Below are 54315 nucleotides of genomic sequence, written 5' to 3'. Positions count from 1 at the left end.
GAGCAGCTATTTTCAGCGCTAACTACGTTGAATTTACTTGCAATAGGCCAGCTATTGACGCGTAAGTTCGCCTTGTTTTCACTGAAAATCTCTGGCTAGAGAAAAATAAATTTAAATATCATTATAATTCAATATATTAGTAAATATCTTAACCAGAGTTCAGGTTAAATACGTTTTAGCTAAATTGATGATGCGAAATATCCACTTTATCAGTTAATAAAAAAGCGCCTACTATAAAGTAGGCGCTTTTGTGTTAGTTGCGTTAATTACGCGTCTAACTGGGGACAGAACCTGCTTTAGCAATTGATCTATTTGCTAAAAAGGTATTAATTCGTTTTGTAGGGGTAAGTACAATGGCATTGCCCAGTAGTACTAAGCTAAATCCTGCAAATGTATTTGCATGCCATTCAAAGCCCTCAAAAAAGCTACTAAGTGTGACAGCAACCAACGGAAATAAAACAATAACGTAGCTGGCTTTTGCAGGGCCGATATTCTTTAGTAGGGCAAAGTAACAGCCAAAAGCGATTACGGTGCCAAATACCGATAAATAAAGTAATGATAACCAGTAACTAGTCGGTGCATTTAAACTAAATTGCACATCATTTATTAATACATATAAAGCTAATCCAAGAGCGCTATATAACATGCCCCATGCATTGCCTTGCAATACACCAATTTGTTTTTGAGAATTGCGCACGCTTACCATATTTCCTAATGAAGCCACAAAGGTGCCACCAAGAGCAAGTAGTAACCCGACCAACGCACCGTTACTCAAGTCGAACTGCTGTAGTTGTGGCCAAAATAAGCATGTAATGCCTAAAACAGCTAATACAGCACCAGTATAAATTCGTTTTGAAATTGGTTTACCAAAAAATAATCGAGTGTTAACTATGTTCATAACGAGTAGCATTGAAAAAGCGATAGAGGTCATTGCTGATGAGAGGTAATTTTGTGCCCAGTACAGCAGTAAGTAATTTAAGCCAAAGTTACAAATAGCTAATAAAGCGAAAAAACCATGATCCACTAATGAAAAACGCATAGCGGGTTTTTTATACGCTACATATAACCACATTAAAAGTGCTGCAATAGCAAAGCGATAAAATAACGACAACTCTACCGCAATATCACCTAACTGAAACTCAATGGCTAACCAAGTAGAACCCCAAATTAGAACGGTAGTAATGTATAGCGCTGCACTTTTCATGGTTGATCTCCAAAGCTCAATTGAGTGGCTATTTTAAGACCTATCTGTATACTTACCATAAACAGAAAAGTATAAATGTAACCTATACAGATTTGGTGCGTGATGATAAGACAAAAAAATAGCCAAGGGCACGAGTTTTTATATCAGCAAGTTATTCAGTTGATTAGAGATATGAGTGCTCAGCAAGTTTTACTCCCAGGCGAAAAACTTCCATCGCTACGTAAAATGGCAGATAACTTAAATATAAGTATCCCCACTGTAAAGCAGGCGTACCAAGTACTTGAAGATCAGGGGCTAATAGAGGCGCGTGAAAAGTCTGGATACTTTTTGAAAGTAGTCACTATGGCGCACAACCTACCTAAACGGGTTAAATTAAGTCGCGAACCAGTCGTTGTAAATAAACAAGCATTAATAGAGCAGGTCTACAGTGCGATTCATCAGGCCAACGTAGTACCTTTTGGCATTGCTAATCCAATTGCAGCTGCGCCAACTGATAAAGCACTTGCCAGAAATATGCGCAGAGTAATGACTATTGCTGGCAGTAAGGCCATAAACTATGGGCCAACAGATGGTTTTGTACCGCTGAAAAAACAGCTGGTGTATCGCTATTTAGATTTTGGTATTGGCGTTAATATGGACGAGCTAGTGATCACCAATGGCGCGCAAGAAGCCATGGCTATCGCGCTAAAGTGCGTGACACAGCCAGGTGATATAGTGGCCATAGAAACGCCCTGTTATCATGGGATCATAGAGTTAATCGAAAGCTTAGGCCTTAAAGCACTCGAAATACCATTATGTCCAGATAATGGCATTTGGTTAAACGATTTAGAGCATGCTTTAAATGAGCATAACATTAAAGTTTGTTTGTTTTCGACTGCGATTAGTAATCCTGTAGGCAGCTTCATGCCAGATACAAACAGGCAGCAGCTGGTGGAGTTACTAGAAAGCCAAAATGTAGTGCTGATAGAAGATGATGTTTATGGTGATTTATATTTCACAGCAAAACGAGGCACACCTGCATTAGCTTACTCCAAAAAAGGATTAGTGATCAGTTGCTCATCTTTTTCTAAAACGGCTGCGCCAAGCTATCGTGTTGGTTGGCTGATTGCTGGTAAATTTGCAACACAAGCACGGCGATATAAAAGAGCATTAAGCTGCTCTGCTTCATTAATAAATCAATGGACGCTATCAGAATTTGTTGCCAGCGGGGAGTACGACCGAAACTTAAAAGTACTTAGGCAACGCCTGCGCGACAACAAAGAGCGTATGCGGTGGTGTTTACAACAAGTCATGCCGCAAAGTACGCGTATAAGCGATCCACAGGGAGGCTGCGTTATGTGGCTCGATTTAGGGGGCGAGTACGATAGCCAAAAATTATTTTTACTTGCGTTAGAAGTGGGTATTAGTATTACACCGGGGCTTATTTTTTCGGCCTCGAATAAATATAAAAGCTGCATCAGATTAAGCTATGGTGTGCAATGGAATGAGCAAATTGAACAAGCGATAGTTACGCTGGGTAAGCTTACCTTACTAGCTAAAAAGTAATATTGTAGAACACAAAAAAGCAGCATTTAAGTAAACTTAAGTGCTGCCAAAGGGATGTTAAATAACGTAGGTTGTATTAGTTTTTAAAGCTAAATAACTGGTAACCTTTAAGTTCTGGCACTTGCATTACTAATTTCTCTTCTTGTTTTGCAATATCGGCAAAGTTGCCACATAAAGAATTAGCGCGTTTTTCAAGTGCGTTTGCATGTAACTCTACTTTTTCTTCTATTTGTGCGCCCATATTTTCCATGCGTTGCTCAAAAGCATCCATATCGCCGCCTGAACCAAGTAACTCAGAGCCTAAAGCGACTAAAATACTACCCATAGATTGCATTACAGCCGATTCGACTACCGTCTCCATTTGTTCTTCAAACTGTTGCTCAAAATTTTCACCAAATTGGTTAAAGCTTTGTTGCCCCATCACAAATGTACCTTGCTGGTAAAAAGTGTTTTCTACTTCGATTTTAATGTCGTCCATAAGTGCAGACATATTATCAAGGCCGTCAATATTAAATGCATTACCTACTTCTTCTAGTGCAACGCCGGCAATTTTAACGCCTTCAAGCGCGATGTTAGCTACTTCAGGCAACTGGGTGCGTAAACTATCAGAATATTTAGTGAGTGCTTCACGTTGCGAGTCATTAAGTGCCACAAATTGGCCATTTACAGTTAAGTCACCATTGGAATTAAATTGCATGGTTTTATTGTTGGCGGTAAAAATTTCTAATTCATTTGGTTTAATACGCACGTCGTTTTTAAATTCTACATCGCATTGATCACTGCTAAACGAAATAGTTGAATCGTTGTCGTTATGAGCCATAGCTGCTGGCGTACAAATTAATGCGCTAACTAATAGTAATTTTTTCATGTGCATTCTCTACTTTATTGTTGATGACTATTAACTTATAACAAGTTTGGTGCCACTATTTTTTTATATTAATAAACAAATAGTTAATGTTTATTTTGGTTTTAAGCCAGTTTACTTTGATTATAAAAAAACTATTTTTTAGTCAAATTCACTAAGTTATATAAAGCTATAAACAATATTTATCGATACGATAAAAAACTCTCACTTTCCACAATCGAAATTTAACGCTATTTATTCACATTACTGACATGAAGATTATTTACGATAGTCACATGGCTTTATTTTGATGCTAATTTGCACCGCAATTTAGTGTTAAACATTTTAATTTTATCAACTATTGCGATAATAAAATCTTTAGTTGGTCTCAAACACTTTATGGAGTGGGTTGTGGGTAAGACATTTAGTTACGATGCGCTAGATGACGATTTTGTTGAAGATGAGTACGAAATGCTCGGACGTAATCAACATGATAAGAACAAGCAAAAGGTTAAGAAAAAGTTGGAAGACTACCTTGAGCAAAAGCGCTTGCGTAAAAATCTAGGCGAAGACGATTTAAGCGATTATACCGACTAAATCACGCTAGTATAAATAAATACCAATTAACATTGGGCGCTTAAATGTTCAGTTATTCGTATGTTCAAGTGCCAATAGTATTGGCAATAAAGAGGCTCAGTGCCTCTTTATTACTTTTTAAAGCGTATTTTTAGCTTGTGTTAATGCTCTTTGAATAGTGAGCTCTAGTTTTTCTGGTTTAGTAAAAGGTGCGTAGCGCTTAATGGGTGTACCATCTGCGGCAATTAAGAATTTAGTAAAATTCCATTTAATTTTTCGTGTTAAAAAACCTGGCAAAGCCGACTTTAAATAGCGAAATACAGGGTGTGCGTGCTCACCATTAACATCCGCCTTGGCTGCCATTAAAAAACTGACCCCATAATTAATCAAACATCCTTGCTCTATTTGAGTAGCATCTCCGGGTTCTTGTTGACCAAATTGATTACACGGAAATCCTAAAATAATTAAACCTTGGTCGGCATATTTAGTATGTAAAGCTTGCAATGACTCATACTGGTAGGTAAATCCACATTCACTTGCGGTATTAACGATAAGCACAACTTTACCTACAAAATCATTAAAATTAATAGTGTTACCTTGTAAGCTTGTTGCGCTTAATTGATGAAATTGGTGCATATTCACATCTTTATTATTGTTGTTGGCAGCATTTTAACCCTAGTACGGTACTTCATAAAGTATAAAGGTTACAAACCTTGCGCCGCAATTAAATCGCCCCTAGATTGAACAAATTTCAATCCACAAAGATCAACACGCCCTAGTTCAAAACTAGAAATAACCCCATACCGGCAAGTGTTGTGTAATAAATATTATGTGTTTTATAGGCAACAATAATAGCGACAATAGCAGCGCTAAGATAAGGATTTTGCCAGTTCAAGTTTATGCCATCTTCATTTAAAAACACGATCGGCACCCAAATTGCTGTAAGCACAGCAGGTGCGCTAAAACTTAAAAATTGCTGCATTTTAGGGCCTACCTTAAATGGTAAAGCGCGATGCAAAAACAAATAACGGGTAAAAAATGTAATGCATGCCATTAGTAAAATAGTCGTCATCATGCGTTAACTTCCTTTTTAGCAATTAATCTTGCTGTGCTGTAACCAGCGGTCATTGCTAATAGTGCAGAGCAAACAAGCCATAACTCAAATCCCGTACTTTTTAAAAGCGTCGCGCTAATACCCGCCACAATGACTGTTACTAATGAGGGGAGGTTTTTAATGCCAGGAATAACTAAAGCAATAAATGTCGCAGCTATCGCAAAGTCGAGCCCTAAATTAGTTAAGTCGGGTAGCATTGTGCCCGCAATAATGCCTATTAATGTCCAGATGTTCCATGCTATATAAAAGCTAAAGCCTGCGCTTAGTGCGTATATTAAACGTGTTTTTGTTCTATACGCTTTTCGGTGGTGAGAAAATGCAAAGAGCTCATCGGTTAAAACAAAGCTCACGGGTAAGCGCCATCGCATAGGTTGGTCAATCACTTTATGGCGCACAGCTAAACCGTATAAAAAATGCCGAGAGCTAATGATAAATGTTGTGAATAAAATTGTGAGTAACGGGGTATTCCCTGCCATTAATTCAATGGCAACAAGTTGAGCTGATCCTGCAAAAACTAACAGTGACATAGTTTGTGTTTCGAGTGCTGTGAAACCATTTTGTATCGCTAACGAGCCACATAAAATACCCCAAGGGATCACCGCTAAACACAGTGGCAGCATATCTAAAAAACCTTTTAAAATAGCTTTTTTAACTGGTTGCATGGCATTTACTCTCGTGGCTTGTAGAATGGCTCATAAGGATACCTTAATATTATGATGTTAAAGTAGTTAACGAATTAGATAATACTGTTTTTTTGAGGGTAGGCACAATGACGACGTTAAAAGTATGGGATGGATTTATTAGATGCTTTCATTGGTTTTTAGTTGTAAGCATTGCAGTGCTTTATTTTAGTATTGAAGAGGGCATGATTGAACTTCACTTTATAGCTGGTTTTTTTACATTAGCACTAATTGCAACACGTTTAATATGGGGAGTTATTGGTAGTAGAACAGCTAAACTAAGTGCTCTTATACATTCTCCAAGAGCTGTTTTTAATAGCTTTAAAAGCTCTAAAAATACAATAGGGCATTCTGCGCCAGGCAGTTATATGGTGCTTGTGTTTTTTGCGCTGATAATAACACAGCTTGTTACTGGATTAATGAGCAGCGATGGTATTTTAACGGATGGGCCGCTTGTAGAATACGTGTCGAGTGATACGGTTGATTTTGCAAACTGGCTGCATCATCTTAATTTTGACATATTACTTTATGCTATTGGTTTGCACGTTTTAGCGATTATTTTTTATCGAATAAAAGGTAAGCCGTTAGTAAAAGCGATGATCACAGGTTCAAAAAATTTAAAAGAAGATGAACCACACACTATTGTGACTAAATCACCTTGGTTAGCATGGGGTATATTTTTTATATTGTTGTTTATCTTAATGATGACGTGGGGAAAGGAGCCTATTAATTATTTGTTTAGCTAGATTACGTTTATTAATTTGAACCTATGATCTCAATGCGCCCTTGTAAAAACGGCACAAAGTTAGTGCCGTTTTAGTAAGAAAACTAATTAGTCTTTAAATTGCTTATGGCAATCTTTACAGCCTTTTGCCCATGCGCCAAATGCTTTACCAATAATGGCTTTATCGCCAGATTGTGCTGCTACAGCTAGCTCATCGGCATACTGTTGAAACGCAGTTGCTTTTTTCATAAATGTATCGTTTTCAGACCAAACTGCATCTAGTGCAGATGTTTCGCCTTTATCGGTACCTTTGTAAAAAGCTTCCCATGGCATTTTTGATAATGCAGCTGCATTATTTGCACGCTTTTTAAATTGCTCTGCATCAAAAGGAATCTTTCCTTTTAACATTGAACCCATGTCGCTAATTTGAACCGAAATCATAGAAAACGCGGCTTGGCGGTATTCAATGGCATCGCTTGGTTCTTTGAATGCTGTATTTGCTGATACACTAAATGCACATGTTGATAATAACGCCCCGATAAATAATTGTTTCATTTCACACTACTCCTTTAAAGGTTCTTTAAATGTCTTTGTATCTTAGCTCGCACTTTAGTTCAAGGCAAAGCATACATATTACTTAAAACAGATTAATGAATCATGAAAATACTGATGAAGCTTATGTTTTTATTGTGAATGTTTGTAAACGCAGTGTTGATGATGATGCTTGGGTTGTGTACATTTGGTTGTCATAAAAAATAACTAATTAAAGAGCATTTATGAAAAGCAATATTTTTAAATTGTCTGCACTGTCTGCAGCGATAGTGATTTCATTATCTGGGTGCGGTGGCAGCGATAGTGATAACAATAGCAAAGTACCTGTTGTTACAGATGTAGCACCAAAAGCAAGTGACGTTGTTGTTACTGATTTAAAACAGTGGCTACCTATGACCGCTGACTTTAAAGCGAGTGATAATGATGGTGATGCACTTGTTTTTAGCTTTACCGAGAATGGCCAAGAAATTACCGCACAAAATGGTGTGCTTGAGTTTAGTCATGGCATATTAACGGTGGAGGGTACATCATTTACATATGTTTCTGTTTCTGGTGAAGATGCGACTATTGACTACACAGTCACAGCAAACGGCAAGACTGCTTCTGCAAAAATCAATATTTCAGGAGTTGTCGGAGATCCTCTCGCAAAGCATCAATGGCACCTGAATAATACAGGCCAAAAAGCATATTCTCTTAGTGATGAGGCGAAGCAAGGATTGATCGACTTATTTGTTAGTCGATTTGGCTTTACTGAAGAAAATGCAAAGGCAAAATTTGATGCCGACTTTGCAGAATCGGAAGCAAAAGAGTTAGTTGCTGGTGAAGATATGAACGTTTTATCAGCTTACGCGCAAGGTATTACTGGGGAAGGTGTAACAGCTGTTGTAATCGATTCTGGTATGGAGATTCGCCATGAAGATTTAATCGATAACGTGTTACCTAACCGTTCTTTAAACTTAGATGCGACTGTATTAGATCGTACAGATCCAACAAGCACAGCGAACAGTGGAGATCATGGTACGAGTGTTGCGGGTTTGATTGCTGCAAAGGGATGGAATGGGAAAGGTGGTCGTGGTGTTGCACCTGATACTGGCTTAGTTGGCATGAATTATCTTGGCGGTGATAAAATCCCACAAACCGAGTTGATGATCCATGGTTTCCCTGGTAGTGGTATTAGCACGACAGAAAATATTTCCGCATTCAACCGTAGCTACGGTATCACATTTCCAGCATTTATAGCTTATTCTGAATTAGACGAAACTATTGAGTCTTATCCGAATTTATACCTCCGTGATGGCAAAGGTGCGCTTAATATTAAATCAAGCGGTAACGCATTTAATGGAGATGAGAATGAAGGAACATTATGTGCCGATAATGGTGCAAATGAGTTAGGGTTAACTTGTTATAATGGTGCTTTTGAGCCTAGCCAAAGTCACCCTTATTACCTAAGTGTTGCCGCAGTAAATGCTAATGGTAAGCACACAAGTTACTCTACAGCCGGCGCTAATTTAATGGTTTCAGCTCCAGCTGGTGAAGCGGGGCGTATAGCTCCAGCTATGGTAACAACAGATCAAATGACTTGCATTAATGGGTATTCAGGCTTTAATGGTCGTGGTATTGCTGCGTGGATTAGTGCCTATGGGGAGAAATTTGCTGCAAGTCAATTTCCATTTGATTATCCTGGCCACGAAGATAATGCAAGTTGTAATTATACATCTACATTCAATGGAACATCATCAGCGGCCCCAAATGCTTCAGGTGTAGTATCACTGATTCTTTCAGCTAACCCAGAGCTTACTTGGCGTGATGTGCGTCACATCTTAGCATCAACAAGTACACTAATTGATGCAGATAATGCTGTTGTTAATTTAACCGTAGGTGCAGGTGAGTTTGCTGCCCATGATGGTTGGGTTGAGAATGCAGCGGGCTATAGCTTTAACAATTTATATGGTTTTGGTCGTGTTGATGCTGGTGAAGCTGTAAAAATGGCTAAAGCTTATAGCACCAACTTAGGTGAGCAGGTTATAACAACTTGGAACGGTGTTGGTTCCGTGGTTGCAGATAATGCCTTGGCATTAGAGATTCCTGATAACAGTGCGTTAGGTTTGACACAAAAAATTATTGTAAATGAAGAATTGAATATTGAAGCAATGCAATTTAAGTTTGATGTAAGTAATCCAGAAATGGGCATGGGCCTAGATGATGGGACGCAAACTTCAGCGGGTAGCGATTTAGCTATCGAGGTTACTTCACCATCTGGTACGAGAAGTGTATTACTTTCATCTAAACAGGCGTTATTCCTTCCTGCGCTTAGTAGCGACTTTACTTTTAATACAGGCTATATTTTAAAAGATGCAGTAATCATGTCTAATGCATTTTACGGTGAATCGACTAAAGGTACTTGGACAGTTCGCTTACTTGATACGAGCGCTGCTAGCTTTGCACTTGCAGGTAATGGTGACAACTATATAAGTGCAACAGGCATTACTAACAACGTAGCATTGAGTGTTTTAGAGGGTGTATCTCTTCGTGCATTCGGTCATGCAGGTCAAGAGTAAGGATTATAAGATGAAAGTTAAACAATTAATCGTATTGGGCGCAGTTGCGTGTATTTCGTTTGCTGCGACAGCAAGTTTGCATATTGATAAAGATATGCAGTTACCTAAAAAGCCAGTTACTAAATTGAAATTTGATAAAGCGGATTTTGGTTCTTATAAAATTGAAAAGAACTTACGCTTAGTTCCTTCGAGCGTAGCTTCAGAAGATCATGTCATTATGCAAAAGGGTGAAATGGCTGTAGTAAGCGTAGAAGGTTCATCTGACACTGTAACTAAGGGAACATTAGTACGTAATGTTTTTACTAATAACCTAACTTTATTGTCAGGTAATATTACAGTTCTTTTGAAAGATGGTATAGATGCAAATGATGCTGCTTTGGCTACAGGATTGAAAGTAATCTCTGTATTCCCAGGTACTCAAATTGCTGTTCTAGCTATAAATGATGGTCAAGATATTTTAGCTGCATCAGAGCAGCTAAAGATATCAGGCTTAGTTAAAGAATCTAAAATAGAGGTATTAGAGACAGTTTATACAGCGCAATAGCTCTTATATGTCAAAACCTCAGTTAAGTACTCTTTGCTGAGGTTTATTTTATTAATCATTTATATCAATATCAGCGAAAATCATCCCTCGACGCATACTGCGCGTTGCTAAGAATACCTCACCGAGTAATGATACAAATGCACATATTAGTAATGCCATTGCGCCAACAAAGCAACTTCCAATAGTGACGCCTAAATTAACCGACTGTATGTGCGATAAAAATAGCAACATAACCACTGCACATACCAACAGCGCGCTTAATACACTTAAGCTAAAAGCGATGTGTATGCAGCGAGAGCGCTTTAACAGTGCACGTAACTCGGTAGCTAGTGATATATTAAACTCCTCATCAGTGCTAACTTTTAGCTTTCGCTCTAGCTGTCGAGCTCTATCTGTAATGCGTGCTAAACGGTTTGACAAAACGCCTAAAGTCGCCGCTATCCCAGTTATTAAGAAGACGGGGGCTACAGCTGTTTGAATAACTTTGGCCATCGTTAAGATATTAATCACTTCATTATTCATATAATACTCACAAAAAGCTGGTTTTGTTTACAATCATTCACAAAAATATTGTTTAATTAACTTATTTTAAGTCAGTACGTTATATTTTTTTTGTAGCTATCAATTGTTGGTTGTAAATTTTTTGTAATTAAAGTGTTGATTTATTTGCTTTTAAAGACTTATATTCAACGTACAATTTAGTGTATTACAAAACACAATGATACATAACGTGTCTGAGGGAAAATAATGTCTAAGAATATAATAAAAAGAACGGCAATAGCGACTGCTATATCAAGTGCTTTTATGGTAACACTTACAAGTGCTGCTACATTGCCAAATGCAACAATTTTATCTCAGCCAGCTGAACAAATAAAAGACTTGGCTTCTGCCAAAAAAGAGCCTTCTGCACACATGATAGTGCTTCGTGCAACTACGGCTGTAGATGCGCAAGTAGCTGGGACTTACCAACAGTCAAGTCATCGTGAAATTACAGCAAATATTGAACAGCTTCAAGATGTGATGGCTATAGAGTTAAATAGTTTAGACTTTGATGCAAAAGTAATTGGCAAAACAAAAATATTAGCGCCGACACTTATTGTTCAAGCAACGCCAGAAGCCTTAGCTAAAATAGCGAAAGATTCTCGAGTAGCTAAAGTGCTACCAATGTTTGATTACGATTTACATGTGGCAGCTACTTCAGAGTATATTAATGCAAAGCCGCTTATAGTCGATGGTGTTGCAAGTGGTAAAGGCCAACGTGTAGCGGTACTTGATACAGGTATTGATTACACCCATAAGGCATTTGGTGGTCCAGGCACAGTTGAAGCTTATAACGAAGCGCAAGCAGATCCAGCGACGGTTACTTGGCCACAAGGTATAGTACAAGGCGGTTATGACTTTATTCGTAACGATGCTGACCCAATCGAGCATGATCCTGCTGTTGTTATTCCTGATGTAGATGAGCCAACTAGTCACGGCACGTCGTCTTCACACTCTGTAAATGGTATAGCCCCAGATGTTGAGATTTATGTTTATTCAGTCTGTGGCGGTGGCTGCCCTAGTGCAGCACAAGCAGCTGCGCTAGAAGCTGCTATGGATCCTAATGGCGATGGTAATATTTCTGATCGTGTCGATGTTATGAACATGTCATTAGGTGGCGAGTTTGGTGATACATACACAGGTGGTGGCACGCAGTACCTAATTCAACGCGCAGTTGATTTAGGTGTAAATATGGTTATCTCTGCAGGTAATGATGGTGACAACCCATTTCGCATCGGTGGTCCAAGTACAACGCCAAACGCATTATCTGTTGGGGCTATGACGCACCCAGCAACAATAGTAAGTATTGTGACAGGAACAGTTGCAGGTATCGAAGGTAATATCCAAGGTTCAGGATTTGGTTTTCTGGTTGACTATGCTATTTCAGGCGCTGATATTGACCTAGTTTACCCTGATACGAACCAAGATGGTTGTATTGATTTTGCAGCTGATGTTGATTTTACAGGCAAAGCAGTATTAATTGATCGCGGTACCTGTAATTTCACTAAAAAAGTGTTGAATGCACAGAAGCGTGGTGCTGAATTCGTAATGATTGCAAACAACGTTGATGATGATACTCCAGCGTCTATGGGTGGCAGTGATGCAGCTGTTACTATCAAAAATGTAGGTATTACTTTTGCCGCAGGTGCTGCTTTAAAAGCGCAATTAACTGCGGGTAATAAAGCAACATTTGATCTTGATGTAAAAGTTAAAACGACAGCGGGAGCCGTAGCAACATTCTCTTCTCGTGGTCCTTCGATGGATGGCTTACTAAAACCAGAAATTACAGCACCAGGAACAAGTATAATGGTTGCAGCAACGGGCACACAAGATAAACTAGCACCTGTAAATGGCACATCTTTTTCTGGCCCAATAACAGCCGGTGCTGTGGCAATGATTCGTGAAGCACACCCTGAGCGTAATGCATTTGAAATTAAAGCTACAATAATGAATGCGGCTAACCTCGATGTAACAAATAAACCACTAGCAACTGATCCTGATTCAGAACTTGCACCTATTAGTATGATTGGTGCTGGTTTGGTTGATGTAACTAAAGCGGTTAACTTACCTGTTGCGGCATGGGTTAACAATACTGAGTTTAAGACTAAACAAGCCGCTCTTTCGTTTGGCCTTATGAGTATGACTGAAACAAAATCGTTTACAAAAAATGTAACGGTTAAAAACTTTTCATCAGATTCTAAAACGTATGCTCTTCGCACTGAAGCGCGTTACCAAAAAGATGAAGATACAGCAGCAATTAGTTGGGATTTCCCTGCATCTGTAACAATCCCTGCTGGTCAAACAATTAATTTTGATGTTGTGCTAACTGTTGATCCAACCAAGCTTCCGGCATGGGAACTAGAAAACCCTTTCAGTCCTGAAGATATTGCAGCAAGAAGTGCAGCACTAACTTCAATTGAGTTTGACGGCGCGTTAGTATTTAATGATGCAAGAACAGATACAGATCATGATTTACATATTGTGTACCATGCAATGCCAAAAGCGGCAACGGCCCTGAGTGTGTCATCTCAAATTGTTAAAAATGAAATGGCGCTTGTAGTAGAGAACAGCGGACAAACAGAAATAAAACCATTTGCTGAAAACATTGCAGTTATGGGTGTTGAAAAAACGCTTGAAGAAGCAGAGTTTAATATTCTTGCAACGACTTTCTCTGTGCTTGCAGATAGTTCTTGTGATTCAGGTCTTTTTGCTACATCGTCAATTCAATTACGTGATCCATTAACACATGTATTCCAAGCAGGTTACAGACTTGAGATTGATACTGATAACGATGGCGTATACGACCAAGTAATGCAAAACTATAACGACCGTGGTCGCCGTACAGCATTCCCAGGGCGCAGTCGTACAGTCATTGGAACTACAGATGGTGCTGGAACTGACTCTTTAGCATGGGCTACTCCTATGTATCATTCAGCGGGTGAAAGTACGGTTACATTCTCTGCATGTACAAATCTATTTAATGCTGATTCGTCGTTAGTTGGTAAGCAAATGAACTTGAAAGTTTCTGTTGGTTACCCTGCTTACCAAACAGGTGTTTTCTCTGAGACAGACAGTGCTGAAGGTTCAACTATTTTTGGTGCCACTCCAACTGTAGCTCTAAAATCTTTAGCGACAGGCGAAGCGATTACATCAATTAAACCAGGTGAAAAAGCGATTGTTGAAGCGAGTAGCCCATTTGTATTATCGCAAACATCAGGCCTAGGAATTGTTAAAGTAATGACAAGTTCAGATCTAGAGCTTCCTGAAATTAAAGCACCGACACTCGTTGGTGGTGAGTTTACGGTTGTTGAAGATGCAGCTAACGGAACGGTTGTTGGTGCGTTAACGGTTACAGAATCTGATCTTGATTTAGATATTGCAGAGTATTATGTACAGTCTAATACGCATCAAGGACTTGGTGTAAATGCTGAGGGGCAAATCGTTGTAACAAATTCGGATTTACTATTAGGTGATTCATCAGCTGAAATTCAAGTGGTTGCAATTGATGTTCGAGGTAATACCTCAGAACCTGCTATGGTTACTGTGAGTATTACTAAGGTAGTGCCTCCAGTGGTAGTAGAGCCTACGAAAAAGAAAAGTTCAGGCTCTCTAGCTTGGTTAACACTATTGGTTGCACCTTTTGCATTTACGCGTCGTCGTAAGCAAAAGTAATTTTATAATCTGATAGTTATATAAAGGGAGCTTCGGCTCCCTTTTACATTGCTTCACAAACTTAGTAACTACAAAGTCTAATTTTAGGTATATTTAATTACTTAATAAAATAAATATAACAAGGACTTTAACTGATGAAGCGCACTTCCTTTACACTTGCTGCACTATCACTTGCTATTTTAAGTGGTTGTAATCAAGCCCCTGAAGATACTCAAAAAAATAATACACACGTTAAAGCAACCCAGGTAGCTCAAGTTGTTGCGCCTATTGCTAAAAAAGTACCACATGAAATGACAATTCATGGTGATACGCGTATAGATGATTATTACTGGCTGCGAGATGACGAACGTAAAGCGCCAGATGTCATTAACTATTTAGAGGCTGAGAATACGTATACAGAGGCGATGCTTGCACATACCAAGACGTTACAAGCGACACTATTTGAAGAGCTAAAAGGTCGAATCCAAAAAGATGACGACTCAGTACCAGTTAAAACCGGTGATTATTTTTACTCATCGCAAACCCGTGGTGATAACGAGTATGCGACTTACTTGCGTAGTAGTGATTTTGCCGGCACTGATCAACAGGTGATTTTAGATGTAAACGAATTGGCTAAAGATCACGACTATTATGCTGTGAGTGGGCTCGATGTAAGCCCTAATGGCAATTTAATGGCGTATGGGGAAGACACTGTTAGTCGCCGTGTTTATAGTGTAAAAATAAAAGATTTAACAACCGGTAAATTACTTGAAGACACACTTGAGGGCACCAACGGTGGTGTTGTGTGGGCAAACGATAATAAAACGATTTACTATATTAAAAAAGACTTACAAACTTTGCTAGGCTACCAAGTCTATCGTCATACGTTAGGCACACCGCAAGCGGATGACGAGCTAATCTACGAAGAGACAGATACTAGCTACTACATGGGTATTAGCAAAAGTAAAGACGACTCAGAAATTTACATTTGGCATAGCAGTACTGACGCATCAGGTGTATCGGTATTGAGTGCGAATGATACAAAAGCAATGCCTAAGCGTTTAATTGAGCGCGAAGCGGGTCTTGAATATGAAATATCGAAATTAGGAAACGCTTATTACATTGTCACTAATTTAAATGCTGTTAACTTTCAGTTGATGAAAGTCGATATTAATAAAGCAGGCGACAAAGCTAATTGGCAAAGTGTGATCCCCGCGCGCGATGATATTAAACTCGAAGGCATTGATTTATTTAATGACTACTTAGTTTATCAAGAACGTGAAATGGGACAATCAAAGTTAATTGCGCGTAATTTGAAAACAGGCAAAGAGCTTCCATTAAGCTTTAATGACAGTGCTTATACTATTGGCGCTTATGGTAATAACGATTTAGATAGCGATACGCTGCGTGTTTACTACACAAGTATGACGACGCCGGCTTCATCGTACGATGTGAACTTAGCTACCGGTGATAAAAAACTACTTAAACAACAAGCTGTATTGGGTGACTTTAATGCTGATAACTATGCCTCAGAGCGTATTTTTGTAACCGCACGCGATGGCATTAAAGTACCAGTAAGTTTAGTTTATCGTAAAGACGCGTTTAAAAAAGATGGCACAAATCCACTGTTGCAATATGGTTATGGTTCATACGGTGCAACAATGGATCCAACGTTCTCTAGTTCACGCTTGAGCTTATTAGACCGTGGCTTTGTATTTGCTATTGCTCATGTTCGCGGCTCACAAATGTTAGGCCGTCCTTGGTATGAAGATGGTAAGTTACTAACTAAAAAGAATACGTTTAACGACTTTGTTGACATAACTAAAGCATTAGTTTCTCAAAAGTATGGCGCAAAAGATGAAATATTTGCGTTAGGTGGTAGTGCTGGTGGCTTGTTAATGGGCGCAGTAGCAAATCAAGCGCCTGAGCTTTATAAGGGCATGGTTGCGGCTGTGCCGTTTGTAGATGTAGTAACAACTATGCTTGATGCGAGCATTCCGCTTACTACTAATGAATATGGAGAATGGGGTAATCCGAACGAAAAAGCATATTACGATTACATGCTGTCTTACTCGCCATATGACCAAGTATCGAAACAAGCGTATCCTAATATGCTGGTAACGACAGGCTTGCACGATTCACAAGTGCAATACTTTGAGCCTGCAAAATGGGTTGCTAAGCTGCGTGACTACAAAACGGATGATAATAAGTTACTGTTTAAAATAGATATGGAAGCAGGGCACGGTGGTGCATCGGGTCGCTTCAAACGCTTAGAAGATACCGCGCTAAATTATGCATTTATGCTTGATTTAGCGGGTATTAAAAAGTAGTTAATCTTTATATTTAAATAGATTTAACTTAATAAGGTGCTTTTTAAGGAAGCACCTTTTTTTGTGGCAAGTTAAAACTAAACATAGTGCCTTTACCTATCTCACTTTGTACGTTAATTTCGCTATCCATTAATTTTAATAACCCTCTACAAATAGCCAATCCTAAACCACCTTGCTGACGCCCCTCTTTATTTGAGTTACTTGCCTGATAGTGCGGGTCAAAAATAGCATTCAGCTCATCTTCTTTTATGCCTACGCCTGTGTCTGATACATGTACAAGTAATTGATTGTCATCGCTGCGTTTTACATGGACTGCAATACTGCCGCCACGAGGTGTATGCCTAATAGCGTTATCGATTAAATTACTTAATACACGCTCTAGTTTTGCTATGTCTGCTATAACCGGGAAATCACAAATTGCGGGCTCTACCGATAAACTAATACCTTTTTTATCAACGGCTAAACTAAATTTTGCAATACAATCATAAATGAGTTCGCCTAAATTAAAGGTTTCTTTGTTGATATTTATTTCACCATTTTCTAAGTGAGAAAGTTCAAATATTTGCTCTATTAATAGCTTTAATTGTCCACAATTATTAAGCGAGACGTGTAAGTACTCTTGTTGCTCCTTTTGGCTTAATTGGTCGCCTGATTGGTTTAATACTTCTAAAAATCCTTGCAGTGATGCAAGTGGTGTACGTAAGTCGTGTGATAAATGAGTTAATAGCTCTTTGCGTTGTTTATCGCCCTGTTCTAGTGCTTTAAACTGCTCATTAATACGGGTAAGCATGGCTTGGATACTGCGACCTAAGCTGTGTACTTCATTACTTTTCTGCGTTGAGAAGTGACTGAGCTTTGTATCGGTAAGGCTGTAGTTAGCTGCTTCAATATTACTCACATCACGGGCTAAGCGCTGAATTGGATTGGTAAAAAAGCGCAATAAGATTAGCATAGCAATGAGTAAAAATATTAATGCAGATCCAAGCCATAATGCGGCGAGCCATAGTTTGTCATTGTTTTTTATAGTGCTTAAGGAGGTATCGTAAGCTTCGCCACCAATAATTACATATAAGTAACCTTGTAATTTATCGTTATTAAAAACAGGCGCGGCGGAAAATATTTTTTGTTGTTCTTTATTACGTGGATTATCACCATATATTGGCGCTGCTTTAGGGTCTTGGATTAATTTTTTTAGTGGAGCCAAATTTATATGAGTACGCTTAACTTTGCCAGGCTTTGCCGAGTAAGTAAGAATCTTTCCGGTCTCGTCTACAAAATAAAATTCAAACGCAGGGCCTAATAACATTAAAGTATGAAAGAGGTTTTCTAGCGCCTTATAATCGTACACGCCTTCTTTTATTAGTGGATTATCTTGCACTAAATGTTCAGCTAACGCTAAATGCAGGTTTTGTTCAGCGTGATGTTTAGACGTGAGTTCTAACTGTTTGCTCCAGCTATAAACGAGTGCGCAAATAAAGCAAAAAATTACCACTAACGAGACCGCTAATTTTTGATACAAAGATAGTTTCATAATAAAGATCTTAATTAAGTTGGCTTGGGTTTAGCTTGTAACCAACACCCCAAACAGTTTCTATAATCGGCGCTTGTTGATGCGCTTCTAATTTGGCGCGTAAGCGGTTTATGTGGGAATTTACAGTGTGCTCGTAACCACTGTGCTGATAACCCCATACTTTATCAAGTAATTGCTGACGACTAAAAACATGATTTGGGTGGTGCGCAAAATAAACCAGTAAATCAAATTCCGTGGCGGTGAGATTAAGTGCTTGTTCGGCTAAATACACTTGGTGTGAGCTAAATTCAATATGCAGAGAACCCACAGTTAGTGTTTGCTCACTATCGACTGGGAAGTTATCATTATTTTGACTAGCGAGTAGTTGCGCTCTGTGGCGTAGCTGAGTTTTAACTCTGGCTTGTAATTCACGGGCAAAAAAGGGTTTGCAAATATAGTCGTCGGCGCCCATTTCAAGGCCAATAACTCTATCCATATCACTGCTAAGCGCGGTAAGTAAAATTACTGATGTAGTTGGATAATGTTCTTTTATTTTTCGGCACAAGCTTAAACCATCCATTTGCGGTAAGTTTATGTCGAGTAAAATAAGTCCGTAGGGATGCTTGGCTATTTTTTTTAAAGCAAGCTCTGCACTAACAACATGGTCAACATGTAGGTTCAATGACGTTAGCTGGGTGGTAATTAGTTTTCCTATTTCTCTGTCGTCTTCCACAATAAGTAGTTTTTCATAGCGCATAGTTTATCCTCGTAAAAAGGGGGGCGTCCATGCTCCCTTACTTCCCCATTACAAGCTGGTAAATTAACGCTTAAATATCGTTAATATGGATTACTGAGTTCGGGTAATGACAATTTTTGCCAATGGGTTATCAAACTTGTGTTCAGGGCTTAGTACTGAACTTGATAGACCGTCTTCATTGGTAACTACACCAGGGTGCCTTGCTACAAAATCAACATCATTGCGCGCTTCGTTAAAGCCTTCGCCATTATCTACAGGACCCGGTAATGTACCAGCTGCTTCTGTATTTGCTTCTGTACCAGCATCATAAGCAACCGTGGTGCGCATAATTGAATCACCAACAGCTAATGCAGATACATCTATAGCACTAAGACCGGTAAACCCATCATTTGTATTCACCATCATCGTGGCAAGCGATAATTTGAGTACTTCTACTGTGTCGGTAGTGATTGTGACTGTCGTGTTTGCGCCAGGCCCAACAGGGCCTTCGCTTGATGCATTGGCAATACCTTTTTCAAATGCTAGAAGTTGGCTGTTATCACCACCTTCAGCCATTGTTTCTAGTGCAACTGATGCAGGACTACCAATTTGCCATAGTGTACCGTCATGATGTGCAACTACAGCAATGGGCGAGAAAGGCTGACCAGCAGTTAAGTTACTTACGGTAACACTAAATGTATAGCTAACAGGAGTCGGAGTTGGCGTTGGTGTAACGACTTGTTCAGGCGTATTGTTATCGTTATCACCACACGCTGAAAGAGTCGATACAAACGCGAGTACTACGGCGCTTTTTTTGATATTTCGAAAAGATGACATAATAGCGCTCCTACTTAACCGTAACGGTTAGTTTTGCTACAGGGTTTAACCATCTATGCACGGTGTTACTTAAATCACTTTTGCCAGCAGCTAGATCGTCATCTCCCAAATTACCAGGGTGAATATGAATGTTAATATTGCTATCAGTACTTGTTAAACCCGCGCCACCAGTGCCTGCATTGCCACCTGGTGCTGCCGGAATACCAGGCGTGCCAGGTGCGCCAGAGCCATCTACTACAAGTTCATTATTTTGTTCTGTGCCTGCGTCATATGCGTTTAAATAAACAGTATATGTGCCAGCTTCAGTTGGTATTTTCCAGCTATCTAGGCCAACGAAGCCATCATTAGTTGGCAGCATCATTGCAGCTAAAGATAAATACTCATTACCATCAGCTGTAGTAAGTGTTGTCATTGCTGACGCGGTTGGGGCAAGTAGGCCTTCAGCTGGATTTGCTGCCATATCGCTTCCCGCAGCGGTTGCTTGTGCAACTAATTGAGCTATGTTTCCGCCTTCTGCCATAATTTGCAATGCGGTAGAGGCCTCTGTTGCAACTTCAAAAAGCTTATCTTCACTATCGTGAGCGGTTATAAGTACGGGTGTAAAGTGTATACCTTGGGTTAAGTTCATGACTTTTAAGTCTAACTCTGCGGCCATAGTCGATTGGCTAGCTGCCGCTAAAAGAGTTGCAATTGTTAATGTTGAAGCTTTCATTATTATTTCCTGTAAGTGATGATTCGAGCTAAGTATTGAATAACCGTCTCAAGAAACTCTCACAAACTTATCACTTTTTTATCACAAGACTTCACGCTGTGATTTTTAAAGATAAATACGTTGGTTGATTAGTGGACATTTGTTTAATTAAGAGGCAACATACATAAAACAAAAAGGAGCGTGTTGTGGAAGAAAATCAAGAGGTTAAACCAGTTAATAAAGATGACCGTACATGGGCTATGCTATGTCATTTAAGTGCATTAGCAGGGTTTATTGTGCCGTTTGGCTCAATAATTGGGCCATTAATTGTTTGGTTAATTAAAAAAGATGAAATGCCTATTGTTGACGTACATGGCAAAAAAGCACTTAACTTTCAGATAACTATGGCAATTGCTTACCTTGTTTGTTTTGTACTAATATTTGCGGTGATAGGTTTAATATTGCTGCCTTTAGTGGCAATTTTTGGGTTTGTAATGGTTGTAATGGCAAGTATTAAAGCCAACGAAGGTAAAGAGTTTAACTACCCGTTTAGTTTAAATTTGATAAAATAAACACACAGTTTATTTTTATACCAATTGCATTAAATTAGTGATCTATTATAGCGATAAGAAAATAGCTCAATAACAAGGCTAAAATTATGATACATAGTTGTTCTATATAAATAACTTTTAACGTCGTTAGTGAGTTATTTAATACGCTAGAATGATCATGTTTTTAACAAAATTGGTATTATAAACCCAGCCATAGGCTGGGTTTATACGTTTAGCCATAAGGGCATTATGCTGTATCTCACGTTATTTATTAGTGCGTTTATCTCTGCCACACTGCTGCCCAGCTCTTCTGAGGTGATCATGGTGGGGATGGTTACTCAAGGTGAAGTTGATTTATGGCTTATGTGGTGCGTAGCAACATTTGGCAATGTACTCGGGAGTTGCGTTAATTATTGGTTGGGTACGCAGGTACTGCGATTTAAAGATAAAAAGTGGTTTCCGGTGTCTGAAAGTGGCCTTGAAAGCGCACAAAAGCAATTTAATAAATACGGTGTCTATAGTTTATTATTTGCTTGGTTACCGATTGTAGGAGATCCGCTAACGGTGATCGGAGGCATATTTAAAGTACGATTTAGTCTTTTTTTATTATTAGTAACACTAGGCAAAGGCGCGCGCTATTTAGCGGTTATCGCCCTTGCCGTTGGATTCGAAAAACTCATTTAGATACAAAAGTTACTTCGCCCAATCAAGCGTAAGCGATACTGAATCAGCAAAACGCAATGCATGTGGTTTATCAACACGGGCTTTTGCGTAATGAACACTTGGGTGGGTATGGCAAACAGCAAGAATTTCGGCAACTAATTTTTCCAGCAATAAAAAGTGCCCTTGCTCTACTAAACTAATCACTTCTTTTGTGATCACTTTATAATTAAGTGCTTGCTCTACTTCATCGTTTTTACAGGCATCATCTGCAGGGTAGTGGATCTCTAAGTTTATCACTACGTCTTGCTTTTTTTCACGTTCTTCTTGATTAAAGCCGATAAAAGTACGTAGGCGTAAATTAGTAACGTTAATAATTGCATTAGCCATAGGTTAACCCTTTATAAGCTGCAAAAATTCGTTACGCGTTTTAGGATCACTTCTAAAGTTACCTAGCATTACTGACGTTCGCATACTTGAATTTTGTTTTTCTACACCACGCATCATCATACACATGTGCTTTGCTTCAACAATAACACCGACACCTTTAGCGCCAGTAACTTCTTCAACTGCTTTAGCGATTTGATGCGTTAGTTGTTCTTGGATTTGAAAACGGCGTGAAAACATATCAACAATACGGGCAAACTTAGATAAACCTAACACTTTACCGTTTGGGATGTAAGCAATATGGCAACGGCCAATAAAAGGCAGCAAATGATGCTCACACATAGAGTACAGCTCTATATCTTGCACTAAAACCATATCGTCAGCATCAGACGTAAACACTGCTTTATTGGTTATCTCATCAAGCGTTTGGCGATATCCTTGGGTTAAATACTCCATTGCTTTTGCTGCGCGCTTTGGCGTATCAAGTAAACCTTCGCGGTTAGCGTCTTCGCCTACTGCGGTGATTATTTTTTGGTAACTTTCTTTTAATTCATTATGCATAAATATCTCATTTTATTTAGCTTATTTACTTTAAGTGACGACCACCATCAATAGGCAAAGAGCGCCCGGTGATGTAATGGCTTTGCAGTAGTAAATCAATGCTATTGATAATTTCTTGGCATCCTGGTTCAATGCCCATTAATGATTTTTTTAGGGTTTTTGCGCGGTATTGCTCATCGTCATGCTCATTAAAAATAATGAGTGAGGGAGCCACCGAGTTTACTTTTATATTTGGCGCATATTTAGCGCTGAACGATTTAGTTAGGTTTTCAAGAGCTGCTTTACTTGCCGCGTAAGCTAAATGCTTAGGGCTGCCTGTTTCAACTACGTAGTCAGTAAGGTGAATAATATCGGCCGGAGTCTCCGTTACCTTTTGGTGCGCTAAAAGAAGTTCTGCGCACATCATATTAATTAAATACGGTGTTTTAGCGTGTATACGCATCATGTTGTCAAACAGTGCGGCGTAGTCAGGATTATTCGCCTCACAATCCCAGCTTGATGCATTATGCACAATTGCGCGTAATGACCGCGTGCATGTATTAAGCGTCTCTATAAATGTATTAATTCCTGCATCGGTACTAAAGTCAGCATAAATACACACCACACCTTGCTGCTCGAGTTTATCAACCGCATCATGGCGAGTACGGTATGTAATTATAACGTCTTTTCCTTGGGCTATATAATGCTGAGCTAGCGCTAAACCAATACGTTGGCCTGCGCCGGTAATTAAAATGGGCGATGTCATATAATGCAGTGTTCTCTTTGGCGGGTAATTAATAAATATTAGCGTGTTAATTTAATAAAATATACGCAGTCTCTTGATCTGTCGATCAAAAAAGCAATTAATCGCACCGAGCGCTAATTGCTTTATTTTATTAGTTGAACATTAATCGTAAATTGTCGGAATCGGTTGACGTTTATGTTGCGTTCGCTGATAGATGCTAACAAGTTTTTCTTCAACATCTTCAGATATTGATTTACCTTCTAAAAAGTCATCAATTTGCTCATAGCTTAAACCAAGAGCTTCTTCATCTGTAAGTCCAGGGCGATCACTTTCTAAATCAGCAGTTGGGACTTTATTAACTAGCAAATCAGGTGCACCCAATGCTGTTGCAAGTGCACGCACCTGACGTTTAGATAAACCAAAAAGCGGCGCTAAATCGCATGCACCGTCACCAAATTTTGTATAAAAACCAGTAATGTTTTCAGCACTGTGATCAGTACCTACGACTAAGCCTTGGCAAAAACCTGCAATTTCGTACTGAGCAACCATACGTTGGCGTGCTTTAACATTACCTTTAATAAAGTCGATTTGCGCTTGATCGGGTAGTGTTTCACCACAGCCAATTACAGCCGCTATAGCTTGCTCATGAAGAGCATCGGCTGCTGGCTGAACATTTACCGTCATACGTTTGCTTGGTTGAATAAAATCAACCGCCATTTGCGCTTCGTCTTCATCGGCTTGTACGCCATAAGGTAGGCGTACTGCTATAAATTGGTACTTGTGAGTGTTTTGTTCTTTATTCAGTTCGTTTACGGCTAATTGGCATAAACGGCCACAGGTTGATGAGTCAACACCGCCGCTAATCCCAAGTACTAACGATCGCGAATAAGCTGCTACTAAACGTGTTTTAATAAAACCTACTCGACGAGTTATTTCAGCATTTACATCAATCGTTGGCTGAACCTTCATTTCAGCCATAATTTCGGCGCGCATTGCCAGCTCCTTATTGTTAAATCAGTTTATACGCAATAAATTTATTATGTGACTTAGCGTATTTTAGTTAAAGCCCTAAATGATCTTTTATTTGGCGAAGCTCCGCTTTTAATTCGTCTATTTCTGCAAGCAGCTCGTCTAATTCATTATTTTTAAGCGTATCAACTTTTCGTATTGTCTCATTAGTTGTTAAGTTCGATGCTTGATCATCAAATAAATGTACGTAACGACTATCACGTTTACCAGGCTCACGGTCTAGTTTATTTACGTAATCATTTTTTATAAGTTCATTTAACGCGTTTTCTACTTCGTTTACGTTACTAAAATCGGCGAGTCTATTGCTGCGGGTTCTTAACTCCCCAGGGGTCTGTGCACCACGTAAAAGTAATAAACAAATTATCGCACGTTGTTGCTCAGAAAATTGCAGATTACTAAACTCGGTATTACAAAAACGGTGGTCGTATTTATTTACGCGACCAGAAAGCCCTTCATCTATTGTAACCAAGCGCATTTCAATTAGTTCGTCGAGTGCATTTTGTACATCATTTTCTGTAAGGTTTAAAACAGGATCGCGATTAGATTTTTGATTACACGCATTCGTTAGCCCATTTAAAGACAGTGGATAATGCTCTGGTGTTGTACTTTGTTTCTCTAATAAACAACCAATAATACGTTGTTGATTTGCTGATAACTGCATAAATAATCTTAAATGAATGACGTATTTTATTAGCTTACACTTTTATCGAGTACCAAGCCATTGCTGAAGTTTGGGTTTTAGATCTGCTAAATCTAGTGGCTTACTTAAATAGTCATCCATTCCCGCAGTTAAGCATTTTTCTTTATCACCCTGCATCGCATTTGCGGTTAAGGCTATTATTGTAATCTTTTTATTATGCTTGCCTGCATCGCCTTTTCTAATTGCGTGTGTTGCTTGATAGCCATCCATTTCTGGCATTTGGCAATCCATTAAAATGAGCTTATAAGGTTCGCCTTGCTTTGCCGTCAGTTTGTTAATTGCCTCAACCCCATTGTCGGCAATATCAAAAATTACTCCCATCTGCTTTAATAAAGCAGAGGCAACGACTTGGTTTATTTTATTGTCCTCCACTAATAATAGTTGTGGTGCTGATGAATCAGGCATTAGCGCTTTCGTTAATTTATTCTCTAATTGTGCTTGATGCTGTTGCTGCTCAATATATTTATCGTTGGTGAGTGAATCAAACAAGTCAGAAGGGGTAAGCGGTTTGAAAATCATGCAATCAAAATCCATTTCTAACTTTGAATCTTCTTGGGAATAGCTCATTGGCGCCATAATAATTAGTTTACAACTTTGCATCGTTATAAATTTTTTAAGCGAGGCTATATGTGATTGAGGCGCTTTTTCAAAAAAGTAATAATCAATTAAAATTGTTTCAGGACCATTTATTACCGTGTGTAAATAATCAAAAACTTGCTGGTAATCATTTATGCATTCAACGTTTGCTCCCCAGATAATGAGCTGTTTATTTGCTGTATTAGCATTTAAGTAGCACTCATCAATAATTAAAATATGTTTGTTTTTAATTAAATGACTTGGTAAGTCTTGCTCTTTACTTAATCTAGGTTGTATCTCTATTGTGAACGAAAATGTACTACCTTGGCCTTTAACGCTAGTTACACTCACTTCGCCACCCATCAGTTCACAAAGCTGTTTAACTATCGCAAGGCCTAACCCTGTGCCACCAAACTGACGCGTAGTCGATGCGTCTGCTTGTGTAAATGATTCAAATAATGAACTTTGTTTTTTAGAGTCAATGCCAATGCCAGTATCAATTACTGAGCATTGTAAGAATGAGCCATTTGTTGCTTCTTCAATTCTTGCGGTTATTATTACTTCACCATTTAAAGTGAACTTTACCGCATTACCAATCAAGTTATTTAGAATTTGGCGTAATCTGTTTGGATCACTAATTATTTCACTGACTGTAATTTGCGTCGCATCTAAAATAAGTTTGGTATTATTTTGTTCAACTTTTAAAGCAAATGATTCAACCACTTCTCCTAACAATCTCGGGAGATTAAATTGCACATTTTCAATGTTTAGTTTACCGGCTTCAATTTTTGAAAAATCTAAAATATCATTAATTATATTCAGTAATGATTGAGCAGATGATTGCGCAAGCTCAATATGGTGCTCTTGTTGTTGGTCTAATTGAGTTTGTTTTATGATATTGAGCATGCCTAAAACGCCATTCATTGGAGTGCGAATTTCGTGACTCATGCTGGCTAAAAATTCACTTTTTGCGGCAACGGCTTGCTCTGCAGCCTCTTTGGCTGTTACTAGTTTTTGCTCTGTCTCTATTCGTTGTTGGCTTGAATGTAAGCTGCCAATTAAGGCTGCGACAGCAATTAGAAAGCTTTCTTCGTTTTTAGACCAATAGCGTCTTAATTGACATTGCTCTGCACAAACAACCCCGATTGCCCCACTGCCTGCAGGAATAATCACACACAACATTGATTTAATTTCTAATGGTATTAAATAGTGGTTTTTGATTGGTGCAAGTGTTGGGTGCTGCAAGACGTTAGGGGCATTAAATACCGCAAGGTGATCTATTGCGTTAAAAAAATCGGGAATGTTTTTTCTGAGCCAAATAGGGTCAATGTTATCACTCGGTGCATGTGTGCTGTGTATGGCAAAAGGACTTAGTTGAGTTTTATCGTCATTAAAAAACCAAATACTCGCGCGTTTAATATCGAATGCTTGGCAGATTGATTGGGTAATAATGTCTTTTGATTGGCTTAGTTGCCCATTTAAGATTAATTTATTAACGGTAAGAGAGGCTAAAATTTCATTGTGCAGCGCGGTTTTGCTATTTTCTAATTCAATTTTTTTACGGATGTCGATATTTTGTAATGAGCCAAAAATACGCGTACTACGGCCATTTTTTCGCTCAGCTTCGCCATTTACAAGCACCCAAACAGATTCGCCTTCAGCAGTTATGACTTCTAGCTCAACTTCGTAGCTTTCACCATGCTTTATGGCACGTTCAATTAAATGTTTGATTGTTTCTCTGCTTAGGCCTTTTTTAAAGTAACTTAAATCTTTGGGCCATTCAGGTTGGGTTTGCAGAGGATATTTGAATAATTTTTTGGTCATATCGGACCAATACACTTGTTTAGTCTCTAAGTTAAATGACCATGCACCTATTTGAGCTAGGTCGCTCATTGTTTCGAGCATTTTTTCATTTTGTTGTTGGCGATTAAGCATTTTTAAAAAGAACATAAATGCCAAAATTAATAACCCACAAATAATCATCACGGCCAAGCGTAAAGGCCATATAGCTGAGCTTGGAGGGCTCCAACCGGCTTTTGGTGCAACATATAAATGCCAACTCCCGCCTTGAAAGTTTAAAGCAAATTCGAGGGGGGTTTGTTCAACAATGCGTGGATCGCCATAAAAAAACTCCCCTTTTTTACCTAAGCCATTGCGTCCTTGTATTGCAACTAAGTACTCTTTTTCAAGTTCATAAATCCCTGAGTTGCCATAAACTTTGCTAATATCGAGTACCACTGATAACAAGCCCCAAAACTCATGATTAGGTGGCGTATACACAGGTACTCTGGCTATTAATGCTTCGCCGCCTTGTACTAATGTTAATGGCCCCGCCATAATGATCGTGTTCGTATCGCGTGCTCTAATCGCATCTGCACGTTGATTTTTATTAGCTAAAAAATTAAGGCCGATTGCTTTTTCGTTTCCTTTTAAAGGGTAAGTCATCTGGATAATCATATTGGGTGCGCCGCCAATATTACGTAGTTCATTTGATGTATCGAACAAAGGAGCGGCAATTTGTTCAAAGCGTTCTTGTTTTAAATTAGGCTCTGCGGCAACTGCAACGGCTAAACCACGTACTAATTGAATATTAGAAACTAAAGTGGACTCGAGTTGAGCGCGATAGGTACTGACTTCTGACAGGATTTGTAGGCGGTAGGCATCTTTAACACGGTTATAGTTAATATTATCAAGTACAACACCGACTAAGATTGTTAGCGTCAGCGATAACCAAAAGGCAAGCTTAAAGTTATGGACATTTGTTTTACTGTTAGTCGGTGGCGACATTAGCTACATCGTGGTGTTAATTTAGGCAATTCAACTATAGCTAATTTATTACACAAATGAAAATGGCGCCGATCAATATGCGCCATTTTATTTTTATAATTAGTAGTTTAGCTATCGCTAACTTCACGTGCCCAATGATTTTGCTTTGCTACGTGTAACTTGCGGTAACCATCAAGTAATGCCGCATGCTTTTTAAAGCCTTTAAGCGATAAGCCAGGGAAAGTTAAACCGTTAAACTGCTTTTCACCTTCGGCAATTTCAATAGCAAGCGTTACGTTATTAGCGCCAAACATTAAGCCTAGTGCATCTTGGTAATCTGCGTATTCGCGCTCGTCATCGTATTTTATTTCAAGAACTGCTTTTAAGCAGCGGAAGTGGCGCATTGCCTCTTCGTTTACTTGGCCTGTATGAAGTATCCAGTCAACCCAATCAATGGCTTCTTCGCTGCCTGCGGCTAAACATAGGTGCGCTTTAAGTTCACCAATACGCAGTGTGTGCCATGGTGTGTCGGCATCAGTTGCTAAGCCAATAAATTCTGCGGCGCGGATAATATCGCTGTGGCCTGCTTCTTCAAGGCTGTCGTAAATTTCCATCCATTGCTCTGCATCGTACTGATCAAGCGATAGGAATGTTTCACGGAATTTAGCGCCTTCGTTGTTGTTGCGCCAAATAAGCTCATCAACAGGGTAAATGTCTGACATGCCAGGTACTAAAATACGACATGCGTATACGTTTAGGTGCGTGTAATCCATGATGTAGATATCGTGATCCATGCTGTGAATTAGGTCAGTACAGAAGTTATATTCTTGCTCAGTTGTGCCGCTAAAGTCCCAGTGTACAAATTCAAAGTCAGCTTTTGCACGGAAGAAATCATGCGAAATCAAACCGCTTGAATCAATAAAGTGCAGTTCAATGTTTTCAGGCGTTGCTACTTCGTCGTTATCAAAGGTAGCAGGTTGGAATACATCTAGTTGATCAAGACGACGACCTTGTAATAATTCAGTAACGGTACGCTCAAGCGCAACTTCAAATGATGGGTGAGCACCAAACGAAGCAAATACAGAGCCATCTGTTGGGTTAATAAGCGTTACGCTCATTACAGGGTATTTGCCCCCAAGCGATGCATCGGCAATGCGCAGATGAAAACCATGGCTGCGAAGCTCTTCACACGCTTCGTGAATTTTAGGATATTGCTTAACCACATCTTCAGGCACGATTGGTAAACAAATACCTTCGGCGATGATGCGGTTTTTAATAGCGCGTTCAAATACTTCTGATAAACCTTGTACGCGCGCTTCAAATTTCGTGTTACCTGCGCTCATACCGTTAGATACAAAAATGTTACCGATAACGTTTACCGGAATGTATACGTCTTGGTTATCACGTTGGCGTGTGTAGGGCAGAGTACAAATGCCACGATCATCATTGCCTGAGTTAAAATCAAAAAGGTGTGATGCGTTCAGCTCACGCTCTGGGTCAAAATAATCCCATAAGCTCTCATCCATAATGCCTTGTGGTACTTCATCGCCTTCAACTTCAAACCATTTTTCGGTTGGGTAATGAGTAAACTCACCATTGGCAAATTCTTCACCTAGGTAAAAGTCTGCAAAAAAGTAGTTACAGCTTAAGCGTTCAAAGTATTCACCGAGTGCTGAAGCAATGGAGGCTTTGTCGGTTGCGCCTTTACCATTGGTAAACATAACACCGCAGTCGCTGTCTTTTATATGAACCGAATAACAGTTAGCTACAGGGTTAAGCCAAAGCGCTTCTTCAACATTAATGTTTAGGGCTTTAAGCTTGTTTTGCATGGTAGAGATTGACGATTCTAGGTCGCGGTCTTTACCTTTGATAAATGTTTTTTCAGTCATATTGATCTCAACTAGTTCTGCACGATGTGTGGAGCTGACATTATCGTGGATTTTGATGTTTATTTCACCCTTTGCGAGCAAGAACATTATTATTTAATAAAACTGGGGTTATTATGTGCTCTCAACGCTTGATGAAAATTATCAAAGGAAAGGTCGATGTTTAAATTAATCAAATGGTTACTGCTATTGACTGTTATTTTAGGGTTGGCGAGTACCGCCGTTGTTTATGGCGTACTTAGCTTAAGTTTACCAGCCCTTGATGGTAACGGGCGTAGTAACGCGGTAGTAGAGCCTGTAAAAATTTCGCGCGATGCATTAGGGCAAGCGGTTATAAACGCAAATAGCCGAAACGACGCTGCCTATGGTTTAGGTTATGCGCATGGGCAAGACCGATTTTTTCAAATGGATTTACTAAGGCGTAATGCCGCAGGTGAGTTAAGTGAGTTATTTGGCGAAGCAGCGCTGGGGCTCGATAAAAAAATGCGTTTTCATCAATTGCGTAAACGCAGCAAAATTATTTTACAAACGCTGCCAGAGGCAGATAAGCAATTACTTAAAATTTATGCGCAAGGTGTAAACGAAGGCTTAGCGCAAGTAGGGTATTCAAGCTTTGAATATTTACTAACAGGTGCAACACAAAAGGCATGGCAAAGTGAAGACAGCCTACTTGTGATATTTAGCATGTACCTTGATTTACAAAGCGCCACATTTGAGCGCGACCAAGCACTCATTCAAATCGAGCAAGCGTACACAAAGCAAATGGTTGATTTTTTAACGCAGCCGAGTAAATACCAAGCTGCACTTGATGGCAGCAAATTAACGCCTTATAGCGGCGGCATACCTACTTTACCAACTCAAACACAACTCGCAGTTAAAAGTATTGAAGCCAACCAAGAGCGTGGCAGTAATAACTGGGCAGTTACGGGGGCGCTTACTAAAACAGGCGCTGGTATGCTGTCGGATGATATGCATTTATCGATGGCAGTACCGGTTATTTGGTACAGAACACAGCTAAATTACATGCAAAATGGAGCGCCTACCCAGGTAACTGGCGTGTCGCTACCCGGAGCACCAGCGATTGTAGTGGGCACAAACAATAATATTGCATGGGGATTTACGAATGGCTATTTAGATACTGCCGATTGGATTGCTTTAAATGACGAGAGTAAAACATGGCAAGTAGATGAGTCGATTGCATTACCCGATGGGGAGGTCGAAAACTACTCATTAATACTCAGTGAATATGGCCCTGTAAAATACATTAACGAAAAACCTTATGCGTTGAGCTGGGCTGCACATCAGCCTTATGCCGTTAATATGCAGTTATTAAAATTAGAGCAAGCCAAAACAGTAGATGATGCACTTGCTGTAGCAAGCGATGTGGGCATTCCGGTGCAAAATCTTATGGTGGTAGATAGCCTTGGTAGCGCAGCGTGGAAAAACATGGGCGGTATACCGGCTCGTAAAGCGCCTAGCCAGCTCGGTGTAAATGCCGATGACTACTCAGCGCTTTGGCAGCAAAACGAATTACAACGGCCCTTTGTTAAAAACCCACAAAGTGGGCGATTATGGACTGGTAATTCTCGCGTGGTATCGGCTGAGGATAACGCGCGTTTTGGTAATGGTGGCTATGCACTCGGTGCACGTTCGAGTCAAATTCGCGATAGATTATCTGAAAAACAAACATTTGCAGAGAGCGACTTTTACGCACTACAGCTCGATAATCAAGCTCGCTTTTTAATGCCTTGGCATGCTTTGCTATTAAAGCAATTAAAAACAGATCAAACCAAAAATCAGCAATATATAACCGCGCTCGAAAATTGGCAGCAATGTGCGTGTTCAACCTCCACAGGGTATACCTTAGTTAAGCGCTACCGCGATGAAGTGATTAATATTTTATTTAGTAATATGGAAGACCAACTAAATAAACAACAAGGCACACTTAAATACGTAAAACGAGATTTAGAGCCCGCAGTTTGGCAGCTTATTAATAACAAACCCGATACGTGGATAAACCCACAATTTAAAAACTGGGATGCACAATTACACGGTGCATTTAACCAAACTATTACTAAGCTTACTGAGCAATTTGGTAATAAAGTACAAAGTTGGCAGTGGGGCAAGGTAAATGATTTAGTGATAGAGCATCCGTTTGCAAAGCAAATGCCGCTACTTGCTAAGTTATTAAATATGCCTACAGCACAAGGTTTTGGTGATAGTTACATGCCCGCCGTACAAGGGCGTAGTTTTGGCGCATCACAGCGCTTTATTGCTCAACCTGGGCATTTGGAGCATGCAATTATGGCTATTCCTGGTGGGCAATCGGGGCATCCCCTTTCTGAATTTTACAGAGCGGGGTTTAGTGATTACGTAGAGGGCAAACATACGCCTTTATTGCCGCAAGAATTAATACATCAAATAGTAATAGAGCCTACGCAATGAACTAAAGTATAGCTAAACACGTTCTATATTAATTAATTCATACAACAGAGAACTAAAATGAAAAAAATACTACCCGCATTAATAACAGGTTTATTACTAAGTACAGCAGCGCAAGCAGACGAGGGTCCAGTAACAGCACAAAAATTAAGTGACCATGTATACGTATTATTTGGGCAAGGCGGTAATATTGCAGCAAGTGTAGGTGATGACGGCATTTATATTATTGATGATCAGTTTGCCAAACTCTCAGATGATATTAAAAAAACGATTAGCGATTTAAAACCAGGCAGCGCAGAGTTTGTTATTAATACCCATCATCATGGCGATCATACCGGTGGCAACGAAAACTTTGCTAAAGCGGGTGCGCACGTTATAGCACACAGCAATGTACATAAACGTTTAGAAGAGCAGCACGGGGAAGGATCAGACTTTTTACCGCGCATTAGTTTTGGTCACGATTTAAAACTACATTTTAATAACGAACACGCGCATGTGGTGCATTACGAACATGCACATACCGATGGTGATTCGGTTATCTTTTTCAGTAACGACAACATAGTACACATGGGCGACATTTATTTTAATTTTGGCAGCTTACCGTTTGTTGACGTAGATAGCGGTGGCAGTGTTGATGGTATTTTAGCGGCAGTAAACGATGTAGTTAAACAAATTGACGACAACACTAAAGTAATCCCAGGACACGGCAAGGTAAGTGACCGTTCAGGACTGATAGCGTATGGTAAACTAGTTCAGAACGCGAAAGACGTGATGCTAAAAGCAATGCAAAATAATGCCAGCCTAGAGCAAGTACTCAAAACCGATCCATTGGCTGAGCTGAATCTTGAATACGCTGGCTGGTTACCAAAAGAAAAAGTAACCACACTCTTTTATCGCAGCTTAAAGTAGTACATCTAACGTAAAAAACATGATACAAGGCTGAATGTATTTTTAAAGTGCGTTCGGCTTTTATTTTCTTATGCCTAAAGGAGTTGTGTATGTCGGCAGAAAAAACCCATCTTGAAATTTGTAACTTAACCAAAGAGCAATATCCGCAAATTAAAACCTTGATGGATCAAGCGTATCCCGACTTAGGTGGTGCGTGGCCAAGTCATACCATTTTTAGATTAATAGACCAATTTCCTGAAGGGCAAATAGGTATTGTAGATGACGGCGTGCTGGTGGGCTTAGCGTTAAGTGTGCAAGTTGATTACACGCGTTTTTCAAACCCACATACATACGAAGATATTGCAGATGGCCACGACCGTGTATTTAGCGATACTGACGGCGATGCACTATACGGCTTAGATGTTGCCATTAGTGAAACCCACAGAGGTATGCGTTTAGGCCGTCGCCTTTATGATGCCCGTAAAGAACTGTGCCGCCAATATAACCTACGCGCTATTTTAGCGGGTGGGCGTATTCCACGTTATTACAATCACAGCAGTGAAATGACGCCAATGGAATACATTGCAAAAGTAGATCAGAGAGAGCTATACGATCCTATTTTAAGTTTTCAGTTGTCTAATGATTTTCAGGTAAAGCGTTTACTTAAAAAGTATTTACCAGAGGATCAAGAGTCAGTTGGTTACGCCACTTTACTTGAGTGGAATAACATTATGTATGAGCCAACCGACACGGTACTTGAGTCAACTAAATCAATCGTGCGCGTAGGTGCTGTGCAGTGGCAAATGCGTTGTGTTGAATCAGTTGAAGAAATGCTAAAGCAGGTTGAATACTTTGTAGATACCGTATCTGACTACAAAAGTGACTTTATACTATTCCCTGAGTTTTTTAACGCGCCATTAATGGGGCTAGGAAATCAAAGTAACCAAACTGAGGCGATTCGCTATTTAGCTGAATACACCGAGACGTTTAAAAACGCGATGTCGCGTATGGCAATAGAATATAACGCCAATATTATTACCGGCTCTATGCCACTGGCCGAAGATGATAAAATTTATAACGTGAGTTATTTATGCCACCGCAGCGGTAAAATAGACGAGCAGCGCAAAATACATATTACCCCGCATGAACAAAACGATTGGGTTATTCAAGGCGGTGACAAAATTGCTGTATTTGAAACCGATGCAGGTCGTGTAGGTATTCAAATTTGTTATGACGTAGAATTTCCTGAGCTTTCACGCATATTGGCCAAACAAGGGTTAGATATTCTGTTTGTACCATTTTGGACTGACACTAAAAACAGCTACCTACGTGTTCGCCATTGTGCACAAGCCCGTGCAATAGAAAACGAATGTTATGTGGTTATTGCAGGCTCGGTAGGTAACTTACCTCAAGTAGAAAGCCTTGATGTGCAATATTCGCAATCAGCTGTATTAACGCCATCAGATTTTTCATTCCCGCACGATGCAACACTTAACGAAGCCACGCCAAACACCGAAATGCTATTATTTAGCGATCTTGATATGGATAAGCTAAAAATTCTTCACAGTGAAGGCACAGTGCGTAACTTAAAAGATCGCCGTGAAGATTTATACGAAGTTATATTGAAAAAGAGAGATGCTTAATGGCGTGGATGTACTTAATTATTGCTGGTTTACTTGAAATTGGCTGGCCGATTGGCTTAAAAATATCGCAAAACCCAGAAACCCGATGGCAAGGCATCGCCATAGCTATTGCATTTATGGTTGCTAGTGGCTTTATGTTGTGGCTTGCGCAAAAGCAAATATCAATGGGCACCTCATACGCCGTATGGACAGGTATTGGCGCTGCAGGTACGTTTTTAGTCGGCATATTGTTCTATAACGATGCCGCAACGTTTGGTCGTATTGCGGGAGTATTAATGATTATTAGTGGTGTGATAACCCTAAAAATCAGCTCTTAATTGGTAATTCGAATAAACGCTTAATTATGAATAGCGCAGGTATAAAAGCCTGCGCTTTTTTATGCTGCCATTAATTCGGCAGCATAACCAAAATAGCAGCAATAGCTATAAGTATTAAGCCTGCAGTATCTTGTTTTTTAAGTGGCTGTTTTAACCAAAATACGGCAATTAACATAGTAAAAAACACTTCAATCTGTCCAAGCGTTTTAACATAAGCAACATGTTGTAAGCTCATTGCACTAAACCAGCCAATAGAGCCGATACAACTAAAAACACTAATTGCGGCTGTAGTGCCTTTGTATTGCCAAAGTTTACTGAGCGTTTTTGGCTCATTTAATAATAAATAGCCAAGTAGTATTAGTGTTTGTAGGCTAATTACAAACAGCAAAACCCAAGCGGCTGAGTGTGGAAATAATAATCCTGAATTTAAGCTCGCTTCTCGTACCCACAACGATGTAAGTGCAAAGCAAGTACCACAAGCAAGTCCTAGTAACGCCGTTTTAGCATTAAAGTGTTTAACGCTTGTTATACCACTGAGCAGTAACACGGCAATAGCGCCAAAAAATACACCAAGCCAACCAAGTAAAGAAAGGGCAGAACCAAAAAACAATACACCTAAAATAGCAGCCACTAACGCCTCGCTTTTGGCAAGACCCGCGCCGACTGCGTAATTATTCATTTTAAACAACTTAACCATCAAGCCCGTAGCGAGTATTTGCATAACACTTGCGGCTATAATAAATCCCCAAAAGGTATTATTAAACGTAGGCATGGCGGTATCTTGGTATTGATACAAGCCATATAAGTACACAGCCGCAATAGGGCCTGCAACAATAAAGCGAGAAAGAGTTACGCCAGCAACACTCACATCGTTACTTAATTTACTTTGTAGGGCATTGCGACAGGCTTGCATAAAGGCGGCTAAAAAAGTGAAAAAGATCCAAGTCATGGTATTCGTCGATTAAAAATAAGGTCTTTACGTTAACAATCTTTAGTTATTAATGCGATGCATAAACCATGATGTTGAATATTCATCATCTGCGACATTATGTCGCACGGGTTTAGGGGAGTGTTCAGCTATAGTAAGCCTGATGTTATTGTTAGCCGCCTGCGTTTGTTATCAAACGTTTCTGGCGGCTTTTTTTGTGCGCTTATGCTAAATTATCCGAAACATCAAAAGGATAAATTATGACAACATTAGTTGTATGTGCATTACTCGCGGTATTAATGCCTTATTTTGCAAAAGTGCCAGTAGCTATAGCAATGGCAAAATTAGGTCGATACGACAATAAGCACCCAAGGGCGCAGCAATCAAAATTAACCGGCTTTGGTGCTCGGGCGCTCGCTGCTCATCAAAATTGCTTTGAGTCGCTTGCTGTTTTTGCTGTTGCTATTGCAGTTGTACTGGGCACTAACTCTGTAGGTGCAATGACAGAAACGCTAGCGGTTACGCATATTGTGTCGCGTATTTTGTATTGCGTATTTTACTATATGAACCTAGATATAATTCGCTCATTAGTGTGGTTTATTGGTTTGGGGTCAGCCATTGCCATGATTGTGGTGAGCTTATAACTTTATAGCGTAAAACCACAAAGCAAGCAGCCTAAAAGGGCGCTTGCTTTGTAGTCTTGAAAAATCTAATAAAGTTAGTGCGATACTTTAATTCGCTCTATTAAATCGGTATTAGCAACTTCATTGTTTATTGCAAAATCGAGCTGTACAAGTACGTTTTGATAACCCATTGATGAGGGTTTGTATTGCCACTGTCTTAGCGCCTTTTTAGCTTCACGGTCAAATATGGCTTCAGGCTTTGCACTAACAACAGAAACATTAGCGGTTTCACCATTGGGAGTTATATCGTACTTTAATACCACTGAGCCGCTGATGCCTTGTTGAGCTGCTTGTATTGGATAAAGGGGTTCAATACGCATTGTCGGTGAAATGTGATCCTCTTTAGTTATTGCCTCTGGTTGCTTTGCAATCGCCAATCCACTTAGCATACTTGCTGCTACAAGTAATAAGCCACCTTTAGCAAACTTTGAATGTTTTCCGCTGTGTTTTATATTAGTAAGTCGTTGTAACATCGTTTTTTTATCTCCGTAGTGTGAATAAGCCATAAGCCCTGTGGGCGCATTCGCCGCGCAGTTTATTAAGGCTTTGCTATATAAAATATGTTGTTGTGTGGTTTTATTGCTAAGTACCCGTTCATCACAAGTCAGCTCTTGTAGTCGGCGCATGCTTGCGTAACAAAACCAAGCTAGTGGGTTAAACCACAGTAAAATAGTAGGCAGTAATATAAGTGCGTTTGTTAAGTTGTCTTTGCGTTTAATATGTACGTTTTCGTGTTCTAAAATAAGGGCTAATGTGGCTTTATCAAACTGGGTATTATAGTTACTCGGTAATACCAGCTTACTGTTTAAAATACCGACCACCATTGGCGTGGCCACATATTGACTGATATAGGTTTTAACACCAGCGGTAAGAGCGCCTTTAAAGTGTGTTAACTCAGTTAGTTGTAGGCTTTTAACAAAACGGGTATGCGTAGCAAAAATAGCTAGTAATAACCCAGAAGTAATTAGTACATACATGAGCGCCCAGCTAACACCTACCTCGCTTGTAAAGGGTTGGTTGGGGGTGATTAAGTAGTGACTAATATTACTGTTTTGCAGTGGTTTAATTGCGTTTGGTAAATTAGCGATAATCAATGCCGCAGGTAATAACCATGCTAATTTATATACAAACCGCGAGCCAAGGGCTTTTAAAGCAAATCGCTCGAGTAAAATAAATCCACAAAACAAAATACTTAATAGTAATTGCTGCTCAATCAACCAATTAAACCCAGTTTGAATAACCATGTTAATCCCTTACTTTTGGTTTTTTTCCCAGTCATCTATAACTTTTTTAAGCTCGTTTATGTCTTGCTGAGAAAGCTGCTCCGATTTAGCAAAGCCACTTACAAGTGGCGCAATACGCCCACTAAAAAATCGTTCAATAAAGTTTTGGCTTTCTTTTAATGTGTAGTCAGCGCGCTCCATACAGGGAGTATAAATATATTGGCGACCGTCTTTTTCAAATGTTAGTGCGCCTTTTTTTACTAAACGACCAAGTAAGGTTTTAATGGTTTTTTCGTGCCATTGTTTATCGTCGCTTAAGCGCTCAATTATTTGGCTCGCGGTGGCGGGGTAGTTAATCCAAAGTGCGTCGAGCACGTCAAACTCTGCTTTTGATAACTCAATCATGCTATTGCCTACAACTGTAATCTTTAATTAAAGACTACACCTGTAATCTGTAATTGCAAGTTTATTTTTTAACTTTTTGAGATGTAGTTAAGTGACTTGGTATTAGATTTTTGAAATATCGTTTTTATTAATTTGTATATATTGGTTTTCAGGTAGGTTTAGTTTTGAAAGGGTGAGGTCACTAAATTGCACTCTAAATAAATCAATTACTTTGTAGCCGCAGTAATGCGCCATTTTACGTATTTGCCTGTTTAACCCTTGCTTTAAAACAATACTAAATTGATTGCTAGCTATTTTATTAACTTCGCAAGGCAGGGTTACGTGTTTATCAACCGGTACGCCTGCTGCCATTTTTTTACAAAAAGCATCGTCTAAAGGCTTATTTACGGTGACTAAATAATGTTTAGGCTGGTGGAAGTCAGGATGTATTAGTTGATTACAAAAATCCCCATCATTGGTCAAAATAAGTAAACCGCGAGAGTCTTTATCTAATCGACCAATAGGGTAAACACGGGTGAGTGTGGGCAAATGGTGAATAAGGCTGGCTGGGTCATCAATATTTAATTTACAGTCAATACCTACTGGTTTGTGGTACGCAAAATAAACTAAATCGGCAGCACCTTTAATTTCTTTTTCATTCACTATTACAATGTCTTGCTCGTCAACGTGATCAATGTGATTAGCTGGGCGATTATTTACAGTCACAACGCCTTCATCAATTAAACGCGATGCTTGTTTGCGAGAGCAAATACCTGCATGGGCAATATATTTAGCGAGTCGGATTTTTGTACTCATAATGTGTAATGCCAGCGGCTAATAAAAATTTGATCGCGATTATAGCAAAGCTGCGTATCTATGAGGTTACTTTTAAAAAAGGTGGTTGTTATGGGTATGAAATTCTCAGAATTAAAAAAACATGAGCCATTACAAAAGGTGGTTGCGCATTCTCTTGAAATGGCATTATACCAAGTCTCTGTAATTATAAATAATGTTGAATATTACGTGACAGAGGAAAATGGTGAGTTTATAAAAGCACTAAGCCCACTGCATATTCAAAAGCGTTTTGAAAAAATAGCCTATGCACAAATGATGCTACGCCATACAAGTGCTTACGATGAAATGTGCGGTCAACCCGAAAAAACAGCCAGTAATATGCTTGAAGTCCCATTTGGTAAAAATAACCTGTATTGATTGAGCTAGTTTGCTAGTATCAGCTCTTTAAGGGCGGCACATGTATCAATTAACAGCAGATAATACTGATGCGTTAAACGTAGCGCTTCGCGCGCAAATGGTTGAATTTAACGCCCAGCATTTTGATGCGCAAAGAGTGCCATTAGGTTATAAATTTGCTGATGAGCAAGGCGAGCTAGTTGCCGGTATTAGTGGGTGTGTATTTGGAAATTGGCTGATGATTAGTTGGCTTTGGTGTAGTGATATGGCACGAGGTAAAGGGCTTGCAGATAAACTGCTAACGGCACTCGAACAAGCTGCTATTGAGCTAGGTGCAACAACTGCTCAGCTTGATACACTTGATTTTCAGGCAAAACCCTTTTATGAAAAGCGCGGTTATAGTGTTAAGTATCAACTTAATAATTATCCACGCTCAGGTACGCGTTACTTTATGGAAAAGCCACTTTGATTTTTTGCTGATTATTTTGCTTTTAGTGGCTTGCCTTCAAAGGTAATACCTAAAAAGGTGTTGTCTCTGGTGCTAACATAAACGTGCGAATGTTTATGTGATCATCCCCTTTAGGGTTTTGCAGTACGTCTTCTCGGTAAAACTTACCAAAACAATCCAACGTATTTTGTTTACTTAAATCGTTTAATTTAGCAAACGCAAAAATTTTACACGAGCCGTTGTTCTCACTCGCAGCGCTAAGTAATCCATTGTTATTAAAGCCACATGCAGTAAAGTCGTAATTTGCTTCTATCACCGCCATTGTATCGGTAAATTGAATACTTTTTGGGTTTTCAGCAAGTGTTGCTAAGTAGTCATTTAATGTCATGTTCTGTTCTTATATTTTATAATTATTTAGCGCTCAACTCTAGCTCATCTGTTTGCTGATTTATATTGAATTTAAATCTCGATAAAAAGTTCATCCCTAATAAACCTTGCCCACGTACATTTTCAATACCCAGTACTTCAAAACCATAAATTATTTGTTCGCCCACTTTAAACGATTCAATTTGATAGCGCCTTACAACAATTTGACCGTTAGCTGTATTTACCGTTACATCGCCTAAATATAAGGGTTGTGGCGAAATTTGCTCAATTATACTAGTAGGTAGCGAGGTTATGCTTGCGCCTGTATCAATCATTAATTCGGTCGATAGATTATTATTTATTTCGGTGTTTATTAAGTAGTGCGCGCCGTAAGGCGTTAAAGCAACGAAGTCGTCTTGCGATTGTGCTTTATTGATCATAGCTTGCAGTGTTTGCACTTGGCTTTTCAGATTGTGCTGGTTTGGCATTCGATCAAGGGTTGCTTGTGCGCTAATTAAATCACCTTGCTGATAGTAGGCATACGCAAGCGGATATAAAAACTGTGCGTTTTCGCTTTTATAGTCGAGCCAAATTTGTGTTTGCTCAATAATAGCTTGCCAGTTTTGTTGCTCTGTTAATGCGTTTAATTCGTTTTGGGTGAGCGTATTTAAGCGTGTATTTGCGTTGTTTTTCTGATCAGCAGATAGCAGCGGGAACAATTCAAATAAAGCAATAATGGCGTTTTGTGTTTGCTCGCTATTAATTAAATACTCCACCTGAAAGTTAAGTAATTCTACGTTATAAGGGCTTTTATTTAATAACGTATTGATAAGTGATTCGCTGAGTAATAAATCGCTATTTAGCCATATTTTAAGTTGTACAAGCCACGATGAATAAAGGTTTTTTGCACTTTCTGGATTGCTGTTTTTGAGTTGTTGATAGCTATTTAGTGCTGCATTAAATTGGTGTTGCTTAAATTGTGATTTGGCGATACTTAGCAGTGAATTTTGTTGCTTTGGTGATGTGTTTTTTACAATTTTTTGGGTTTTAATAGGCGCTTTTTTCGGCCACAGTAAATAAGCGTTAAGGCTAAGTGAGCCAATTAATAGCAAGGTGATTAGCTTGGTATAGTGGCTCATTTTAACCTCTTATTTTTTAATTAAATGCGTTAAAGCGTGAATATCGGCTATTTCTATATCAGCCAGGCCTTTATAAGCATAATTAGCCGTTTGATTGTTCAACCAAACAGATTGGCAACCTGCATTATTAGCACCTTGTACATCGCTATCAAGGCTATCACCTATGTGTAAAATAGCGTTTTTATTAACACCTAAGTGTACCGCTGCTTGGTCAAACAATGTGCTGTGCGGTTTTGCTTTCCCATGTAAACCTGCTTGTAACACAAGGGCAAACTTGTTATTTAAATTAAAACGTTCTACTTCTGCATTACCGTTGGTAATTGCGATTAATGTATATTGCTTACTTAAATTATCGAGCAGGGCAAGTATGTCATCGCTCACTGTAATATTGCTACGTGCATCAGCAAAAGCATTATAAGCGCCTTTTGCATGATGCTCCATGTCGCTTTGGCTAAACCCAAGCTTTGATAGTGCTAAGCGCAGTGTTTGTTTACGCCATTGTGTTACATCGTCAACAAGGGTTGGTTGTTGTTGCACAGCAAGTTCTCGGCAATATTGCCAATACTGTGGGCCTTTTTCTTGATATCCAGCGAGTTTGTTTAGGTAGTCGGCTTGTGCTTTCACTGCGGCTTTAATAATAGGGCGGTTATCGTAAAGGGTATCGTCTAGGTCAAAACTAAGTACAGAAAATGGCTTAATAGCACGATTAAAGCGGATCATATTTATTTTCCTAATCGGTTTGTTTTTTTGCTCGTGGGTGCGTGTTGTCGTACACCTTGGCTAAATGCTGAAAATCTAAATGTGTATACACTTGGGTAGCCGATAGACTACTGTGCCCCAATAATTCTTGCACAGCACGTAAATCCCCCGATGACTCTAAAATATGCGAAGCAAATGAGTGGCGTAATTTGTGCGGATGAACCTGTGAGCTAATGCCTTGTTTTATTCCCCACTCTTGCATGCGTAAGCGAACTTGGCGAACCGAAATACGATTTTTTTGGCTACTTAAAAATACCGCTATTTCGTCAGGTTTTGCATATTGAGGGCGTATAATTAACCATTTTTGCAATGCGTCTAACGCTTTTTTTCCTACTGGAATTAACCGCTCTTTATTGCCTTTACCACAGACCAAAATTTCGCCATTAGCAGTGCTAATATCGCGTATGTTAGCACCAACTAACTCGCTAATGCGCAACCCAGATGAGTACATAAGTTCCATCATTGCTTTATCTCTGATCGCAAGAGGTTCGTCACTGGGGATTTCGAGTAAGCGTGCCATCTGATCTACATCGAGATTTTTAGGTAAAGGCTTTGCAAACTTAGGGCCTTTTATACCTACTGCAGGGTTATGGTAATGGGGTTGCTCTGCAATGTTTTTCGCTTTTAAAAACTTATATAAACTGCGAATACAGCTGAGCTTTAAGCTAATAGTCCGCCCACTTAATTGCTTTGAACGTAGCGCCATACTGTAGCGGCGAATATGCTCGCCCTGAACGCTAAACCAATCGTCGCATAACTTATTAAAATAAAGCGCTGCAAAGCTAAGTTGGCTTACATATTGATTTACGGTGTGTGCTGAATATTGTTTTTCAAATTTTAAATAATCGCCAAATAAAGCAATAGGTGTACGCCAACGGTCACTCAATTCGCTCGTGTTGGGCGCGTCGTCATTCATGCAAGTTCCAGCAGCCGTAATTGTAACGAACGTACAAAGTCGAGTACAAATAAGTTGTCTTGTTCGGGTGCAAAGTGGTTTGCGTTATTGCTACCAAAAACCAAAATTGCGGTTGGTTTTTTTGTATCACCAATTAAATAGATAGCAACGGACTGAGTAGTCTCGCTAAACAGTAAATCACGTTCTTGCTGGTGAATGCGCCCCAAATAATAGCTTGCATTAGACAAACGGTGTTTAACCAGTTCATCATATTTGGCGGCGTATTTTATTAGTCTGCAATCGTTAATATCTGGGTTAGTACAAATAATATTTTGTAAGTTACTGGCGAGCGTATTGAAGTCGTAATTACTCCAAAGTTGACGGTGACATTGAGTAAATAAACGATACACCAGCTCGTTTTGAGTAGCGTGTTTACTCATAGTGTCTATTTGGTTTTTTAAACGCGAGTTGTGTTCGCGTAACTGTCGTTGCTGAATATGTACCAGCGATGTTGTTCCTTGAGCTTGCTGTTGTAACTCAAGTTGGGCAAGTAGCTCAGGATGTTGAACTAAAAATTCAGGATGTTGTTGCAAATAATCAATAACCTGCTTTTTACTTAGCTCGCTCATAGGGCTACTTGTCCGTCGAATACATGCTCTGCGGGGCCTGTCATGCGTACTGGATGGCCTTCGCCACTCCAACGAACTTGTAAACTACCACCAGGTAAATCGACCTGAACGGCACTCGATAGCTTATTCTGCATATGACCAATGACCATTGCTGCACAGGCGCCGGTGCCACAAGCGAGTGTTTCGTTAACACCGCGCTCCCATACTCTTAATTTAATATGTTCTTGCGATACAACTTGCATAAAGCCAATGTTAGCGCGTTGCGGAAAGCGTTCGTGATTTTCCAGCAGCGGACCCAATATATCCACTTGCGCAGTAGTGATATCGTCAACTTCTAGTACACAATGTGGGTTACCCATAGAGACCGCGCCACTAAATACGGTGTGCTCTTGTGCTCTAATAATATAAGTGAGTTCGCGTTTACTGGCTTTGAGCGGTATTTTGCTTGGCTCAAAATTAGGGTGACCCATATTTACGGTTACTTGGCCGTCTTTTTCGATATACAGGGTTAAGTTGCCCGACTTGGTCGAGACAGTAATTTTGTGTTTGTTAGTAAGGCCTTTCATACGTACAAAGCGAGCAAAACAGCGTGCGCCGTTACCACATTGCTCAACCTCAGTACCATCGGCATTAAAAATTCGATAATGAAAGTCGAGATCAGGCGAATATGGCGCTTCAACCATCAGTAATTGGTCAAAGCCAATACCAAAATGGCGATCTGCCAGTTTTATGATTTGATCTCGCGACAAAAAAACATTTTGTGTAATGTTATCAATCACAACAAAGTCGTTGCCTAAGCCGTGCATTTTGGAAAAATTAACTAACATAGCGCTCTAATTCGGTTTTGCTCTGTGCTAATCATGCCACAGAGCAGCTAGTAGACAAAAACGTTTATGGTAAAATTTTCTCACCTTGATAAAGGCTTTCAATAGTTTCGCGTTCGCGAATAAGATGATGATGCTGGCCATCTACCATTATTTCTGCGGCACGCGGGCGCGAGTTGTAGTTTGAGCTCATGGTAAAGCCATATGCACCTGCACTTCGTTGTGCAAGTAAATCACCTTGTTTAAGCGCAAGTTCGCGATCTTTTCCTAAAAAGTCGCCCGTTTCGCACACCGGACCCACAATATCAAAGTTGTGAGTAGGTGTTTCGTCGTCGCGAACGGATACCGGAATAATTTTTTGCCACGCTTGATAAAGTGCAGGGCGAAGCATGTCGTTCATACCTGCATCGACAATAGCAAAAAATTTGTCTTGGTTTTGTTTAATAAATTCAACTTGAGTCACTAAAATACCAGCGTTCGCAGCAATAGCGCGTCCTGGTTCAAAAATTAGTTCAAGGTGTTTATAGTTTGCTAGGCGCTCGGTAACTTGCGCTGCATATTCACTTGGGTGCGGTGGTTGCTCGTTGTTATATGGTACGCCTAAACCGCCACCAATATCTAAGTGAGTTAGCTCAATACCGTTGGTTTTTAGCTCATCAATAAGCGCCATTAATTTATCAAGTGCTTCTAAAAATGGTCTGACTTCAGTCAATTGCGAACCAATATGGCAATCAACACCAATAATTTTTAAACCGGGTAAAGCCGCTGCTTGTTGATAAACACTCACGGCAGTTTGAATATCAATGCCAAACTTATTTTCTTTTAAACCGGTAGAAATATACGGATGTGTTTTTGCATCGATATCGGGATTGACGCGAATAGAAATAGGCGCTTCTAGGTTAAGCTCGCAAGCCACTTCAGAGATACGCTCAAGTTCAGAGACAGATTCTACATTAAAACATTTAATGCCAAGTTTTAATGCATACGCTATTTCGTCAGATGTTTTAGCAACGCCTGAAAAAACCACTTTAGAAGCGTCTCCACCTGCTTTAATAACTCGCGCAAGTTCGCCTTTAGAAACAATATCGAAACCCGATCCTAAGCGCGCCAATATATTAAGCACGGCAATATTAGAGTTTGCTTTGACCGCATAGCAGACCAAACTTTTATGGTTTTTAGTGGCGTTAGCAAATGCTAAATAATGGCGTTCAAATGTGGCGCGTGAATACACATAACAGGGCGTACCGTACTGCTGTGCAATGCTTGCAATACTTACTTCTTCAGCAAACAGTTGATTATTTTTATAGTTAAAAAAATCCATTTACTGCTCCTGTTTTACTTGTGTATTTACCTGCTCTTCGGCAATAGCGGGTTTAGCTGTATCTTGGGGTTGATTTTGCTCTGTTTGTTGCTCTGGTAAATATAACGGACCGCTTTGTCCGCAGCCAGCTAAGGCGCTTAACAGTACAGTGCTTATTAATAGTTTTTTTAATTGTAAGGTATGTGTCGCTTTCATTAGATTAATACGGTTGCTGGCTTTATAATCGCAGAGTAACAGAATATCTAAAAAATGCAGCTATTCGCGGATGATTTTATTCCTGTTACACTAGCTGCACATTTTTAAAGCTAATTCAAAGCTAAAACGTACCCAATATTAGGCGGCTCGCCTGCAAAGGAAATAACAATGACTGAACACGAATATCACCAATTAGCCGAAGCTCTTATGTTCACTATTGAAGAGCAGGTTGATGATTGCGAAGCTGATTTGGATTATGAATCGGCACAAGGTATTTTAGAAATTATTTTTCCTGACAAAAGTAAAATAGTGATCAACAAACAAGCACCTCTTCATCAAGTATGGGTTGCAACTAAGTTTAACGGTCATCATTTTGAAATGCGCGATGGGCTATGGATTGATAACCGATCTGGTGCTGAGTTTTGGGCATTTATTAATGAAGCCTCAACGCGCCAAGCTGGCCAAGAAGTTAAATGGCAGTCATCACTATGAGTTTAGAATTTGTAGAATACCCAGCCCAAGGTGAACACAAAGCGACCGTTATTTGGTTACATGGTTTAGGTGATTCAGGTGATGGTTTTGCACCTGTTGCACCGCAGTTAAATTTACCGAGTGAACTAGGTATACGGTTTGTTTTTCCGCATGCGCCAGTGCAACCGGTCACCATAAATGGTGGCATGGAAATGCGTTCTTGGTACGATATTAAGTCTATAGAGTTAGATAAACGTGCCGATGAACAGGGCGTGAGAGACTCGGCTGCGAAAGTAGAAGCGTTAATCAATCAAGAAATTGCTAACGGCATACCGGCTAATAAAATTATTTTAGCTGGCTTTTCTCAAGGGGGGGTTGTGTCGCTACATTTAGCGCCGCGTTTTGAGCAAAAGCTTGGCGGTGTTATGGCGCTGTCTACTTATATGTGTGTGCCGCAAAAATTTACTGACGAAGCAAAGCATACTGATTTAAATGTATTTATGGCGCATGGTAGCCAAGATAACGTAGTACCGCATAGTGCGGGCAGAAGTGCGTTTGAAGTATTAACAGCACATAACTTGGATGTAAGCTGGCAAGAATACCCAATGGCTCATCAAGTTTGCGCAGAAGAACTGCAAGCTATCCGCCAATGGTTAATTGCTCGTTTAAGTTAATTTTGCAACCGCTGAGGTCAATATGAGTCAAAAAATAGTTATTAAAGCAAATGTTAAACGCGAACTACAAGAGAGCGTACCAACGGTAAGCTACGAGTGGAATTGGCGTCGTATTGTGAGTATTGCTATGTTGGTATTAATGACCTCTGCAGCTGTTGTGTATGGTTTAACAGCGTCTGTCAGTGCAGAGCAAGGTGAGCATCCAAATGAGCAAGAGCACTTCTTAAGGTTTAGTAATAGCGCTACGAGCCAGACAAGCGATGAAGCAACAGGTGTTGAGTCTAAGCAACTAACAAATATCCCTGAAGAGATAACACAGGTGAGTATTGAACCGTTATTAGCTTTGCAAAATGAAAATCAAAAAAACATTTCAAGTAATACACCTAGCGAAGTCGATTTTGTAAACAATGATACGATTTTATTAGTTAACAACGAAATTGTGACTGATCAAAGCGAAAGCATTAATACAGAGTTAAACTCAAATCTTGATAATGAAGTGCAACAAGAAACCGCAGGAGCTCAAAATACAACAGAGCCTGCTAATCAGAGTAACTTACTCTTAGAGTTAGAAAAAGATGATGGTGCATTGAGTGGCACTGAAGGTTTTTCGCCTACAGCTCAGGTTGCAAGTGTCGCATTGGGCGCACAAATTGATACGGATAAAATTAGCCGCGCGGTATTGACGCGTAAAGTAAGTAAGCGTGAGCCTACCAATGTATTTGCTGCTGATATTCGCTTGAGCCAGTTTGAGGATTCACTGTCATTTTTTAGTGAGTTAAAAGGCTTACAAGGCCAGCAGGTAAAGCATGTATGGACCTTTGAGGGCAGCGTCATGGCAGAAATTTCGCTTAATGTCACATCTACTCGTTATAGAACGTACTCAACAAAAAACATTATGGATGCACAAGCAGGTCACTGGCGTGTAGACGTAGTTGACGAACAAGGTAATTTAATTGCCCAAAAAGAATTTAGAATTTTAGCTGACTAAATACAGCTAAACGCAGTAATTAATTGGATACCCTTATGACAGAAAAAACAAAATTAGTACGCATCGCAACTCGTAAAAGCGCTTTAGCACTTTGGCAAGCTGAGTTTGTAAAAGCACAACTAGAGCATTTTCATGCAGATGTGCGTGTTGAATTAGTCCCAATGTCGACACAAGGGGACATTATATTAGATACCCCTCTGGCTAAAATTGGCGGTAAAGGCTTGTTTGTTAAAGAGCTTGAACAAGCCATGTTAGATGGTCGTGCTGATATTGCGGTGCATTCTATGAAAGATGTACCCGTAGAGTTCCCAGAAGGGTTAGCACTGCATACTATTTGTGAGCGTGAGGATCCGCGTGATGCGTTTGTATCAAATAATTTTGCTAATTTAAGCGAGTTACCACAGGGCGCTATTGTCGGCACTTCTAGCTTGCGTCGTCAGTGCCAAATTAAAGCACTTCGCCCTGATTTAGATATTCGTGATTTGCGCGGTAATGTAAATACGCGTTTAGCTAAATTAGATGACGGCCAATACGATGCCATTATTTTAGCGGCTGCTGGTCTTATTCGTTTAGAAATGGAGGATCGTATTGCTGATTACATTGAGCCAGAAGTGTCGCTACCAGCAAATGGTCAAGGTGCTGTAGGTATTGAATGTCGTATCGATGACGAAGTAACAAAAGCATTACTTGCCCCACTTGAGCATACGCAGACACGTATTCGTGTGAATGCAGAACGTGCCATGAATCGTCACTTAGAGGGTGGTTGCCAAGTACCTATTGGTGCTTATGCATTAGTTGATGGCGAACAGGTACATTTACGCGGTTTAGTTGGCGCAATTGATGGTAGCGAAATTTTACGTGACGAAGTAACCGGTCATATAAATAACGCAGAAATATTAGGCATTGAGCTTGCTAAAAAATTACTTGCGCAAGGTGCAGATAAAATTTTAGCTGAAGTATATCGAGACGCGTAATGCCACATATTCTGATAACTCGGCCCGAAGGAAAAGGCGTATCCCTTGCCCAGCAGCTTGAGCAAGCGGGTTATCAGGCGTCTTTATTCCCTGTATTAAAAATAGCTTATTTAACCCCTTCTAACACGCAGCTTAGTCCGTTAATAAATGCAGATAAAATTATTTTTATTTCACAAGATGCGGTTAATGCTCTTGCACTATTAAAGCCAAATATAAATACAAAAGCGCAGTTTTATGCGGTAGGCCAGCAAACTGCCGACACAATATACGCGTCATTTGGTGTGCGAGCCGCGATACCTAAGCAGTATGACTCTGAAGGTTTGCTGGCGCTAAAGTCACTTGCTGAGGTTGATGGCAGTAATATAGTGTTAGTTAAAGGGCAAGGTGGTCGCCCCGATATAGCTAAAGTACTTAAAGAGCGTGGTGCATTTTTAAATAATTGCGTCGTATACAAACGAGAACCAGTGAGTGAGCTAGTTAATAGCTGGACAGACCACTGGCAAAGCAATAATGTACACGGTATAGTCATAACAAGTAATGCAGCAGTCGATGCCATTTTTACTCCCCTCGCTGCACCACAAAAACAATGGTTACAACAGTGTCAGTTTTATGTTGCCAGCGAGCGCATAGCCGCCTATTTACAACAGCAACAAGTAAGCTTGGCTAATATACATATTGCAGCAGGAGCTAGCGATGACGCTATGTTTGCCTGCATTAATCAGCAAGGTAGCACCATGAGCGAACAGTCAAAGTCGATAACGACAGAAAAAAACACACCAACAAGCACGGCTTCAGCTAAATCAACTAAGCAAGAGCCAATAACTGCAAAAAATGCCGCAGACAAAAATAAACAAAAAGTGAGTAAGGTGGCAACGCTTGCGCTGCTTGTTTCGCTTATTGTCGCCTCTGGTGTTGGATACGAGTTTTATCAAAAATTAAATGCTGGTAAAGCGCAAAACCTAGCGGTTAATGACTTGAATGAGCAAAATAAGTTACTTACTCAAGAGCTGCAAGCACTTAAGTCAGCCCAATCTAATTTGCAACAAGCGTTGTTTAATAGTGAGAAAAAAATTGCCGCAGTACTAAGTGAAAGTGCAGCTCAAAATCAGCAAGAACTAAAAGCAGCTTTGCAAAAAGCGCAGCAACAAAGCTCGTCTTTAAACCCACAAGAAGTAACCAGCTTACAACGTATGGCTGAGTTTAAGTTATGGGCTGAGAAAGATTACCAAGGCACTAGTGCGGTTTTAAAACGATTAGACGCATTACTTAGTGAGCGCCCAGGTACAGTTGAAGTTCGCCAAGCTATTATGCAAGACATACAAACACTTGATAGCCTTAAACCTGTTGCAACAGAGGCTATTTATTTACAGTTAAACAGTGTGCTAACCAGTATTGATGACTTGGTATTTAACGCCGTTAATTTACCTCAAGAAGCCGCTGTAATTGACGAAAATGCTTTAAGTGATAATGTGAGTGATTGGCAGCAAAATTTAAGCAATAGCTGGAATAAGATTGTTGATAGTTTCATCACTGTTCGTCAGCATGAGGGCGTTTCTATTGAGCCACTACTAACCGATCAAGAACGTCATCTAATTAATCAGCGTATTAAACTTAACCTCACCCAAGCACAAGATGCACTAATGAGTAAGCAGGCAAGTATTTTCTTTAACGCTTTGAGCGAGGCAAAACGCTTAGTGGCTGAATACTTCAAACAAGACGATGATGCAACTAAGTCAGTACTCAAAGCGTTATCAAATCTTGAAAAAGAGCAACTTAACTTTAATCCAGAAGTAACACTGCAAAGTACACAAAAGGTTAAGGAGTGGGCGCAATGATAGGGTTAATTATATTAATTGTCGCTATTGTTGCTGTAATAGCGATTACCCCGTTTGCATTAGATGAAAAAGGCTACGTGCTTATTTCATTTAACAATACAACGATAGAGGGCACGATCGTTTCGTTTTGTATTATGGCGATAGTTACAGCTATTGTTTTATATTTAACATACAAGCTAATACGTTATTTTTTATCGATTTATCACAACACTAAACATGGCTTTTTTGCACGTAGTCAAGAGCGTAAACAAGCAGCTATTGAGCAGGCTTTGTGGAGTGCTATTAATGATGATTATGAGCATATAGAACAGGCTTTATCGGGTAATAGCGTACCAGATAAGTTTGACGATATTCGCTTAGCCTTACTTGCAAAAGCAGCGCTTGCCAATAATCAAACAGATAAAGCACTTGAGCGTTTATTTGAAATAAGCCCAGAGCATCAATTAAAAGTAGCAAAGTTATGGCTGGCAAGTGGTGACAGCAGTGCGATTGAATCGCAAATGCGTGTGAGTGCTGAATCTAAAAAAGCGACTGCACTTGAGTTAAAACTGTATACCGAGGTGTTAGTGCAACAACAGCACTTTAGTGCTTTAGAAGAGTTTTTACCACGATTACTACGCCAAAAAGTATTTTCAAGTGAGCAATGGACGCGTGTTTTTAGTGCTTACTTTTCGGCTCAGTCAGTTGATAAAATTACGAGTAAATATAAACAACTTCCTAAAAAGCTACAAGCCTACGCACACTCAGCTTATTTGGCGACAATGGCTGCGGCAGGTCAACTTATTGAGGTTGAAGGCGATTTAATTAAAATGGTTAAGCACAATGACCAACACGAACAACTGGCTTTTATATTAAATGGTGCAACTAATGGCAATGCAATTAAGTTGCAAACAAGTATTCAGGAACGCCTTAAAAAAGATGACAATAATAATGCATTATTGTTAGGGCTTGCTTGTCTTGCCAATGCACAAGGTGATTACGATCTTGCTGCCAGAGTGTTTGATAAAGCGTTAAATCCAGAGAATAAAAAGCAATTCTCCCAGCAAGCAGTATTAAGCTATAAAAACAGTGCACAAGCAGAAAAGGCGCTCGTCTTGTATCAATAAACAACTACATAGTGTTTTTGTAGTTTGGAAGCACAAGCAGTGAAAAAGCTTTTATTATTAATTTCTAGCTTAGCTTGTGCTTACTTCTTTACTGGATATTTTAGTAACCCTCTTCTTGCTATCAATAGTTATGCTATTTCTGCATGGGCGCCCTCGGTAGGTTTTTAATTTTGGGGCATAGGGCATCACTTGTCTAATCGATAAGTTGCGTTATTTTTGCATAAAAAGCAGACATATGACCGCTTAAACTTAACGCAAACCATATAGACTTGAAAAATAACTATATCTGCGTATCATGCGCGCAAATTTAACTAAACTGGGTTGCTATTATGATAAATAGAAAATTACCTTTGCTAGATATTCACCGTCATTTAGATGGTAATGTACGTGCGCAAACCATATTAGAACTTGGTCGTCAGTTTAATATTGAGCTACCAGCAGATACCGTTGAGGCACTCATTCCTCATGTTCAAGTTATTGACCCTGAGCCAAATCTTATGGCTTTTTTACAAAAATTAGATTGGGGCGTTACTGTACTTGGCGATTATGATGCATGCAGACGTATCGCGATTGAGAACATTGAAGATGCACAAGCACAAGGCCTTGATTACGTAGAGCTTCGATTTAGTCCTTATTATATGGCGCAAAGCCAAGGCTTACATCCTGAAGGAGTTGTAGAGGCGGTTGTTGATGGTATTAAATCAGCAACAAAGGGCGTGAATATAAAAGCTAACTTGATTGGTATTTTATCGCGTACTTATGGCGTGAAAACGTGTCAAAAAGAGCTTGATGCACTACTTGCATTTAAAAATGATTTAGTTGCTGTTGATTTAGCCGGTGACGAAATTGGTTTTCCGGGTGAGCTATTTTTAGAGCACTTTAAGCAAGTACGAAATGCGTATTTAGCATCGACTATTCATGCGGGTGAGGCGCTCGGTGCTCCAAGTATTTGGCAAGCAATTAATGAGCTAGGTGCGAGTAGAATAGGGCATGGTGTTAAAGCAATTGAAGATCCAAAACTAATGGATTATTTACGCGATAACCGTATTGGTATTGAGTCGTGCTTAACAAGTAATATTCAAACCAGCACAGTAAACGATTTAGCTAAACACCCACTTAAACAGTTTTTAGAACATGGTATTTTAGCGTGTATTAATACCGATGATCCTGCGGTTGAAGGTATTGAAATTGGGTATGAATATACCGTTGCAGCACCTAAAGCTGGCTTATCTCAAGCTGATATGGAAAAAGCTCAAAAAAATGCGTTAGAAATTGCATTTTTAAGCGATGGCGACAAAAAAGAGCTTTCAGCAATCGTTAGCGCACGTTAATTTAAGAGTATTAAAAATGCCGCTTTATATAAGCGGCATTTTTGTATCTGTAACTTAATGTTAGGGCGTGTTGATCTTTGTGGATTGAAATTTGTTCAATCTAGGGGCGATTAAATCGCGGCGCGAGGTTTGTAACCTAGTGGGCTAAGTAAAAACCGAGCAACAAAGAGTTAATCGTCCCTAGA

At 39.6% G+C, this 54315-nt stretch carries 52 protein-coding genes and 1 pseudogene; 23 read left to right on the top strand and 30 right to left on the bottom strand.

All coding sequences use genetic code 11. The annotated features are described in order from the left end of the window. Positions 1-274: 274 nt before the first annotated feature. Entirely contained in the window at positions 275-1204 is a 930-nt protein-coding gene (locus tag H5119_RS11365) for a DMT family transporter (protein WP_182702309.1), read from the bottom strand. Between the two features lie 102 nt (positions 1205-1306). On the opposite strand from H5119_RS11365, the gene H5119_RS11360 reads away from it, so the two are divergent. Further along, positions 1307-2749 (top strand): PLP-dependent aminotransferase family protein, encoded by a 1443-nt coding sequence (locus H5119_RS11360; protein ID WP_182702308.1) that lies wholly within the window; start codon positions 1307-1309, stop codon positions 2747-2749. Between the two features lie 76 nt (positions 2750-2825). On the opposite strand, the gene H5119_RS11355 is transcribed toward H5119_RS11360, so the two are convergent. After that, the gene (locus H5119_RS11355; protein ID WP_077536574.1) at positions 2826-3617 is read right to left on the bottom strand and encodes a YggN family protein; all 792 of its coding nucleotides are present in this window, start codon (positions 3615-3617) and stop codon (positions 2826-2828) included. 387 nt (positions 3618-4004) lie between these two features. On the opposite strand from H5119_RS11355, the gene H5119_RS11350 reads away from it, so the two are divergent. After that, positions 4005-4190, top strand: a complete 186-nt coding sequence (locus H5119_RS11350; RefSeq protein ID WP_007579801.1) for a PA3496 family putative envelope integrity protein — start codon at positions 4005-4007, stop codon at positions 4188-4190. Positions 4191-4307: 117 nt separating this feature from the next. Here H5119_RS11350 and H5119_RS11345 read toward each other — a convergent pair whose 3' ends face one another. From H5119_RS11345 to H5119_RS11335, 3 genes are all read right to left on the bottom strand, one after another. Beyond that, positions 4308-4805, bottom strand: a complete 498-nt coding sequence (locus H5119_RS11345) for a glutathione peroxidase (protein WP_182702307.1) — start codon at positions 4803-4805, stop codon at positions 4308-4310. A 139-nt stretch (positions 4806-4944) separates the two neighbouring features. Further along, positions 4945-5244, bottom strand: a complete 300-nt coding sequence (locus H5119_RS11340; protein ID WP_077536576.1) for an AzlD domain-containing protein — start codon at positions 5242-5244, stop codon at positions 4945-4947. Continuing rightward, on the bottom strand, positions 5241-5945 hold the full coding sequence (locus H5119_RS11335; RefSeq protein WP_182702306.1) for an AzlC family ABC transporter permease: 705 nt from the start codon (positions 5943-5945) through the stop codon (positions 5241-5243). The genes H5119_RS11340 and H5119_RS11335 overlap by 4 nt, the downstream gene beginning before the upstream one ends. A gap of 107 nt (positions 5946-6052) precedes the next feature. On the opposite strand from H5119_RS11335, the gene H5119_RS11330 reads away from it, so the two are divergent. Then, a complete protein-coding gene (locus tag H5119_RS11330) occupies positions 6053-6709 on the top strand; it encodes a cytochrome b/b6 domain-containing protein (RefSeq protein ID WP_182702305.1) in 657 nt (218 codons plus the stop codon). Positions 6710-6795: 86 nt separating this feature from the next. On the opposite strand, the gene H5119_RS11325 is transcribed toward H5119_RS11330, so the two are convergent. Beyond that, positions 6796-7242 carry a cytochrome c gene (locus H5119_RS11325; protein WP_182702304.1) on the bottom strand — a complete coding sequence of 149 codons (447 nt, stop codon included), beginning with the start codon at positions 7240-7242 and terminating at the stop codon, positions 6796-6798. Between the two features lie 221 nt (positions 7243-7463). On the opposite strand from H5119_RS11325, the gene H5119_RS11320 reads away from it, so the two are divergent. Together H5119_RS11320 and H5119_RS11315 are read left to right on the top strand one after the other, a co-directional pair. Continuing rightward, positions 7464-9797 (top strand): S8 family serine peptidase, encoded by a 2334-nt coding sequence (locus tag H5119_RS11320; protein WP_182702303.1) that lies wholly within the window; start codon positions 7464-7466, stop codon positions 9795-9797. Positions 9798-9807: 10 nt separating this feature from the next. Next, positions 9808-10341: a S8 family serine peptidase gene (locus H5119_RS11315; protein WP_182702302.1), complete on the top strand. Its 534-nt coding sequence runs from the start codon at positions 9808-9810 to the stop codon at positions 10339-10341. Between the two features lie 51 nt (positions 10342-10392). On the opposite strand, the gene H5119_RS11310 is transcribed toward H5119_RS11315, so the two are convergent. Then, the gene (locus H5119_RS11310) at positions 10393-10863 is read right to left on the bottom strand and encodes a DUF2721 domain-containing protein (protein ID WP_182702301.1); all 471 of its coding nucleotides are present in this window, start codon (positions 10861-10863) and stop codon (positions 10393-10395) included. Between the two features lie 225 nt (positions 10864-11088). On the opposite strand from H5119_RS11310, the gene H5119_RS11305 reads away from it, so the two are divergent. Beyond that, positions 11089-14553, top strand: coding sequence for a S8 family serine peptidase (locus H5119_RS11305; protein ID WP_182702300.1), 3465 nt, complete (start codon positions 11089-11091; stop codon positions 14551-14553). A gap of 134 nt (positions 14554-14687) precedes the next feature. Next, the gene (locus H5119_RS11300) at positions 14688-16862 is read left to right on the top strand and encodes a S9 family peptidase (protein ID WP_182702299.1); all 2175 of its coding nucleotides are present in this window, start codon (positions 14688-14690) and stop codon (positions 16860-16862) included. Between the two features lie 43 nt (positions 16863-16905). Here the strand turns inward: H5119_RS11300 and H5119_RS11295 are convergent, their stop codons facing one another. The 4 genes from H5119_RS11295 to H5119_RS11280 form a co-directional block, all read right to left on the bottom strand. Continuing rightward, positions 16906-18393 carry a cell wall metabolism sensor histidine kinase WalK gene (locus H5119_RS11295; RefSeq protein ID WP_138584875.1) on the bottom strand — a complete coding sequence of 496 codons (1488 nt, stop codon included), beginning with the start codon at positions 18391-18393 and terminating at the stop codon, positions 16906-16908. 10 nt (positions 18394-18403) lie between these two features. Further along, a complete protein-coding gene (locus tag H5119_RS11290) occupies positions 18404-19129 on the bottom strand; it encodes a response regulator transcription factor (protein WP_182702298.1) in 726 nt (241 codons plus the stop codon). A 90-nt stretch (positions 19130-19219) separates the two neighbouring features. Further along, positions 19220-19945 (bottom strand): spondin domain-containing protein, encoded by a 726-nt coding sequence (locus H5119_RS11285; RefSeq protein ID WP_182702297.1) that lies wholly within the window; start codon positions 19943-19945, stop codon positions 19220-19222. Positions 19946-19955: 10 nt separating this feature from the next. Beyond that, the gene (locus tag H5119_RS11280; protein WP_182702296.1) at positions 19956-20657 is read right to left on the bottom strand and encodes a spondin domain-containing protein; all 702 of its coding nucleotides are present in this window, start codon (positions 20655-20657) and stop codon (positions 19956-19958) included. 185 nt (positions 20658-20842) lie between these two features. Here H5119_RS11280 and H5119_RS11275 point away from each other — a divergent pair, with 185 nt between their 5' ends. Further along, entirely contained in the window at positions 20843-21208 is a 366-nt protein-coding gene (locus H5119_RS11275) for a DUF4870 domain-containing protein (RefSeq protein ID WP_182702295.1), read from the top strand. A gap of 228 nt (positions 21209-21436) precedes the next feature. Next, positions 21437-21871, top strand: a complete 435-nt coding sequence (locus H5119_RS11270) for a YqaA family protein (RefSeq protein ID WP_182702294.1) — start codon at positions 21437-21439, stop codon at positions 21869-21871. Positions 21872-21880: 9 nt separating this feature from the next. On the opposite strand, the gene folX is transcribed toward H5119_RS11270, so the two are convergent. The 7 genes from folX to ycaO all read right to left on the bottom strand — a co-directional run bounded on the left by folX (position 21881) and on the right by ycaO (position 30479). After that, positions 21881-22237, bottom strand: coding sequence for a dihydroneopterin triphosphate 2'-epimerase (gene folX / locus H5119_RS11265; protein WP_077536589.1), 357 nt, complete (start codon positions 22235-22237; stop codon positions 21881-21883). Positions 22238-22240: 3 nt separating this feature from the next. Then, on the bottom strand, positions 22241-22795 hold the full coding sequence (gene folE / locus H5119_RS11260) for a GTP cyclohydrolase I FolE (protein WP_007377310.1): 555 nt from the start codon (positions 22793-22795) through the stop codon (positions 22241-22243). A gap of 25 nt (positions 22796-22820) precedes the next feature. Further along, positions 22821-23540, bottom strand: a complete 720-nt coding sequence (folM, locus tag H5119_RS11255) for a dihydromonapterin reductase (RefSeq protein ID WP_182702293.1) — start codon at positions 23538-23540, stop codon at positions 22821-22823. A 141-nt stretch (positions 23541-23681) separates the two neighbouring features. Then, entirely contained in the window at positions 23682-24512 is an 831-nt protein-coding gene (gene nadE / locus H5119_RS11250) for an ammonia-dependent NAD(+) synthetase (RefSeq protein WP_138584197.1), read from the bottom strand. A 67-nt stretch (positions 24513-24579) separates the two neighbouring features. Beyond that, complete coding sequence (locus H5119_RS11245) at positions 24580-25209, bottom strand: YceH family protein (RefSeq protein ID WP_182702292.1); 630 nt, start codon at positions 25207-25209, stop codon at positions 24580-24582. Between the two features lie 42 nt (positions 25210-25251). Further along, on the bottom strand, positions 25252-28611 hold the full coding sequence (locus tag H5119_RS11240; RefSeq protein ID WP_182702291.1) for an ATP-binding protein: 3360 nt from the start codon (positions 28609-28611) through the stop codon (positions 25252-25254). Positions 28612-28718: 107 nt separating this feature from the next. Beyond that, positions 28719-30479 (bottom strand): 30S ribosomal protein S12 methylthiotransferase accessory factor YcaO, encoded by a 1761-nt coding sequence (gene ycaO / locus H5119_RS11235; protein WP_182702290.1) that lies wholly within the window; start codon positions 30477-30479, stop codon positions 28719-28721. A 156-nt stretch (positions 30480-30635) separates the two neighbouring features. On the opposite strand from ycaO, the gene H5119_RS11230 reads away from it, so the two are divergent. From H5119_RS11230 to H5119_RS11215, 4 genes are all read left to right on the top strand, one after another. After that, complete coding sequence (locus H5119_RS11230) at positions 30636-32921, top strand: penicillin acylase family protein (protein WP_182702289.1); 2286 nt, start codon at positions 30636-30638, stop codon at positions 32919-32921. 57 nt (positions 32922-32978) lie between these two features. Continuing rightward, positions 32979-33827 carry an MBL fold metallo-hydrolase gene (locus H5119_RS11225; protein WP_182702288.1) on the top strand — a complete coding sequence of 283 codons (849 nt, stop codon included), beginning with the start codon at positions 32979-32981 and terminating at the stop codon, positions 33825-33827. Between the two features lie 89 nt (positions 33828-33916). Beyond that, entirely contained in the window at positions 33917-35449 is a 1533-nt protein-coding gene (locus tag H5119_RS11220; RefSeq protein ID WP_182702287.1) for a bifunctional GNAT family N-acetyltransferase/carbon-nitrogen hydrolase family protein, read from the top strand. Then, positions 35449-35766 carry a multidrug efflux SMR transporter gene (locus tag H5119_RS11215; protein WP_138584204.1) on the top strand — a complete coding sequence of 106 codons (318 nt, stop codon included), beginning with the start codon at positions 35449-35451 and terminating at the stop codon, positions 35764-35766. The genes H5119_RS11220 and H5119_RS11215 overlap by 1 nt, the downstream gene beginning before the upstream one ends. Positions 35767-35836: 70 nt before the next feature. Here the strand turns inward: H5119_RS11215 and H5119_RS11210 are convergent, their stop codons facing one another. Continuing rightward, complete coding sequence (locus H5119_RS11210; protein ID WP_182702286.1) at positions 35837-36715, bottom strand: EamA family transporter; 879 nt, start codon at positions 36713-36715, stop codon at positions 35837-35839. A 239-nt stretch (positions 36716-36954) separates the two neighbouring features. On the opposite strand from H5119_RS11210, the gene H5119_RS11205 reads away from it, so the two are divergent. After that, positions 36955-37338, top strand: coding sequence for an MAPEG family protein (locus H5119_RS11205; protein ID WP_077536600.1), 384 nt, complete (start codon positions 36955-36957; stop codon positions 37336-37338). A 74-nt stretch (positions 37339-37412) separates the two neighbouring features. Here H5119_RS11205 and H5119_RS11200 read toward each other — a convergent pair whose 3' ends face one another. From H5119_RS11200 to H5119_RS11190, 3 genes are all read right to left on the bottom strand, one after another. Further along, positions 37413-38621 (bottom strand): M56 family metallopeptidase, encoded by a 1209-nt coding sequence (locus H5119_RS11200; protein ID WP_182702285.1) that lies wholly within the window; start codon positions 38619-38621, stop codon positions 37413-37415. Positions 38622-38630: 9 nt separating this feature from the next. Further along, positions 38631-39005, bottom strand: a complete 375-nt coding sequence (locus H5119_RS11195) for a BlaI/MecI/CopY family transcriptional regulator (protein WP_138683399.1) — start codon at positions 39003-39005, stop codon at positions 38631-38633. Positions 39006-39107: 102 nt separating this feature from the next. After that, on the bottom strand, positions 39108-39800 hold the full coding sequence (locus tag H5119_RS11190) for a pseudouridine synthase (protein ID WP_182702284.1): 693 nt from the start codon (positions 39798-39800) through the stop codon (positions 39108-39110). A 90-nt stretch (positions 39801-39890) separates the two neighbouring features. On the opposite strand from H5119_RS11190, the gene H5119_RS11185 reads away from it, so the two are divergent. Further along, on the top strand, positions 39891-40196 hold the full coding sequence (locus H5119_RS11185) for a DUF6482 family protein (RefSeq protein ID WP_024607733.1): 306 nt from the start codon (positions 39891-39893) through the stop codon (positions 40194-40196). A gap of 40 nt (positions 40197-40236) precedes the next feature. After that, the gene (locus tag H5119_RS11180; protein WP_182702283.1) at positions 40237-40644 is read left to right on the top strand and encodes a GNAT family N-acetyltransferase; all 408 of its coding nucleotides are present in this window, start codon (positions 40237-40239) and stop codon (positions 40642-40644) included. 11 nt (positions 40645-40655) lie between these two features. Here H5119_RS11180 and H5119_RS11175 read toward each other — a convergent pair. From H5119_RS11175 to H5119_RS11140, 8 genes and pseudogenes are all read right to left on the bottom strand, one after another. After that, positions 40656-41011: pseudogene (locus tag H5119_RS11175) on the bottom strand (HopJ type III effector protein). Between the two features lie 22 nt (positions 41012-41033). Next, positions 41034-42128 (bottom strand): retroviral-like aspartic protease family protein, encoded by a 1095-nt coding sequence (locus H5119_RS11170; RefSeq protein ID WP_182702282.1) that lies wholly within the window; start codon positions 42126-42128, stop codon positions 41034-41036. A gap of 9 nt (positions 42129-42137) precedes the next feature. Next, positions 42138-42848: an HAD-IA family hydrolase gene (locus H5119_RS11165; RefSeq protein ID WP_182702281.1), complete on the bottom strand. Its 711-nt coding sequence runs from the start codon at positions 42846-42848 to the stop codon at positions 42138-42140. A gap of 10 nt (positions 42849-42858) precedes the next feature. Beyond that, positions 42859-43803 (bottom strand): tyrosine recombinase XerC, encoded by a 945-nt coding sequence (locus H5119_RS11160; protein ID WP_182702280.1) that lies wholly within the window; start codon positions 43801-43803, stop codon positions 42859-42861. Then, on the bottom strand, positions 43800-44411 hold the full coding sequence (locus H5119_RS11155; RefSeq protein WP_182702279.1) for a DUF484 family protein: 612 nt from the start codon (positions 44409-44411) through the stop codon (positions 43800-43802). Before H5119_RS11155 ends, H5119_RS11160 begins: the two co-directional genes overlap by 4 nt. Further along, on the bottom strand, positions 44408-45238 hold the full coding sequence (dapF, locus tag H5119_RS11150; RefSeq protein ID WP_182702278.1) for a diaminopimelate epimerase: 831 nt from the start codon (positions 45236-45238) through the stop codon (positions 44408-44410). Before dapF ends, H5119_RS11155 begins: the two co-directional genes overlap by 4 nt. Positions 45239-45302: 64 nt before the next feature. Next, the gene (lysA, locus tag H5119_RS11145; RefSeq protein ID WP_138584219.1) at positions 45303-46556 is read right to left on the bottom strand and encodes a diaminopimelate decarboxylase; all 1254 of its coding nucleotides are present in this window, start codon (positions 46554-46556) and stop codon (positions 45303-45305) included. Continuing rightward, positions 46557-46751 carry an LPS translocon maturation chaperone LptM gene (locus tag H5119_RS11140; protein ID WP_182702277.1) on the bottom strand — a complete coding sequence of 65 codons (195 nt, stop codon included), beginning with the start codon at positions 46749-46751 and terminating at the stop codon, positions 46557-46559. 168 nt (positions 46752-46919) lie between these two features. On the opposite strand from H5119_RS11140, the gene cyaY reads away from it, so the two are divergent. The 7 genes from cyaY to add all read left to right on the top strand — a co-directional run bounded on the left by cyaY (position 46920) and on the right by add (position 54130). Then, the gene (gene cyaY, locus H5119_RS11135) at positions 46920-47243 is read left to right on the top strand and encodes an iron donor protein CyaY (RefSeq protein ID WP_002960979.1); all 324 of its coding nucleotides are present in this window, start codon (positions 46920-46922) and stop codon (positions 47241-47243) included. After that, entirely contained in the window at positions 47240-47896 is a 657-nt protein-coding gene (locus H5119_RS11130; protein ID WP_182702310.1) for an alpha/beta hydrolase, read from the top strand. Before cyaY ends, H5119_RS11130 begins: the two co-directional genes overlap by 4 nt. A 22-nt stretch (positions 47897-47918) precedes the next feature. Beyond that, positions 47919-48884 (top strand): DUF2914 domain-containing protein, encoded by a 966-nt coding sequence (locus H5119_RS11125; RefSeq protein WP_182702276.1) that lies wholly within the window; start codon positions 47919-47921, stop codon positions 48882-48884. A gap of 35 nt (positions 48885-48919) precedes the next feature. After that, positions 48920-49858 carry a hydroxymethylbilane synthase gene (gene hemC / locus H5119_RS11120; protein WP_182702275.1) on the top strand — a complete coding sequence of 313 codons (939 nt, stop codon included), beginning with the start codon at positions 48920-48922 and terminating at the stop codon, positions 49856-49858. Next, positions 49858-51693 (top strand): uroporphyrinogen-III C-methyltransferase, encoded by a 1836-nt coding sequence (locus tag H5119_RS11115; RefSeq protein ID WP_182702274.1) that lies wholly within the window; start codon positions 49858-49860, stop codon positions 51691-51693. Before hemC ends, H5119_RS11115 begins: the two co-directional genes overlap by 1 nt. After that, entirely contained in the window at positions 51690-52799 is a 1110-nt protein-coding gene (locus H5119_RS11110) for a heme biosynthesis HemY N-terminal domain-containing protein (protein ID WP_182702273.1), read from the top strand. The genes H5119_RS11115 and H5119_RS11110 overlap by 4 nt, the downstream gene beginning before the upstream one ends. A gap of 329 nt (positions 52800-53128) precedes the next feature. Then, complete coding sequence (gene add, locus H5119_RS11105; protein WP_182702272.1) at positions 53129-54130, top strand: adenosine deaminase; 1002 nt, start codon at positions 53129-53131, stop codon at positions 54128-54130. Positions 54131-54315: the final 185 nt, after the last annotated feature.

The organism is Pseudoalteromonas sp. SG45-5, from assembly GCF_014164085.1.
Lineage (GTDB): Bacteria > Pseudomonadota > Gammaproteobacteria > Enterobacterales > Alteromonadaceae > Pseudoalteromonas > Pseudoalteromonas aliena.
The sequence above is the reverse complement of the archived record's forward strand: the minus strand, read 5'-3'. Positions and strand labels throughout refer to the sequence as shown.

What these genes read in the sequence shown, in the direction of transcription:
- H5119_RS11365 (WP_182702309.1), bottom strand. Translation starts at nt 1,204, where the DNA reads ATGAAAAGTGCAGCGCTATACATTACTACCGTTCTAATTTGGGGTTCT.
- H5119_RS11360 (WP_182702308.1), top strand. Translation starts at nt 1,307, where the DNA reads ATGATAAGACAAAAAAATAGCCAAGGGCACGAGTTTTTATATCAGCAA.
- H5119_RS11355 (WP_077536574.1), bottom strand. Translation starts at nt 3,617, where the DNA reads ATGAAAAAATTACTATTAGTTAGCGCATTAATTTGTACGCCAGCAGCT.
- H5119_RS11345 (WP_182702307.1), bottom strand. Translation starts at nt 4,805, where the DNA reads ATGCACCAATTTCATCAATTAAGCGCAACAAGCTTACAAGGTAACACT.
- H5119_RS11340 (WP_077536576.1), bottom strand. Translation starts at nt 5,244, where the DNA reads ATGATGACGACTATTTTACTAATGGCATGCATTACATTTTTTACCCGT.
- H5119_RS11335 (WP_182702306.1), bottom strand. Translation starts at nt 5,945, where the DNA reads ATGCAACCAGTTAAAAAAGCTATTTTAAAAGGTTTTTTAGATATGCTG.
- H5119_RS11330 (WP_182702305.1), top strand. Translation starts at nt 6,053, where the DNA reads ATGACGACGTTAAAAGTATGGGATGGATTTATTAGATGCTTTCATTGG.
- H5119_RS11325 (WP_182702304.1), bottom strand. Translation starts at nt 7,242, where the DNA reads ATGAAACAATTATTTATCGGGGCGTTATTATCAACATGTGCATTTAGT.
- H5119_RS11320 (WP_182702303.1), top strand. Translation starts at nt 7,464, where the DNA reads ATGAAAAGCAATATTTTTAAATTGTCTGCACTGTCTGCAGCGATAGTG.
- H5119_RS11315 (WP_182702302.1), top strand. Translation starts at nt 9,808, where the DNA reads ATGAAAGTTAAACAATTAATCGTATTGGGCGCAGTTGCGTGTATTTCG.
- H5119_RS11310 (WP_182702301.1), bottom strand. Translation starts at nt 10,863, where the DNA reads ATGAATAATGAAGTGATTAATATCTTAACGATGGCCAAAGTTATTCAA.
- H5119_RS11305 (WP_182702300.1), top strand. Translation starts at nt 11,089, where the DNA reads ATGTCTAAGAATATAATAAAAAGAACGGCAATAGCGACTGCTATATCA.
- H5119_RS11300 (WP_182702299.1), top strand. Translation starts at nt 14,688, where the DNA reads ATGAAGCGCACTTCCTTTACACTTGCTGCACTATCACTTGCTATTTTA.
- H5119_RS11295 (WP_138584875.1), bottom strand. Translation starts at nt 18,393, where the DNA reads ATGAAACTATCTTTGTATCAAAAATTAGCGGTCTCGTTAGTGGTAATT.
- H5119_RS11290 (WP_182702298.1), bottom strand. Translation starts at nt 19,129, where the DNA reads ATGCGCTATGAAAAACTACTTATTGTGGAAGACGACAGAGAAATAGGA.
- H5119_RS11285 (WP_182702297.1), bottom strand. Translation starts at nt 19,945, where the DNA reads ATGTCATCTTTTCGAAATATCAAAAAAAGCGCCGTAGTACTCGCGTTT.
- H5119_RS11280 (WP_182702296.1), bottom strand. Translation starts at nt 20,657, where the DNA reads ATGAAAGCTTCAACATTAACAATTGCAACTCTTTTAGCGGCAGCTAGC.
- H5119_RS11270 (WP_182702294.1), top strand. Translation starts at nt 21,437, where the DNA reads ATGCTGTATCTCACGTTATTTATTAGTGCGTTTATCTCTGCCACACTG.
- folX (WP_077536589.1), bottom strand. Translation starts at nt 22,237, where the DNA reads ATGGCTAATGCAATTATTAACGTTACTAATTTACGCCTACGTACTTTT.
- folE (WP_007377310.1), bottom strand. Translation starts at nt 22,795, where the DNA reads ATGCATAATGAATTAAAAGAAAGTTACCAAAAAATAATCACCGCAGTA.
- folM (WP_182702293.1), bottom strand. Translation starts at nt 23,540, where the DNA reads ATGACATCGCCCATTTTAATTACCGGCGCAGGCCAACGTATTGGTTTA.
- nadE (WP_138584197.1), bottom strand. Translation starts at nt 24,512, where the DNA reads ATGCGCGCCGAAATTATGGCTGAAATGAAGGTTCAGCCAACGATTGAT.
- H5119_RS11245 (WP_182702292.1), bottom strand. Translation starts at nt 25,209, where the DNA reads ATGCAGTTATCAGCAAATCAACAACGTATTATTGGTTGTTTATTAGAG.
- H5119_RS11240 (WP_182702291.1), bottom strand. Translation starts at nt 28,611, where the DNA reads ATGTCGCCACCGACTAACAGTAAAACAAATGTCCATAACTTTAAGCTT.
- ycaO (WP_182702290.1), bottom strand. Translation starts at nt 30,479, where the DNA reads ATGACTGAAAAAACATTTATCAAAGGTAAAGACCGCGACCTAGAATCG.
- H5119_RS11230 (WP_182702289.1), top strand. Translation starts at nt 30,636, where the DNA reads ATGTTTAAATTAATCAAATGGTTACTGCTATTGACTGTTATTTTAGGG.
- H5119_RS11225 (WP_182702288.1), top strand. Translation starts at nt 32,979, where the DNA reads ATGAAAAAAATACTACCCGCATTAATAACAGGTTTATTACTAAGTACA.
- H5119_RS11220 (WP_182702287.1), top strand. Translation starts at nt 33,917, where the DNA reads ATGTCGGCAGAAAAAACCCATCTTGAAATTTGTAACTTAACCAAAGAG.
- H5119_RS11215 (WP_138584204.1), top strand. Translation starts at nt 35,449, where the DNA reads ATGGCGTGGATGTACTTAATTATTGCTGGTTTACTTGAAATTGGCTGG.
- H5119_RS11210 (WP_182702286.1), bottom strand. Translation starts at nt 36,715, where the DNA reads ATGACTTGGATCTTTTTCACTTTTTTAGCCGCCTTTATGCAAGCCTGT.
- H5119_RS11205 (WP_077536600.1), top strand. Translation starts at nt 36,955, where the DNA reads ATGACAACATTAGTTGTATGTGCATTACTCGCGGTATTAATGCCTTAT.
- H5119_RS11200 (WP_182702285.1), bottom strand. Translation starts at nt 38,621, where the DNA reads ATGGTTATTCAAACTGGGTTTAATTGGTTGATTGAGCAGCAATTACTA.
- H5119_RS11195 (WP_138683399.1), bottom strand. Translation starts at nt 39,005, where the DNA reads ATGATTGAGTTATCAAAAGCAGAGTTTGACGTGCTCGACGCACTTTGG.
- H5119_RS11190 (WP_182702284.1), bottom strand. Translation starts at nt 39,800, where the DNA reads ATGAGTACAAAAATCCGACTCGCTAAATATATTGCCCATGCAGGTATT.
- H5119_RS11185 (WP_024607733.1), top strand. Translation starts at nt 39,891, where the DNA reads ATGGGTATGAAATTCTCAGAATTAAAAAAACATGAGCCATTACAAAAG.
- H5119_RS11180 (WP_182702283.1), top strand. Translation starts at nt 40,237, where the DNA reads ATGTATCAATTAACAGCAGATAATACTGATGCGTTAAACGTAGCGCTT.
- H5119_RS11170 (WP_182702282.1), bottom strand. Translation starts at nt 42,128, where the DNA reads ATGAGCCACTATACCAAGCTAATCACCTTGCTATTAATTGGCTCACTT.
- H5119_RS11165 (WP_182702281.1), bottom strand. Translation starts at nt 42,848, where the DNA reads ATGATCCGCTTTAATCGTGCTATTAAGCCATTTTCTGTACTTAGTTTT.
- H5119_RS11160 (WP_182702280.1), bottom strand. Translation starts at nt 43,803, where the DNA reads ATGAATGACGACGCGCCCAACACGAGCGAATTGAGTGACCGTTGGCGT.
- H5119_RS11155 (WP_182702279.1), bottom strand. Translation starts at nt 44,411, where the DNA reads ATGAGCGAGCTAAGTAAAAAGCAGGTTATTGATTATTTGCAACAACAT.
- dapF (WP_182702278.1), bottom strand. Translation starts at nt 45,238, where the DNA reads ATGTTAGTTAATTTTTCCAAAATGCACGGCTTAGGCAACGACTTTGTT.
- lysA (WP_138584219.1), bottom strand. Translation starts at nt 46,556, where the DNA reads ATGGATTTTTTTAACTATAAAAATAATCAACTGTTTGCTGAAGAAGTA.
- H5119_RS11140 (WP_182702277.1), bottom strand. Translation starts at nt 46,751, where the DNA reads ATGAAAGCGACACATACCTTACAATTAAAAAAACTATTAATAAGCACT.
- cyaY (WP_002960979.1), top strand. Translation starts at nt 46,920, where the DNA reads ATGACTGAACACGAATATCACCAATTAGCCGAAGCTCTTATGTTCACT.
- H5119_RS11130 (WP_182702310.1), top strand. Translation starts at nt 47,240, where the DNA reads ATGAGTTTAGAATTTGTAGAATACCCAGCCCAAGGTGAACACAAAGCG.
- H5119_RS11125 (WP_182702276.1), top strand. Translation starts at nt 47,919, where the DNA reads ATGAGTCAAAAAATAGTTATTAAAGCAAATGTTAAACGCGAACTACAA.
- hemC (WP_182702275.1), top strand. Translation starts at nt 48,920, where the DNA reads ATGACAGAAAAAACAAAATTAGTACGCATCGCAACTCGTAAAAGCGCT.
- H5119_RS11115 (WP_182702274.1), top strand. Translation starts at nt 49,858, where the DNA reads ATGCCACATATTCTGATAACTCGGCCCGAAGGAAAAGGCGTATCCCTT.
- H5119_RS11110 (WP_182702273.1), top strand. Translation starts at nt 51,690, where the DNA reads ATGATAGGGTTAATTATATTAATTGTCGCTATTGTTGCTGTAATAGCG.
- add (WP_182702272.1), top strand. Translation starts at nt 53,129, where the DNA reads ATGATAAATAGAAAATTACCTTTGCTAGATATTCACCGTCATTTAGAT.